This is a genomic window from Prolixibacter bellariivorans ATCC BAA-1284, assembly GCF_000621705.1.
In the GTDB taxonomy this organism is placed as follows: domain Bacteria; phylum Bacteroidota; class Bacteroidia; order Bacteroidales; family Prolixibacteraceae; genus Prolixibacter; species Prolixibacter bellariivorans.
On the sequence record NZ_JHXO01000010.1, the window covers coordinates 288358 to 346028 of the forward strand.

47 protein-coding genes and 1 tRNA gene (2 of these 48 only partly in view) are annotated in these 57671 nt (G+C 44.3%); 19 read left to right on the top strand and 29 right to left on the bottom strand.

Annotated elements, in window-relative coordinates; all coding sequences use genetic code 11:
• The 8 genes from T426_RS23825 to T426_RS25800 all read left to right on the top strand — a co-directional run.
• Positions 1–1045: the 3' portion of a serine hydrolase domain-containing protein gene (locus tag T426_RS23825; RefSeq protein ID WP_025865092.1), read on the top strand. The gene continues 167 nt to the left of window position 1, outside the view; only the last 1045 of its 1212 coding nucleotides appear in the window; the start codon falls outside the window, past its left edge; its stop codon occupies positions 1043–1045.
• Between the two features lie 232 nt (positions 1046–1277).
• Positions 1278–2285 (top strand): NAD(P)-dependent alcohol dehydrogenase, encoded by a 1008-nt coding sequence (locus T426_RS0114570; protein WP_199898641.1) that lies wholly within the window; start codon positions 1278–1280, stop codon positions 2283–2285.
• Positions 2279–3001: a DUF4386 domain-containing protein gene (locus tag T426_RS23830; protein ID WP_025865090.1), complete on the top strand. Its 723-nt coding sequence runs from the start codon at positions 2279–2281 to the stop codon at positions 2999–3001. The genes T426_RS0114570 and T426_RS23830 overlap by 7 nt, the downstream gene beginning before the upstream one ends.
• Before the next feature lie 21 nt (positions 3002–3022).
• A complete protein-coding gene (locus T426_RS0114580; protein ID WP_174820386.1) occupies positions 3023–5359 on the top strand; it encodes a TonB-dependent receptor in 2337 nt (778 codons plus the stop codon).
• A gap of 5 nt (positions 5360–5364) precedes the next feature.
• Complete coding sequence (locus T426_RS0114585) at positions 5365–6162, top strand: DUF4249 domain-containing protein (RefSeq protein WP_025865088.1); 798 nt, start codon at positions 5365–5367, stop codon at positions 6160–6162.
• A 20-nt stretch (positions 6163–6182) separates the two neighbouring features.
• Positions 6183–6890: a DUF4386 domain-containing protein gene (locus T426_RS0114590; protein ID WP_199898640.1), complete on the top strand. Its 708-nt coding sequence runs from the start codon at positions 6183–6185 to the stop codon at positions 6888–6890.
• Positions 6891–6941: 51 nt separating this feature from the next.
• Positions 6942–8024, top strand: coding sequence for a serine hydrolase domain-containing protein (locus tag T426_RS0114595; RefSeq protein ID WP_025865086.1), 1083 nt, complete (start codon positions 6942–6944; stop codon positions 8022–8024).
• 185 nt (positions 8025–8209) lie between these two features.
• Positions 8210–9766, top strand: a complete 1557-nt coding sequence (locus T426_RS25800) for a hypothetical protein (RefSeq protein WP_153637576.1) — start codon at positions 8210–8212, stop codon at positions 9764–9766.
• Between the two features lie 83 nt (positions 9767–9849).
• On the opposite strand, the gene T426_RS0114610 is transcribed toward T426_RS25800, so the two are convergent.
• A complete protein-coding gene (locus T426_RS0114610) occupies positions 9850–10839 on the bottom strand; it encodes an adenosine kinase (protein ID WP_027585900.1) in 990 nt (329 codons plus the stop codon).
• A 191-nt stretch (positions 10840–11030) separates the two neighbouring features.
• Between T426_RS0114610 and T426_RS0114615 the strand changes: the two genes are divergently transcribed.
• Both T426_RS0114615 and T426_RS26310 read left to right on the top strand, forming a co-directional pair.
• A tRNA-Asn gene (locus tag T426_RS0114615) sits at positions 11031–11104 on the top strand.
• Between the two features lie 68 nt (positions 11105–11172).
• Complete coding sequence (locus T426_RS26310; RefSeq protein WP_025865516.1) at positions 11173–11463, top strand: GIY-YIG nuclease family protein; 291 nt, start codon at positions 11173–11175, stop codon at positions 11461–11463.
• Positions 11464–11649: 186 nt separating this feature from the next.
• Here T426_RS26310 and T426_RS0114625 read toward each other — a convergent pair whose 3' ends face one another.
• The 4 genes from T426_RS0114625 to T426_RS26215 all read right to left on the bottom strand — a co-directional run bounded on the left by T426_RS0114625 (position 11650) and on the right by T426_RS26215 (position 15005).
• The gene (locus T426_RS0114625) at positions 11650–13266 is read right to left on the bottom strand and encodes a sulfatase family protein (protein WP_036984858.1); all 1617 of its coding nucleotides are present in this window, start codon (positions 13264–13266) and stop codon (positions 11650–11652) included.
• A gap of 154 nt (positions 13267–13420) precedes the next feature.
• The gene (locus T426_RS0114630; protein ID WP_025865518.1) at positions 13421–14092 is read right to left on the bottom strand and encodes a hypothetical protein; all 672 of its coding nucleotides are present in this window, start codon (positions 14090–14092) and stop codon (positions 13421–13423) included.
• 16 nt (positions 14093–14108) lie between these two features.
• Positions 14109–14681 (bottom strand): hypothetical protein, encoded by a 573-nt coding sequence (locus tag T426_RS0114635; RefSeq protein ID WP_025865519.1) that lies wholly within the window; start codon positions 14679–14681, stop codon positions 14109–14111.
• Between the two features lie 201 nt (positions 14682–14882).
• Entirely contained in the window at positions 14883–15005 is a 123-nt protein-coding gene (locus T426_RS26215; protein WP_262502899.1) for a hypothetical protein, read from the bottom strand.
• 385 nt (positions 15006–15390) lie between these two features.
• On the opposite strand from T426_RS26215, the gene T426_RS0114655 reads away from it, so the two are divergent.
• From T426_RS0114655 to T426_RS0114675, 5 genes are all read left to right on the top strand, one after another.
• On the top strand, positions 15391–16113 hold the full coding sequence (locus T426_RS0114655; protein ID WP_025865521.1) for a hypothetical protein: 723 nt from the start codon (positions 15391–15393) through the stop codon (positions 16111–16113).
• Between the two features lie 256 nt (positions 16114–16369).
• The gene (locus T426_RS0114660; RefSeq protein WP_025865522.1) at positions 16370–17515 is read left to right on the top strand and encodes a COG1470 family protein; all 1146 of its coding nucleotides are present in this window, start codon (positions 16370–16372) and stop codon (positions 17513–17515) included.
• 3 nt (positions 17516–17518) lie between these two features.
• The gene (locus tag T426_RS0114665; protein WP_025865523.1) at positions 17519–18481 is read left to right on the top strand and encodes an ABC transporter ATP-binding protein; all 963 of its coding nucleotides are present in this window, start codon (positions 17519–17521) and stop codon (positions 18479–18481) included.
• Positions 18435–19514, top strand: coding sequence for an ABC transporter permease (locus T426_RS0114670; RefSeq protein ID WP_234406842.1), 1080 nt, complete (start codon positions 18435–18437; stop codon positions 19512–19514). The genes T426_RS0114665 and T426_RS0114670 overlap by 47 nt, the downstream gene beginning before the upstream one ends.
• Positions 19515–19700: 186 nt before the next feature.
• Positions 19701–22004 (top strand): GH92 family glycosyl hydrolase, encoded by a 2304-nt coding sequence (locus T426_RS0114675; protein WP_025865525.1) that lies wholly within the window; start codon positions 19701–19703, stop codon positions 22002–22004.
• Positions 22005–22083: 79 nt separating this feature from the next.
• Here T426_RS0114675 and queA read toward each other — a convergent pair whose 3' ends face one another.
• The 5 genes from queA to T426_RS0114705 all read right to left on the bottom strand — a co-directional run bounded on the left by queA (position 22084) and on the right by T426_RS0114705 (position 27856).
• Positions 22084–23133, bottom strand: coding sequence for a tRNA preQ1(34) S-adenosylmethionine ribosyltransferase-isomerase QueA (gene queA / locus T426_RS0114680; RefSeq protein ID WP_025865526.1), 1050 nt, complete (start codon positions 23131–23133; stop codon positions 22084–22086).
• A 39-nt stretch (positions 23134–23172) separates the two neighbouring features.
• On the bottom strand, positions 23173–23898 hold the full coding sequence (gene truB, locus T426_RS0114685) for a tRNA pseudouridine(55) synthase TruB (protein ID WP_025865527.1): 726 nt from the start codon (positions 23896–23898) through the stop codon (positions 23173–23175).
• Positions 23899–24179: 281 nt separating this feature from the next.
• Positions 24180–24443 carry a DUF3098 domain-containing protein gene (locus tag T426_RS0114695; RefSeq protein WP_025865528.1) on the bottom strand — a complete coding sequence of 88 codons (264 nt, stop codon included), beginning with the start codon at positions 24441–24443 and terminating at the stop codon, positions 24180–24182.
• A 33-nt stretch (positions 24444–24476) separates the two neighbouring features.
• Positions 24477–25355: a cell division protein FtsX gene (locus T426_RS0114700; protein ID WP_025865529.1), complete on the bottom strand. Its 879-nt coding sequence runs from the start codon at positions 25353–25355 to the stop codon at positions 24477–24479.
• A gap of 26 nt (positions 25356–25381) precedes the next feature.
• Entirely contained in the window at positions 25382–27856 is a 2475-nt protein-coding gene (locus T426_RS0114705; RefSeq protein ID WP_036984860.1) for a YfhO family protein, read from the bottom strand.
• Between the two features lie 106 nt (positions 27857–27962).
• Between T426_RS0114705 and T426_RS0114710 the strand changes: the two genes are divergently transcribed.
• Positions 27963–29453, top strand: coding sequence for an oligosaccharide flippase family protein (locus T426_RS0114710; protein WP_025865531.1), 1491 nt, complete (start codon positions 27963–27965; stop codon positions 29451–29453).
• Here T426_RS0114710 and T426_RS0114715 read toward each other — a convergent pair.
• From T426_RS0114715 to T426_RS25225, 18 genes are all read right to left on the bottom strand, one after another.
• The gene (locus tag T426_RS0114715) at positions 29431–29946 is read right to left on the bottom strand and encodes a class I SAM-dependent methyltransferase (protein WP_025865532.1); all 516 of its coding nucleotides are present in this window, start codon (positions 29944–29946) and stop codon (positions 29431–29433) included. The genes T426_RS0114710 and T426_RS0114715 overlap by 23 nt on opposite strands.
• A gap of 572 nt (positions 29947–30518) precedes the next feature.
• Positions 30519–31367, bottom strand: coding sequence for an alpha-1,2-fucosyltransferase (locus tag T426_RS0114725; RefSeq protein WP_025865533.1), 849 nt, complete (start codon positions 31365–31367; stop codon positions 30519–30521).
• The gene (locus tag T426_RS0114730; protein ID WP_025865534.1) at positions 31364–32488 is read right to left on the bottom strand and encodes a glycosyltransferase family 4 protein; all 1125 of its coding nucleotides are present in this window, start codon (positions 32486–32488) and stop codon (positions 31364–31366) included. The genes T426_RS0114725 and T426_RS0114730 overlap by 4 nt, the downstream gene beginning before the upstream one ends.
• A 36-nt stretch (positions 32489–32524) precedes the next feature.
• Positions 32525–33493 (bottom strand): Gfo/Idh/MocA family protein, encoded by a 969-nt coding sequence (locus T426_RS0114735; RefSeq protein ID WP_025865535.1) that lies wholly within the window; start codon positions 33491–33493, stop codon positions 32525–32527.
• A 1-nt stretch (position 33494) separates the two neighbouring features.
• Positions 33495–34067 carry an acyltransferase gene (locus T426_RS0114740; RefSeq protein WP_025865536.1) on the bottom strand — a complete coding sequence of 191 codons (573 nt, stop codon included), beginning with the start codon at positions 34065–34067 and terminating at the stop codon, positions 33495–33497.
• 1 nt (position 34068) lies between these two features.
• Entirely contained in the window at positions 34069–35199 is a 1131-nt protein-coding gene (locus tag T426_RS0114745) for a DegT/DnrJ/EryC1/StrS family aminotransferase (protein WP_036984863.1), read from the bottom strand.
• 44 nt (positions 35200–35243) lie between these two features.
• Positions 35244–36320 carry a non-hydrolyzing UDP-N-acetylglucosamine 2-epimerase gene (gene wecB / locus T426_RS0114750; protein WP_025865538.1) on the bottom strand — a complete coding sequence of 359 codons (1077 nt, stop codon included), beginning with the start codon at positions 36318–36320 and terminating at the stop codon, positions 35244–35246.
• Complete coding sequence (locus T426_RS0114755) at positions 36317–37618, bottom strand: glycosyltransferase family 4 protein (RefSeq protein WP_025865539.1); 1302 nt, start codon at positions 37616–37618, stop codon at positions 36317–36319. The genes wecB and T426_RS0114755 overlap by 4 nt, the downstream gene beginning before the upstream one ends.
• 66 nt (positions 37619–37684) lie before the next feature.
• Positions 37685–38977 carry a nucleotide sugar dehydrogenase gene (locus T426_RS0114760; protein WP_025865540.1) on the bottom strand — a complete coding sequence of 431 codons (1293 nt, stop codon included), beginning with the start codon at positions 38975–38977 and terminating at the stop codon, positions 37685–37687.
• Between the two features lie 218 nt (positions 38978–39195).
• Complete coding sequence (locus T426_RS0114765) at positions 39196–40749, bottom strand: glycine--tRNA ligase (RefSeq protein ID WP_025865541.1); 1554 nt, start codon at positions 40747–40749, stop codon at positions 39196–39198.
• A gap of 76 nt (positions 40750–40825) precedes the next feature.
• Positions 40826–41104 carry a DUF4834 family protein gene (locus T426_RS0114770; protein ID WP_025865542.1) on the bottom strand — a complete coding sequence of 93 codons (279 nt, stop codon included), beginning with the start codon at positions 41102–41104 and terminating at the stop codon, positions 40826–40828.
• A gap of 89 nt (positions 41105–41193) precedes the next feature.
• A complete protein-coding gene (locus T426_RS0114775; RefSeq protein ID WP_025865543.1) occupies positions 41194–42609 on the bottom strand; it encodes a DUF5723 family protein in 1416 nt (471 codons plus the stop codon).
• A 74-nt stretch (positions 42610–42683) separates the two neighbouring features.
• On the bottom strand, positions 42684–44789 hold the full coding sequence (locus T426_RS0114780; RefSeq protein WP_025865544.1) for a hypothetical protein: 2106 nt from the start codon (positions 44787–44789) through the stop codon (positions 42684–42686).
• A gap of 166 nt (positions 44790–44955) precedes the next feature.
• Positions 44956–47730: a DUF3352 domain-containing protein gene (locus T426_RS0114785; protein ID WP_027585903.1), complete on the bottom strand. Its 2775-nt coding sequence runs from the start codon at positions 47728–47730 to the stop codon at positions 44956–44958.
• Positions 47731–47828: 98 nt separating this feature from the next.
• Positions 47829–49115, bottom strand: coding sequence for a hypothetical protein (locus tag T426_RS0114790; RefSeq protein WP_025865547.1), 1287 nt, complete (start codon positions 49113–49115; stop codon positions 47829–47831).
• Positions 49116–49121: 6 nt separating this feature from the next.
• Entirely contained in the window at positions 49122–50387 is a 1266-nt protein-coding gene (locus T426_RS0114795) for a peptidase U32 family protein (RefSeq protein WP_025865548.1), read from the bottom strand.
• A 67-nt stretch (positions 50388–50454) separates the two neighbouring features.
• Entirely contained in the window at positions 50455–52926 is a 2472-nt protein-coding gene (locus T426_RS0114800) for a T9SS type A sorting domain-containing protein (RefSeq protein WP_027585904.1), read from the bottom strand.
• 42 nt (positions 52927–52968) lie between these two features.
• Positions 52969–53562 (bottom strand): LON peptidase substrate-binding domain-containing protein, encoded by a 594-nt coding sequence (locus T426_RS25225; RefSeq protein ID WP_025865551.1) that lies wholly within the window; start codon positions 53560–53562, stop codon positions 52969–52971.
• A gap of 261 nt (positions 53563–53823) precedes the next feature.
• Between T426_RS25225 and T426_RS23845 the strand changes: the two genes are divergently transcribed.
• Together T426_RS23845 and T426_RS0114815 are read left to right on the top strand one after the other, a co-directional pair.
• Positions 53824–55266: a glycoside hydrolase family 32 protein gene (locus T426_RS23845; protein WP_025865552.1), complete on the top strand. Its 1443-nt coding sequence runs from the start codon at positions 53824–53826 to the stop codon at positions 55264–55266.
• Positions 55267–55281: 15 nt separating this feature from the next.
• Entirely contained in the window at positions 55282–56073 is a 792-nt protein-coding gene (locus tag T426_RS0114815; RefSeq protein WP_025865553.1) for a histidinol-phosphatase HisJ family protein, read from the top strand.
• Positions 56074–56120: 47 nt separating this feature from the next.
• Here the strand turns inward: T426_RS0114815 and T426_RS23850 are convergent, their stop codons facing one another.
• Positions 56121–57065 (bottom strand): OmpA family protein, encoded by a 945-nt coding sequence (locus tag T426_RS23850; RefSeq protein ID WP_025865554.1) that lies wholly within the window; start codon positions 57063–57065, stop codon positions 56121–56123.
• Between the two features lie 131 nt (positions 57066–57196).
• Between T426_RS23850 and dxs the strand changes: the two genes are divergently transcribed.
• Positions 57197–57671 carry the 5' end (the start) of a 1-deoxy-D-xylulose-5-phosphate synthase gene (dxs, locus tag T426_RS0114825; protein WP_244957735.1) on the top strand. Its footprint extends 1460 nt past the window's final position, so 475 of the gene's 1935 nt are visible here — the first part of the coding sequence; the start codon lies at positions 57197–57199; its stop codon lies off the right edge, out of view.

Consider the following 57671-nt stretch of genomic DNA (forward strand, 5'->3'; position numbering starts at 1 on the left):
CTCACAGGACACTTTCCATTTTGCTAAAAAATTAGATGAAGAATACGTGGAATCGTTGTTTCACGACCGGGTCAAAAACTCCGGCTGTAAAACATTCGATGAGTGGGCTGAGAAATCGCAAACCACCGCACTGATTTTTATCCGGAGAGATACCATCCTGTATGAGAAATATTTCAATGGTTTTTCGCGTGATTCCTACTTCCATTCGCAGTCAATGGCCAAATCGTTTATTTCGTTTTTAATCGGCGCGGCTATCGACGACGGACTAATCGCAAGTGTCAATGACCCAATGACCAAGTATATTCCCGAGCTGAAAAAACGTGATCCCCGTTTCGAAAAGATTACCATCAAAAATTTACTCCAAATGCGTTCGGGATTAAAGTATTACGAAGGCTATTTCCCTGGCACTCACATTCATCTTCCCTGGCATGATGAAGCCGTTGGATATTATCATCCGAATGTTCGGAAACTGTTGCTTAAGAAGATTGACATTGCCCGTGAACCGGGGAAATCGTTTCAATATTGCAACTACAATACCAGTTACCTGGGATTGATCATCGAGCGGGCGACTCATAAAACAGTATCCAAATACATGGAGGAAAAGTTGTGGTCACGAATCATGGAGTACGATGCGCTGTTTTCCATCGACAGCAAAAAATCGGGCTTTGAATATATGCCCAGCCGCCTAATTGCCAGAGCTATTGATTATGCCCGGTTTGGTCGCCTTTTCCTGCATGATGGCAACTGGAACGGCCAACAAATTATCTCAAAGGATTGGGTTTTTAAATCGACCCGCGAAGATAAGTCCATCCCGCGCAGCATTTACCCCGATTGGCTCGGTAAAGGATGCAAACACACCTATTATTCTTATCAGTGGTGGGGAAACACCAATTGCGATTCCACCTTTCATTTTTTTGCCAATGGCAACCTCGGTCAAAATATCTATGTCATTCCTGACAAAGACATCATCATCGTGCACTGTGGTAATTCGCTGGAGTACTACAACGAAGGCGACTTGTGGCATGCAGCAGAACAGATTGACTAAAGCCATCATTCCTTTCATATCATAGACAAAACCTCGTGTCCAAAACACGGGGTTTTTCTTTTTTCCTACCGGGAAAGAAATTCCTTTTCGTCAATATCAACTCATCAGGTCCACAATTATAATCCTGAACTTCTGCACAGCAATCCCGAACTTCCGCCAGAAACACCTCCCCTACATTTGCATCATCACTTCATTGATAATGAACAGAAAAACAAATCAAAATAAAGAAGCCATGAAAGAAATGATGAAAGCAATTGTTGCCACAGGCTACGGAGCACCGGATGTACTGAAGCTGCAGCAGGTGGACAAACCTCAACCCAAAGAAAACGAGGTATTGGTAAAAGCACATGCCTCGTCGGTTACAACCGCCGATGGTATGATGCGGACCGGCAAACCTTATTTCGGCCGACTGGTAACCGGATTAACCAAGCCTAAACATCCTATTCCCGGAACCGGTTTTTCCGGTGTCGTGGAGGCGGTTGGCGAGAAAGTAGAAATGTTCCAGCCGGGTGACGAGGTCTTTGGTGAAACCACGCTTGGATTTAGCACCAATGCCGAATACTTCACCATCCCTGAAAAAGGTGTGATTCTGTACAAGCCGGACAACCTGTGTTTCACCGACGCAGCTACCTTCTGTGACGGACACCTCACTTCCCTTAGCTTCCTGAAAGAAATTGCGCAAATCAAACCGGGACAAAAAGTATTGATTAACGGGGCATCAGGAAGTCTGGGAACAGCAGCCGTACAAATTGCCAAATACATCGGAGCCGAAGTGACCGGAGTTTGCAGCACCCGAAACGTCGGCCTGGTCAAATCGCTGGGGGCTGATTTCGTGATTGACTACACGAAAAAGGACTTCACCAAAGCCGGCAAAACGTACGATGTAGTTTATGATACCGTTGGAAAAAGTTCCTATTCGAGAAGCAAAAACATTCTTTCGGACTCAGGATTGTATGTATCGCCTGTCCTGAAATTTTCGCTGCTGTTGAAAATGATGTGGACTTCGCTCTTCGGTAAAAAGAAAGCCAAATTCAGCGCCACCGGGCTTCGTTCCGACGAAGATCTGCGAAAGCAACTGGCCGAACTGGTCACCATTTTTAAAGAAGGAAAGCTGAAAACGGTGATCGACCGGCAATATCCGCTGGAAAAAGTGGCTGAAGCCCATACTTACATCGCTTCAGGACACAAAAAGGGAAACGTTGTCATCATTGTGCAACCCGGGAGTGATTCGCCATGGTAACCAAAAGAAATTTCGCGCGAATAGCAGGTATCGCCATTTTGATGATGGCCGCTGTCGCAGCATTTACTTACGGCTACATTCACAATTCCCTGGTCGTTCCCAACCATCCGGAAACAACTATTAGCAATCTCAAAGCTTCCACATGGCTTTTCCGGACAGAAATTGTCGGGTGGCATTTCATCCTGCTATGTGATGTTGTTGTTGCCTGGGCGCTCTATAAGTTTTTCAAAGATGAAAATCAGCAGCTCTCTCAGATAACTGCTGTTTTGCGTCTTGTATATGCTGCCGTTTTGGGCGGAGCCGTTTTCAAGCTCATCAGTGTGCTGGGGATTATAAACGGAAAAGCAGGAATCGTGCCGGAGCTAGCCGATCAGCAAATGTTGTCTTTCCTGAAATCCTTTGAAAGCACCTGGTCATTCGGATTGATCATCTTTGGATTTCATTTGTTGTTGCTGGGTTTTCTTGCACTCCAATCGAAAGCCATTCATTTCTCCTGGGGAGTATTACTGGTAATTGCTGCTCTGTCGTATATCACGATTCACACTTTAAAAATAGGTTTCCCCGAGTTCGATAGCCAGATTAAAACCGCTGAAATGATACTCAGCTTACCCATGGCTCTAGGGGAAGTTGGTTTTGCCGTTTGGCTGATCATTCGGGGCGGAAAATCCGGAAAAGCTTTTCTAAAATCCAAAAACAAATTAACGCTTCAACGCTGAACAATAAACCATTCAGAAAAAATGAAACCCAAAATAGAAAACAGAATATTAATCAGCCTGAGCATGGTGCTACTTTCATTCTCATCCGTTTTTGCCGATGACAAGGAGACCGTCAGCGGATATGTGATAAGTGCGGAAACAGGCGAAAAGTTGATCGGCTCAACAATTTATGTTGAAGAACTGAAAACAGGGACCGTAACCAACTCTTACGGCTTTTATTCTCTCACCTTACCAAAAGGAAACTATACATTCCGTTATTCATACATTGGATATGACAATGCGTCGGTGCCTACCGAAGTTTTGAGTAGCAGCCGTAAAAACATCGAACTGCAGCCGGTTTCCACTCAGGTGGAAGAAGTTGTCATCTTCAGCGAAGGCGCTGATAAAAACATCCGAAAAGCGGAAATGGGCGTAACCAAACTTTCGCCAAAGGAGACCAAGGTAATTCCTGTCATTTTAGGTGAGCAGGATATTCTGAAAACCATTCAGCTGTTACCAGGAGTGAACTCGGGTACCGAGGGAACCACCGGGTTTTACGTGCGTGGTGGAGGTGTCGACCAGAACCTGATTATTCTGGACGAAGCGCCGGTTTACAGCGCGTCGCATTTGATGGGATTTTTCTCCGTCTTCAATTCCGATGCAATTAAAGATGTCGAGTTATACAAAGGAAATGCACCTGCCAACTACGGTGGACGTCTCTCTTCCATTCTCGATATCCAAATGAATGACGGGAATTCGAAGAAATTTGCCACTTCCGGCGGCATAGGATTACTGGCTTCAAGGTTAACAATTGAATCGCCCATCGTCAAGGACAAAGGTTCATTCATCATCTCCGGCCGACGAAGCTATGCCGATTTGTTCCTGGCTTTTTCAAAAGACAATACACAGGCCAATACCGATCTGTATTTCTACGACTTGAATGCGAAGGCCAATTATAAAATCAACGATAACAACCGCATGTATTTATCGGGCTATTTCGGCCGGGACGTGTTTAGTCTGAAAGACCTGTTTTCTCTCAAATGGGGAAATAAAACAGGAACACTAAGGTGGAACCACATTTTCAACAACCGTCTCTTTCTGAATAGCTCGCTCATTTACAGTGACTACAACTATGGCTTTGGCTACAATTTTTCGGATAATATGATCTACATCAAATCCGGAATCAGGGATATCAACTGGAAAGAGGATTTTCAATACTACATCAATGCCGATAACACCCTGAAGTTTGGCTTCAATGCCATCCATCATACCTATCGCCCGGGCGAAATCGATGCAGAAGACAACGACCTTTTTAATTCCATTTTCATGGGAAGAAAACAGGCATACGAAGGAGCCGCTTATATTTCACATGAATTGAGCATATCAGATCATCTGAAAGCAACTTACGGCTTGCGCTATTCCGGCTTTATGCCCGTTGGACCCGACACGTTGTATACCTACAATGAAGACGATGAAATAACCAACACCGAAATCTTTTCCAGGGGTGATATCATCAAGAAATACGGAACGCTGGAGCCGCGGATCACACTCAATTTCATTTTAGACCCGAAGAGCTCTGTCAAACTTTCGTATGCCCGAAATGCACAGTATATTCATCTATTGTCGAATTCCTCTGCGTCGCTTCCCACCGATGTCTGGATTCCCAGCAGCAAAAATGTAAAGCCACAAATCGCCGACCAGTTAGCTGCCGGATTCTTCCGGAATTTCAAAAACAACATGTTCGAAACATCGGTCGAAGTTTACTACAAGAAACTTCAACATCAGATTGACTACCAGAATGGCGCAGAAATATTGCTAAACAAGAACGTAGAATCGCAGCTGGTTTTCGGCAAAGGACGTGCTTACGGAGTGGAACTCTTTGTCAAAAAACGAACGGGAAAACTAACCGGTTGGTTGGGATACACGCTTTCGCGGACAGAAAAATCATTCGATGCCATTGATAATGGCGACTGGTACCCTGCCAAACAGGACCGGACGCACGACATCTCAATTGTGGGCATGTACCAGCTAAACAAAAAATGGAACCTGTCAGCCAATTGGGTTTTCAATACCGGTAATGCAGTCACTTTTCCCAGCGGAAAGTACCAGGTTGACGAGTTTACTGTTCCGGTTTATACCAAACGAAACGGCTACCGAATGCCCAATTACCACCGGCTGGATATTGGTGCCACCTACACGCCCAAAAAGAAGAAGCGCTTTGAGTCGAGTTGGAACTTCTCCATTTACAATGTGTACGGCAGGCGGAACGCTTTTTCTATCACCTTTCGGGAGAACGAAAACAATCCGACACAAACCGAAGCAGTGCGTTTGTCTCTGTTCCAGATGATTCCTTCAGTTACGTACAATTTCAAATTTTAAACACCATGAAAACAGTCAAAACAATCATACTAACATCCATCGTTGCGTTTCTTTTCAGTGCTTGTCAGGATGTGATTGACATCGATCTTGATTCAATCGAACCGAAAATCGTCGTCGATGGTGCACTGACAGATATCAGCGATTCCGTTCAAATTAAAATCACCAAATCGACGGACTATTTTAAGCCTGGAAACTATCCTGCTGTTTCCGGCGCAACAGTCACCCTTTCCGACGATATCGGCAACACCCGCCAGCTCGCTGAAATCAAACCTGTAATTTATGCTGGCGACTGGCGAAGCATCGAAGGAACTGAATATACACTGGAAGTTGAAGCCGAAGGAGAAAGTTATGTGGGCACAGTCAAAATGCCTTATAAAGTTTCCATCGATTCACTCTCATTCGAACCAACACCGGAATACATGGAGTTCACCGGCGGCTACCTGGTCAATTGCCATTTGCATGATCCGGCCGGAGTTGAAAATTTCTACCGGCTAAAGGTTTCCAAACCCAACGGATCGACAGAGAAAATCATGTACGTATTCGATGACGCCTTTGTGGATGGCAACGAAATTTCGACGCAATGGGACAATGAGCAATTCTTTGAAAACGACACGGTGGTGGTTGAGTTGCAAACTCTGGCCGAATCGACTTACGATTACTACCGAACCCTATCCTCGCTTTTCGAGGACGGAATGATTGGCACCGCCAACCCATCGAATCCGGTGACGAATCTTTCCAACGGAGCTCTCGGCTATTTTGGCGCTTACACCGTCAGTCGCGATACCATTGTCATTTTACCGTAACGAGTTTAATCAATATCATCGTGAAAACAAGAAACTTAGCCAGAATAAATGCCCACACAGCAGGTGTATTATACATGATTGTCATACTCTCAGGCCTGTTTAGCGAGATGTTCGTCCGTTCCGGAATGATTGTTCCTGGTGATGCCAATGCAACGGCAGCTAACATAACCGAAAATGAATCCCTTTTCCGATTAGGATTTGTCAGCGATTTAGTCATGGTAATGAGCGATGTTGGTCTAGCCGTGTTGTTCTATTTGCTTTTGAAACCGGTCAATCAGGGAGTTTCCATGCTGGCAGCTTTTTTCAGGTTAGCACAGGCTTCGGTTCTCGGCATCAACCTTCTTCATTATTATCTGCCGCTTTTGCTGCTGGGCGACGGAAATTATCTCAGCGGTTTTTCCAGCGAGCAGCTCAACTCACTTTCATTATTCTTCCTGAATGCCCATTCGTATGGTTATCACATCAGTGGCGTATTCTTTGGCATTAGCTGTGTCATACTTGGCTACCTGATGTACCAATCGATGTCCTTCCCAAAATGGTTGGGCATTCTGGTAGCAGCTGCCGGATTTAGTTACCTGATTGATTCGCTGACTCACTTTTTACTTCCGGAATTGACCTCACAAAGTGAAATACTCGTACTTACGATTGCCGTAGCCTCCGAGTTGACGCTTTGCCTTTTCTTGCTAATAAAGGGTGTGAAAACCAACGTTCCACAGGCACAAGTGTAACCTACCCGATAAAATCGAAGTCATACAGACTACATGTAAAAAGTTATATCTATGAAATCTATGTTTTTCTCAAAGAGTTTCGTCTTTCTCATTATTAGTTTGTTGCTGGCGTCTGCCCATGTTTATTCGCAAACCTTCGAAACAAAGGTTGACAGCATACTTCAACATAAATTTCAACCGGATGAGCCCGGGGGCGTTTTTCTCGTTGCCAAAGATGGTCAACCGGTGTACCGAAAAGCATTTGGTAAAGCCAATGTTGAACTGAATGTGGATATGAAACCGGAAGATGTGTTTGAAATTGGTTCGATGACCAAGCAATTCACCGCCATCGCCATCCTGATGCTCATGGAAGAAGGAAAGCTGAAACTGGACGACGATATCACCCGTTTTATTCCCGATTACCCGACGCATGGCAAAACAATAACCATTCATCAGCTACTGACGCATACTTCGGGCATTAAGGATTATACCCACATGAAATCCATTGGAAGCATTGCCCGGAAAAATTTGAGCCCGAAAGAGCTGGTTGATTTTTTCAAGAATGAACCGATGGATTTCGAGCCGGGAGAGAAATTTCAATACGATAATTCGGGTTATGTGCTTTTGGGCTATATCATCGAACTGGTGTCGGGAATGGGCTACGAAGATTTCATCGAAAAGAACATCTTTCAAAAAGTCGGAATGAATCATTCCTGCTATGCTAGTGATCGTGAAATCATCAAAAACAGGGCATATGGTTATCAGCGGCACGGTGACAAACTATACAACAAGAGGCATATCAGTTTTAACATCACCTATGCGGCGGGTTCGTTAATGTCGACTGTCGATGACTTATTAAAATGGCAGGAAGCTCTCAATCACAATCTGCTTGTCAGCCAAACGACCATTGATTTGGCTTTCACCAATTATACGCTTAGCAACGGCGAAAAAATCAATTATGGCTATGGTTGGCACCTAAAAACTATCAACGGAATGCCTGACCGGGAACATGGTGGCAGCATCTTCGGTTTTAAATCGATGGCAGTTTATATTCCTGAAAAAGATATTTACGTGGTCGGGCTCACCAATTGTGACTGTAACTCGCCAACGCAGGTAACCCGGGATATTGCTTCGCTGGCTGCAAAATATTTTTAGGTGACGAAAGCAAGGACGGGGACCAACTTAATTTCATTGTTATTCCGAATTCTAAAGATGGAATATTCAGGTTGAGATTTGAATGATTTTTCGTTCTGATTAACAAAGCATTAATGATTCGACGAATTTATGGTACGGCTTTTGCATTTCTTCTATCAGGAATAACTCATTTAATACCTACCGCTATGAAAAAAACAATCATCATATCCGTCCTTGCAATCCTCACCTTTTGGGCAGGCATTGCTACAGCAAGAGATTATCCGGATGAATATCTGGGTTTGCCGGGTGACAACCTGAACCTCTATGCTACCATGAAATTATTCCAGGAGTCAGAAACGTTGGAAGCTTTTGAAAGAAGCCTGAACGACCCAAATTCACATATCAATAATCTCGACCTGAATGGAGACAACCTGGTTGACTACATCTCGGTGGTAGATTATGTTGACGGAGACGTTCATAACATCGTTTTAAGAACTCAACTCAACAGGAATGAGACACAGGACATTGCCGTTTTCACCGTTCAACGCTTCGACGACGGGACAGCGCGGATACAGCTTATTGGTGACGAAGCGCTTTACGGCAAAAATTACATTGTGGAACCCATTTATGCCGACAGTCAGGAAACACCCAACCCGGGTTACATGGGTAATACTACAGTAATAGCAACTCCGGCACCGGTTACCGTTACGACCTACCAGGTTGCATTCTGGCCCATCATCCGGTTTATCTATCGTCCCGGTTATGTTCGCTGGCATTCCGTCTGGGGATGGGGACATTATCCTTCCTATTGGAATTCGTGGCGCCCTTATTACTGGCATACTTACTTTGGCTATCATAGCCACTTTGACCACTACTATTATGCCCATTATCGCCATTGGAATCATTATCGGTACCATCGATACCACAATTTCTATTACAGTCATGTGCGGGCACATTCTCCGGGAGTCCGCGACAGAATTAGAAGAGGTAACTACAGAACAACCTACTCACGTCCGGACCTGAGAAGAAGAGGTGACGATCTGTACAGAAGAACAGCCACAAGAAGCAAGGGATATCGGACAGACAACTCAAATCACAGAAGAACGAACAGCAGTCGGCAGTCGGTAAGAACCAGACCAACTTACAATGCCAATTCAAATTCCGGAAGACGAACGGTTTCGGGTACCCCGTCAGGGACACGGGCAAATTCCTCTGCCAACAGGAGATCGGTAGACACACGAAGGTCATCAACGGTACGCTCCGGAAGATCCACTGCAAATCCATATCAGGGAAATAGAAACGGAGTATCTCAAAGACGAAGCAGTTCGCCTAACAGAACCGGCACACGTTCCTCGGTAAGCACACAAAGACACGCGCCGCAAAAAACAACGATAAGAAATAGCAGATCGTCGAGATCATCGACTGTTGGGCGTAGTTACAGGCAGCCATCGCAATCACGCGCTACCTATTCAAACAGGTCATCTTCCAAACCAAAGGTGTCCTCCCGTTCTTCCAGTTCAAGAAGTTCGTATCGGAAGCCGAAAACGTCATCGAGATCTTCAGTTTCAAGAAGTTCTTCCAGGCAGCCCAGGGTATCGTCCCGAAGTCATAGCTCCAGTAATAGAAGTTCAAGCGTCACAAGTAGAAGCAGTCGCAGTTCAAGCGTGAAAAGTAGCCGTAGCTCAAATAACAGAAGTTCAAAAGCTACCAGTAAGAGCAACCGTTCGCGATCATCTTCCGAAAAAAGATCAGGACGTAGGTAGTAAAAAGACACAAAAAAGCCGGTCAAATAGTGACCGGCTTTCTTCTGCTCTCCAGATATCTTAATTTATTTCTTTCGCAGTATCTATAACTGAGCTTCTGCCGCTTTAATTTCACCCCAGGCTTCAGCATCCAATTGCGCTCCTACCACACCGATAATCCGTCCTGCCAAAAGTGCGCCCAACTGTCCGGCTTTTTCCAGTTCGTAGCCTTTGGAAACTCCGGCCAACATACCAGCAGCAAAGAAATCACCGGCTCCGGTTGTATCAACAACTTTGCTTCCTTTAGCAGGAATGTGCCATTTACTGGTTCCTTGTTTGATGAAAGCACCTTTGCTACCCACTTTTACAACGGCAATATCGCAGCGTGATGCAATCGCATCTAATGCATCTTCCGGTTCTTTTCCTGTAAAAGCTTTCGCTTCCTCTTCGTTGGCGAATAAAATGTCAACGTAGTTATCCACGAGATCATTCAGTACCTCAAGATTTGCTTCCACTATATTGTAGCTGGCCAAATCGAGTGCCACTTTCAAACCAGCTGCTTTTGCTTTTCTGGCTGCTTCCAGAATCAATGCATAATTCTGTACCAAATAGCCTTCAATCAGGAAATAGTCAAATCCTTCAAATACTTTCGGATCGACGTCGTCAGCCCCCATATCAACTGCAGCTCCCAGGTAGGTTCCGAAGGTTCTTTCTCCGTCCGGGGTAATCAGGGCCACAGCCCGTCCGGTGCGGGTATTCATCTTTTTCAAAAATGGTTTAATCCGGTTTTCTTCCAGTTTCGATTTGAAAAACTGTCCCATATCATCTTCGGCCACTGAGCCGATAAATCCACAGGGGACGCCCAGGTTAGCCACACCATTCATGGCATTGGCCACAGAACCTCCGGTCGTTATCTTTTTTTCAAAACCATTTGTCTTTTCCTGCATCTTCTCTGATAATTCGCGATCGACCAGGGTCATGCTTCCTTTCGGAAGTCCAAATTCCTGCAGAGTGGATTCGTCACTTAGAAGAGTCATAATGTCTACCAGGGCATTGCCTATACCCAGGATTTTCGGATAATCAACGTTATGCATATTGTGCTGTTTTTTGACTTTAAAATTTTCACAAATATATTTTAGTTTTTAGGAAAACCTGTTATTTTTGCAACGCCTTTGACGAAAACGTTGAAGGAATGTTCTTAAAAAATCCGGTGAAAACAATAGTTTGCGAGCCGAAAACAACTATCTTCGCACAGCAAACATTGGTTAGAAACCGATAAAAAAATTCCCTAGTAGCTCAGTTGGTTAGAGCGGCGGACTGTTAATCCGTAGGTCGTAGGTTCAAGTCCTACCTGGGGAGCTGAAAAAGCTGGTCAGAGACGACCGGCTTTTTTTGTACCTTAACATTTTCAATGTGTTAAAGTGAAAATGTTTTACCTCTACATCCTGCATTCTCCCTCCTCAGATATCTTTTATGTTGGTTCTACAGATAATGTGGAGCGTAGATTAGATGAGCACAATTATCTGTCAGAAAATAGTTTTACCAGCAAACACCGTCCCTGGCACCTAATAGTTGCATTTGAGATTGGTCATTCGCGAACGATCGCTCTCAAGATTGAAAAACATATCAAAAGACAAAAAAGCAGAAAATATATTGAAGACATTATTGAACGAAATTCGATCGACCGATTAATTGCAAGGTTCAGCTCAGTTGCTTAGAGCGGTCCCGACGTACGTCGGGATTAATCCGTAGGTCGTAGGTTCTCCCGAAGTCCATCGGGACTACCTGGGGAGCTGAAAAAGCTGGTCAGAGACGACCGGCTTTTTTTGTAGTCATTACTCGACTGAGGAAAAAGAAAGGGCGCCATCGGCACCCTTTTTTTGTTTTGCGATTAGCAGTTTGCTCTATTCGTGCTTATTCACAGCCTCCAAATAAGCGTCGAGATATTGTTTATTGAATTTGTCCGAATCGCCATATTTCTGGCGCAACTCTGTTAATCTATCGTGCATCATCTTCTGCACATCGGCATAAGCCGGATCATTATACACATTGTGCATTTCATGCGGGTCCTTCTCTAAATCATACAATTCCCATTCATCGATATCGTAATAGAAATGCATGAGTTTGTACCGGTTGGTTCGTACTCCATAATGCCGTTTTACCATGTGAATGGACGGATATTCGTAATAGGTGTAATAAATGGCATCACGCCATTCGGAGCTCTGCCCATCCACCAGTTTCCGGAACGACATGCCCTGCATATCTTTCGGGATTTTCACGCCAGCGTAGTCTAGGAACGTCGGAGCAAAATCAAGGTTCTGTACCAACTGATCAATCTGTGTTCCCGGCTTAATCTCTTTCGGGTAACGCATCAGCAGAGGTGTGCGGAACGATTCCTCGTACATGAACCGTTTGTCGAACCAGCCATGCTCACCGAGATACATGCCCTGATCGGAAGTGTACACCACGATGGTATTTTCAGCCAGACCGCTTTTATCGAGGTAATCGAGCAACTCGCCAACGGCATCATCCACCGAGGCAACACATGCCAGGTAATCCTGCATATAGCGCTCGTAACGCCAGTGTGCCAGCTGCTGTTCACTCATGTTCGGATACGCTTTTTCGAAGGCTTCATTCATCGGCTTATACACCGAATCCCAGGCAGCCTTCTGTGTCGAATCCATTCGACCAACATTGTGTTTGAAGGCATTGCGGCCCCAGGTAGTCGGATCTTTCAGACCCAGTTTATCCATCACGTCCGGATAGAGCTTGTCGTCACCCGACCAGTTCTGGTCGCGGTATACCCGCATCTCGGCAGCGTGGGCGGCTGTTCCGCGACCACTGTAATCATCGTGATAGGTAGCCGGCTCCGGAAACTCCTTCTTCGTGTATTCCTTGTAGTACTTTTCTTCCGGCATCCATTCGCGGTGCGGTGCCTTTTCGTGGAAAAGCAAACAGAACGGTTTGTTCGTGTCACGTTTTTTCAGCCAGTCGAGCGCCAATCGGGTCGTAATCTTTGTTACATAGCCCGGAATCCGTTCCTCCTTTCCGTTAATAATGAAATCGGGATTGTAATAATGTCCCTGGCCGGGAAGAACAGCGGAATAGTCAAACCCCTGCGGAGTTCCGTCGAGGTGGATTTTACCCACAAGGGCCGTTTGGTAACCCGATTGCCGCAGCAGCTTCGGAAAGCTTTCCTGATCCCAATTGAACCGTTGAACATTGTCCACTTTTCCGTTGATGAAACTGTGTTTACCGGTCAGCATCACGGCCCGGCTGGGCGCACAAAGCGAGTTCGTGACGAAGGCATGAGAAAAAATAGCGCCTTCATGTCCAATCCGGTCGATGTTGGGCGTTTTAATCAGGGTGGAATCATACGCACTGATGGCCTGGTACGCATGATCGTCACTCATGATGTAGATGATGTTGGGCCGTTGCGGTTTGGGAGCCTTTTGCGTGCAGGCAGTTGCAGCCGCTCCTACTGTCAGCAGGGCGAGTGCGTGTGTCAGGTGATTGCTCATTTGGATATCGTTAAGGTTTGTGTCGTTCGATTCAGGTTGCCGGATACGGTTCCCTGGTTCCCTAAAACCGTATCCCCCTAACAAATATAAAAATCTTACCTGCCGGAGACCTAACCTCAACTACTTTTTTACGATTGACCCGCTGAGAAAGAGTTCAATGCTTCTTCTTTTCCGGCCACATACTAATAGACAAACCGATACCGATGACAAGAGCTCCCCTTAAACCCGGACGCTCTATCTCCGTCGGAGTATTAAACTGAATACTGTTGATGTATTTGTTGTAGCTGATATTATTCCCTCCCAGAGAAAGCATACTGGAAACCCGATGTGATAAGCGCGCCCGAACTCCTAATGCCATTCCCTGAAAATATTGGAATCCGGTATCACCCAAGCCCGAATACGAATTTCCTTCCGGGTCCCGGAAACGGCCATCTCCCCACATGCGCCAGGTTCCAACACTATATTCCAGAAACAATGCCCAAAAACCATCTTCGTCATCATCGAGTACCAGATAGAGCCGAGGTGTGGCCGAAAGAATGGTATAGGTTGCCGAGATATTGTAATCCCCAATTTTAAACCATTCACCATCCCAGTCCGAAAGCGACTCAATATCCCACATTCGCCCGATTTTCCCATCGACCTGGAGCCCCATAAACGACAACGGAAAAAACTCATGCCCCAAACCGCCAAAAACCGAATTCAAATCGTCAACGGCATTCTGATCAATTCCATACGACAGTATCAGATTGTTGGGCTGATCGTGCCGCTGGGCTGAAGCAGCCAGTGAGCAAAACAGCAGGACAACGATGTAAAACAGCTTTCTCATTGGTCAACCTCCCTGTTTATAGTACCAGTCCCAAACGAACACCCAGAATCAAACCGCCTGACATAACCCGGTCGCCGATATTACTTTCAAATCCGGTAAATAAATCCCAGATAACCGCGTCGCCCGCGGGACGACGAATGCCCCAGGTTAGTCGCCAAGTAAAACCGCCGGAATATATTCCATCCACATTCTCACGATACAGCGGAATATTCAACGCTTCCACATAGTAGCGGCCCGACAAATTCACATACGACCCGATATGGTGGCTGATGTCTTTGTTCATCCGAATCCGCCGTGCGTCAGAATACCGCCATTGTACGCCGGTTTCCACGTAAGGAAGCAGGTAAAATGCTTTAGCCTGAAAATGCATCAGATGGCTGAGATAAGCACCCGTTTCCGTATAATACGGTATGGTTTCAAAGCCAGCACTGCCGGTGAATCTGCCGGCAAGCGGAAACTCGTAGCGGTAGCCCGGCGAAATGAAATCGACCCGGTGAAACGCCGGAATCTTTGTTTCATTTTCCTGAGCAAACAAATTAAAAATGGATAGGGTAAAAAGGCAAAGGAGAGCAACTCCCGTTTTTTTCATAAAACAAACGTTAGTTAAATAATTAGATTTCGTTAGTGGTTCTGTTCTTTTATACCTTTCGGAAGGAAAAGGTTACCCCCTAAAATATTGTTAAGTAACATAAATTCCAAGCGTCCGATCTCTTGCAAATCCCCGTTTTTTTTTAACGTTGGTGCAGGCTATCATTGGCCATGTTCACTGTGTATCCGCTCCAATTGCCCTTCATCCGCTCTGTTCATCTATTTCCGTACCGGCCCCGCATTTTCCGGTACCGGTGAAATTCTTCTCACCGGCATGTGTTAGCATTTCAACAGCCTCTGCCACTTTTTCACCTATGCCCTTCATTTTCTCACCGGCTCATGTCATCGTCTCACCAGCCCTTGTCAGCATTCCGATGCCCCTTTCCATCGTCTCACCAACGAATTCCACCGATGGAAATCGTTGGTGAGAAGGCGGAATACCCCGGTGAAAAAAGAACCGGCCCGGGTGAATGATTGATAACCAACGGATAGCTACTAACCGTTTCGAATAAAAAGTTTTCCACATCTGTTCAAAAGCTATCAACGGATAATAAAAAGACGGTTTTCGGTAACCGGGAAAAAATCGAATCCGGTGACATGAGAGAACCTTTCAGGCAGATATTCAAACACTTCAACCAAACAATTATTGTAAATAATCATCAAAAAAGATAACTTGTTTTTTCTATTTCCAACCAAAAAATCATTTAACTATGAACAAAAAAAGAATTACGCGTCATTTTAGCAAGACCTATGACGAAGTCACCACCAAGGCCCAGGCCGTACAACCTCAATTCACTAACGACCAACCGGTATTTGTATCATTCGATCCGATATTCACGCCCGAATTTGGAACTGAGTTAAAGAACGAAACAGACCAGGCCCTGGCTGATAATTCGGAAGAAGAACACCAGGCCGCAATTGAGATCCGGACCAACAAGTTAAAAGTACTGCGCTTACAGGCAACTAACGCGTACAAACGGTTGCTCTATTTTGTGCATTCAGCTTTTGGCGAAACCAAAGCGGTTGACAGCGCATTCGGTCGTCCCCGGTACAATAAAGCGCGCCGATCGGAAAAAGAGATGATTCCACTGTTGAACCAGGCAGTTACGGCTGCCCATTCCGGGCAGTTTAACGCAGGGCTAATAGCCAAAGGCATGTCGGAAGACCTGCTAACCGAACTGGAAGATTTAGCCAATCAACTCATTGAAACCGATAACGAACAGGAAATGCTGAAAAAGCAGCAACTACTCGTTACCGACGAGCGCATAAAGCTTTACAATTCCATTTGGGACAAGCTGGTGAAAATCAACACTGCTGCCAAAATCCTATTTCCCGACGACCCAGCCCGGTTAGCCATTTATCAGCTTTACGAAACTTCAACTGAAACGGCTGAAAACGAAACGACGCCTGGCGAGGAAAACACAAACGAATGATTCGTAAACCATCATTATGCTAAAAGTCCGGATACAAAACCTATCCGGACTTTTTTTTATTTAACTACTACTTTCAGCTTTTTCAAAGTCCCAAACTTGAGAAAAATTAAAAACACAGGGTTCAATCCCACAAAAACTATCGCCAATAAACGTTTATTAGGATTTAATTAAATTTTTTAACAGAAGTTTAATAAAGTTAATCTTATACTTAGCCTCCGAATAGTAAATCACCTAAAAAACATTGGAGGATTCTTTTATGTCTACCCGCACTAAATGGTTAAGTTTATCATTAAGTCTTCTGTTTCAATTGGTTTTCTTCGGAACCTATGCCGCCGGAACCGGCGTCGAGTTGTACACCCCCTACACCCGCATATCCGTTCCACCGGGAGAAACGATTAATTACAACATCGAGGTTATCAACAACACCAGTCAGATTCAAACCATGCCCATTTCGGTAGTAGGAATGCCGCGTGGATGGGACAGCGATTTGAAATCGGGCGGCTGGAAAATCAGCCAGATTTCTGTCCTTCCCGGGAAAAAAGAAAAACTGACCCTGAAAGTGGATGTGCCTTTGAAGATTAATAAAGGTAGCTACCATTTCAAGGTTTTAGCCGGTGGATACACCTCGCTTCCGCTGAATGTGGTCGTTTCGAAACGAGGAACCTACCAAACCGAGTTCACTACCGACCAACCCAACATGAAAGGGAACTCAAAGGCAACGTTTACCTTTAAAGCCAAGCTGAAAAACAGTACGGCCGACAATCAACTCTACGCGCTCAAAGCTGATGCTCCCCGTGGCTGGAACGTAACCATTAAAGCCAGTTACAAAGAAGTAGCATCAGTAAATATCGCTCCCAATGCGTCGAAAGATATCACCATCCAGATAAAACCCCCGACAGAAGTGAAGGCCGGTACGTACCGCATCCCGGTAACAGCCTCTTCCGGAACCACCTCAGCCGATATTGCCCTCGAAGTGGTGATTACCGGAACATTCAACATGGACCTGACAACGCCCACCGGCCTGCTCAGCACCGATATTACCGCCGGCGACCAGAAACAGCTTGAATTCCTGGTGCGCAACACCGGCTCATCCGATCTGAAAGACATTAATTTCGATGTAACGAAACCTACCGATTGGAAAGTTACTTTCGATCCGAAAAAAATTATCGACCTCCAGGCCGGCCACACCACCAAAGTGATGGCAACCATCCAGGCGTCCAAAAAGGCAATAGCCGGTGATTATGTCACCAAAATCGAAGCCAAAACACCGGAAGTAGGTACCAAGGCCGAGTTACGTGTCTCAGTCAAAACACCCATGTTGTGGGGATGGATTGGCGTTCTCATCATCTTCTTAGCACTTGGAAGCGTGTTTTATCTGTTCCGCAAATACGGAAGGAGGTAATGCATGGCTGAAAACATTATCGAGCTGGTCGATCTGACCAAAAATTACGGATCGTTCACAGCCGTCAATCGTTTAAACCTTTCGGTGAAAAAAGGAGAGGTATTTGGCTTACTCGGTCCAAACGGTGCGGGAAAGTCTACTACTATCCTGATGATGCTGGGACTTACTGAGCCAACTTCCGGCTCGGTAAAGGTTTGCGGCATCAATTCCACCGAAAATCCGATTGAGGTGAAACGGCGTGTTGGTTACCTTCCGGAAGATGTGGGGTTCTACCCTGACCTGACCGGGATGGAAAACCTGAAATACATCGCCCGGCTGAACGGTATACCGGAAAAAGATGTAGAAACGAAGGCCCGGGAGATGTTAACCCGTGTCGGACTCGACGAACAGGCCGAAAAGAAAACCGGAAAATATTCACGCGGAATGCGACAACGGCTCGGCCTGGCCGAAGTGCTCATCAAAACGCCCGAAGTCATCATCCTCGACGAACCGACCTCGGGCATCGACCCGACTGGAATTCGGGAGTTTCTCGAGCTGATTGTTCAACTCAGCAAAGAAGAAGGTCTTACGGTTTTATTTTCATCGCACAATCTGCATCAGGTGCAACAGGTTTGCGACCGCGTAGGACTCTTTGTCAGCGGTAAGCTGATTGCCGAAGGAAATATCGAGTCGCTTTCGCAGAAGTTGTTTTCCAACGAATCGTTCGTTGTGGAAGCAGGGCTTGCTTCTTCCGGAAACGGTAACAATGGAAATGGACTGGTCAGCAGCCTGAAAACCATCGAAGGAGTTACTTCTGTTTTGCAGGAAGAACTAAAATTATACGTTGGATGTTCGCGCGATGCCACGGCCGACATTGCCAGGGAAATTGTATCATCGGGCGCCGAATTGGCTTACCTGCACAAAAAGGAGTACGGCCTCGATGACATTTATAACCGCTATTTCGAAGGAGGTGAAGTTCATGAGTGATATAGCAAAACAGATACAACAACCCAAAGAGTCGTGGCTCGACAAGCTGGCCCGTTCGCTGGGACTTGCATCCCGCCAGGACGTGGCCATGCATCCCTTCCGGGTAATTGTCGACAAAGAGATATCGGACCTGGTACGCAGCTGGCGTTTCAAAATTCTGATCGGCATTATCGTACTAACATGTGTCGGATCGCTGTACACTGCATTGACCAACATCGGTCATGCTGTTAAACCCGGCGATCCGGGCAATGCATTCTTCTTTCTGAAATTGTTCACCATTTCGGACGGAACATTGCCATCATTCTTTGTGTTCATCAGTTTCCTGGGACCGCTACTCGGTATCAGCCTCGGTTTCGACGCCATCAACTCGGAGCAAAATAAAGGAACACTCAGCCGCGTCATGGCGCAACCCATTCACCGCGATTACCTGATCAACGCCAAGTTCATGGCCTCGATAACGGTTATCAGTGTGATGTTCTTTGCGCTGGGCTTCCTCGTTATGGGGCTTGGATTGGTTATCATCGGTATTCCGCCTACGCCCGAAGAATTTCTGCGCATCGTATTCTTTATCGTGCTCAGTATCTTCTATGTGGCCTTGTGGCTGAATTTGTCGATACTCTTTTCGGTTAAGTTCCGGCAGGCTGCTACTTCCGCTTTGGCGGGAATTTCGGTTTGGCTCTTCTTCAGCATTTTCTACAACCTGATTGTGAAGTTGATCGCCCGGGCAACCATGCCTCCCGAAATGGCGCCGGAGCGTTACATCGTTGCTCACCGGAACTTCATTCTCGACTTGCTGCGTCTTTCGCCAAGTCAGTTATTCAGTGAAGCAACAACGACGTTGCTGATGCCTTCGGTGCGCAGCCTTGGGCCGCTCACCATGGAGCAGGTACACGGAACCATCCCGAGCCCGCTTCCGTTGGGACAAAGCCTGCTGCTCGTGTGGCCGCAGCTGACAGCCATTATCGCCATCACGGTAGTTTGTTTCGCGCTTTCGTATGTTTTCTTTATGCGAAAAGAAATTCGTTCCAGATAGTTAAGTTCCGCTAGTGTCATCTTCCTACCGGGAAGAAGATACGACCAAAGGCAAGTCGTCCAGGCAATAACCTGACAGCTTGCCTTTTTCTTTTGGAGCACTAATCATCAAGCATTTCAGTTTATTTTTCCAGTAAACCTTCGCTAAATTTTTATCTTTGAAAACGTAACCAAATTTCAGAGAATCGTGAAGAAAATTATTTTTAGTCTGCTGCTGACTGCAGGTTTGCTTGGGCAAACAACCGTCAGCAAGGCACAAGATGTGCCTCCGGGTGATAACCTGGTCAAGTATGTCAATCCTCTGCTGGGAACCGAGTCGGATTATTCCCTTTCGAACGGAAATACTTATCCGGCCATTGCCCTTCCGTGGGGAATGAATTTCTGGACCCCGCAAACGGGAAAAATGGGTGATGGCTGGGGCTACACGTATCAGGCAAAAAAAATCCGGGGTTTTAAACAAACCCATCAACCAAGTCCCTGGATTAATGATTATGCCGCTTTCTCCATCTTCCCGGAAACGGGAAAAGTAATCATCGATGGGGCCAAGCGTGCGTCGTGGTATTCTCACAAGGCGGAAATCGCCCGCCCCGATTATTACCGCGCGTACCTGGCCGATTACGATGTGGTCACCGAAATCACGCCAACCGATCGGGCTGCCCGTTTCCGTTTTACGTTCCCGCAATCCGATTCGTCTCACGTGCTGATTGATGCCTTCAACATGGGCTCAATGGTGAAAATTATTCCGCAGGAGCGGAAGATTATCGGCTATTGCCGGAATAACCACGGTGGCGTACCGGATAATTTCCACAACTATTTCGTGATTTATTTCGACAAACCGTTTACCGTAGCGGGAACCTGGAAAGACAATACGAAGCTTTCGTCGGGTTCAACCGAAGCCAAAGGAGAGCATGTGGGCGCTGTTATTACGTTCAAAACGACAAAAGGCGAACAAGTAAATGCCAAAGTAGCGTCGAGCTTCATCAGCCCCGAACAGGCCGAACTAAACCTGAAAAGGGAAATTGGCAATGATTCGTTCGACCAGGTAAAAGAGAAAGCCTACCAGGCATGGAACAAGCAGCTGAACCGCATCCGCGTGGAGGGTGGCACGGTTGACCAATACCGCACGTTCTATACCGCGCTGTACCGGACCATGTTGTTTCCGCGCAAGTTTTACGAACGGAATGCCGATAACGAGATTGTGCATTACAGTCCGTACAACGGGAAAATAGAGAAAGGCTACATGTTTACGGACAATGGATTCTGGGATACTTTCCGAGCCGTTTTCCCATTCTTTACCCTGATGTTCCCGGAACATGATTCGCAGGTGATGCAGGGGCTGGTCAACACGTACAAAGAGAGTGGCTGGTTGCCCGAATGGGCCAGTCCGGGACACCGTGATTGTATGATTGGTTCTAACTCGGCTTCGATTATTGCGGATGCTTACATGAAAGGAATACGGGGATTCGATATCAACACGCTGTATGATGCTATTCTGAAAAATACCAAAAGTGTTGGTCCGGTTCATTCAGTTGGCCGTTACGGAGCCGATTACTACAACAAATTGGGCTACATTCCTTACAATGTTGGCATCAATGAGAATGCCGCCAGGACACTGGAGTATGCTTACGACGATTGGTGCATCTGGCGTTTGGCCAATGCGCTCGACCGGCCGAAGAAAGAGATAAAGCTGTTTGCTCAGCGGGCCATGAACTACAAAAACATATTTGACCCTTCGGTGGATTTCATGAGGGGCCGGAATGAAGACGGAACTTTCCAGTCGCCTTTCCGTCCCGACAAATGGGGAGACGCTTTTACGGAAGGTTGCAGCTGGCATTATACCTGGTCGGTATTTCAGGACCCGGCTGGTTTGGCTAAACTCTTCGGTAGCCGCGACAAGATGGCCAAACGTTTGGATGAAGTATTCACTACCCGCCCAACATTCGATGATTCGTACTATGGCATTCAAATCCACGAAATCACCGAGATGCTGATTGCCAATATGGGCCAGTATGCGCACGGAAACCAACCCATCCAGCACGCCATTTACCTGTACAATTACCTGGGGCAACCCTGGAAAGCACAAATGCATGTCCGCGATGTGATGGATAAGCTTTACACACCCAATCCTGACGGTTTGTGTGGTGATGAAGATAACGGACAAACTTCGGCATGGTACGTATTTTCAGCAATGGGATTCTATCCGGTGGCGCCCGGAAGTAACCAGTATGTGCTCGGTTCCCCGCTCTTTAAGAAGATAACCCTGAAACTGGAGAACGGGAATACCTTCACGGTAGTAGCTGACAAAAACAGCCACAAAAACGTGTATATAGAGAAAGCATCGTTGAATGGCCAAACGTATGACAAGAACTATCTGACGCACGAAACCATTGAAAAAGGCGGGGAAATCAAGTTTGAAATGGGAAATCAGCCCAACAAAACACGGGGAACTCAACCCGATTCGTTTCCTTACTCCTTTTCCGATAAGAAATAAATTCAAACATTAGATAAAAGAAAAGAGGATGCCGTAACTGACATCCTCTTTTTATTTGCTTTTAAGCGTATATTTTCGATCAAATGATCAACATGGCATCACCGTAGGTTCCGAAGCGATATTTCTCTTTAATGGCCACCTGATAGGCATTCATTATTTTATCGTAACCACCAAAAGCAGCCACCATCATTAACAAGGTGGAAAGAGGCAGATGGAAGTTGGACACCATTGAATCGGCCACGCTAAATTCGTAAGGCGGAAAGATGAACTTGTTTGTCCAACCTTCAAACGGTTTTAGCGTACCCATGGTCGATACAGAAGTTTCGAGTGTCCGCATCACGGTAGTACCTACTGCACAAACCCGGTGTTTCGATTTCTTGGCGCCATTCACCTGCTTGGCAGCTTTATCGTTGATCCAGATTTGCTCTGAATCCATTTTATGCTTGGTCAAATCTTCCACATCGACGCTACGGAAGTTACCCAGTCCCACGTGCAATGTAATCTCCGCAAAATCGACGCCTTTAATCTCCAAACGTTTCAGCAGTTCACGGCTGAAGTGCAGACCGGCAGTCGGTGCCGCAACAGCTCCTTCGTGCTTGGCAAAAATGGTCTGATAACGTTCGGCATCATCCTCTTCAACGGGCCGGTCGATGAACTTGGGAAGCGGTGTTTGACCCAAACTGTAAAGAGTCTTCTTAAATTCTTCATACGGACCGTCGTACAGGAAGCGGAGCGTACGTCCGCGGGAAGTGGTATTGTCGATTACTTCGGCAACCAACAGGTCGTCATCGCCAAAATACAATTTGTTTCCAATACGGATTTTACGTGCCGGATCAACCAGCACATCCCATAACCGCTGCTCGCGATTCAGCTCGCGAAGCAGGAATACCTCGATTTGCGCGCCTGTCTTCTCTTTATTACCATACAACCTTGCCGGGAAAACCTTGGTATTGTTGAATACCATCACATCCTCATCATCGAAATAGTCGATAATATCTTTGAAGGTTTTATGCTCGATCTCTCCGGTTTCACGATGCAAAACCATCATCCGCGATTCATCACGGTTTTGTGCCGGATGCAAAGCAATGAGATTTTCAGGAAGATTGTACTTAAACTTTGATAACTTCATAGAAGATTACAATTTATGTGGAATTTGATGAACCTTTTTCTATTTAGCCTCCTCAGCAATCGTCATATCTTTTAACGATTCGAGAAATTCTTCAATTTGTTGCGCGTTTTCCAGCGTGAAATCACCCACGCGGGTTCGTTGTAAGCCTATCAGGTAAGCTCCGCTGTTCAATGCCTGTCCGATATCCCTCGCCAGCGCCCTTATGTAAGTACCTTTTCCGCATACAATGCGAAGTTTGGCTTCGGACTCAGAAAATTGCAGTACCTCGATCTCTTTTACAACAAGAATTTTCGGTTTCAGTTCAACTGATTTTCCTTTTCTCGCCAGATTGTAAGCCCGCTGCCCCTCAACTTTTACTGCTGAATATTCAGGCGGAACCTGCTCGATGGTTCCAATAAATTTCCGTACGGTTTCCCGGAATAATTCTTCCGTAATGTGCCCGGTTTCGTAAGTGGCATCCTCCTTCGTTTCCAAATCGAACGAAGGAGTGGTTGCTCCCAGTTTCAGCGTTGCAATGTATTCCTTCTCACCCGCCTGAAGCTCTTCAATTTTTTTGGTAGCCTTCCCGGTACACAGCACCATAATGCCCGTTGCCATGGGATCAAGCGTTCCGGCATGTCCCACTTTCAACTTCTTTATACGCATTTTCCGGCAAAGGTTATTCCTGACTTTCTGCACCAAATCGAATGAGGTCCATTCGAGTGGTTTATCAAAAACAAGAATTTCTCCTCCCTTAAAATCAAATACTTTCGCCTCTTCAGCCATGTTCGGTTTACTTCACAAAAAAAGCCGGACTTAACAATAATTTACTGAATATCAGCCGACAAAAATAACAATTATCTCAAAAACTGCATAATTGCATGCAAAATAATCTTATAAATGCGAAATCAGGATACCTTACAACTCTTTGCCAGCAGTTATATCCATTGAAAAAACTTCCGGCAATACCCGCTTTACATAAATGCTTTTTCGGGATATTTACCGGAACCAGCGAAAAAAGGCAGCAACGAACAGCAATAACTCTCGCTTCTGCCTTAGAAATATGATTAAGCCTCTTCTTCGGATTTCGATTTCTTCATGATGGCATAGATTTCAAAAAGAAATCCAAAGAGCACCACCATGGGAGCAAGTGTTATCCGGCGAAAGCTGAATATCTGGTCAGGATTGAACACGTTGGGATCGTCGCTTTTCCCACCGACCATCAAGATAAATCCTATTATGATGATCAGAAAACCGATGACAAGCAGGCGATAGTTTTGTCGTCCCAAAGCAAATCCCTGATTCTTTAATTTTTCCGAATTTTTGGCCATTGTATCGAATTTTACTAAAAGGCAAAAGTAATATCAATAAAAAAGTTCATCAAATTTCAACCGCAAAAATTTGTTAACGGCAAAAAAGGTAGACACTCCCGAAATCAGAATACCCAGCACGAAAACCAATCCCAAAAGGATTCCCATGGTTTCCATGTTTTGAAAGTCAATCACCGCTTTTAATTCTTTTTGGTACGAGAATATCAATCCCAACAACATGATGGAAGCGATAATGGCACCATAAATGCCATGTAAAACGCCTTTCGACATAAAAGGCCTTCGGATAAATCCGCGCGTGGCCCCGATAAGTTGCATGGTATTGATAAGAAACCTTCGGGAGTAGATGGACAACCGAATCGCATTGTTAATGAGCGCCACAAAAATGACCAACATCAGCAGGCTGAGTACGGCAAGTATGACACTTAATTTATTCACGTTCCGGTTGAGCTGCCTCACCAAATTTCGCTGGTAATGCACCTCTTTCACCTCGGGATATTCCAGAAATTTCTTTTCGAGCAAGGCCAGACTGTCGGGATTGGCGTAGCTGGCATACACCTTCACATCAATGGATGAAAGCAATGGATTGTATCCCAAAAAGTCGACAAAATCTTCGCCCAACTCTTTCTTCAGCTCTTTTGCAGCCGTGGCTTTATCAACAAAACGTGTCGATTTGATGTAATCGGTGGCATCGAGCTTTTTCTGAAGACGAATCACATCCACGTCACGCGCATTGTCATTCAAAATCAGGGTTACCCCGATATTTTCCTTCACATAATCTGACAACCGTTTAGCATTCAACAATAACAATCCCATTAGTCCAAACAGAAAAAGGACCATGGAAATACTCAATGTTGTAGTAAAATACGAACTGAATAATCGCCGTTTCAGTCTTTTGGGCTTTCTTTTTGACATAGTATATCCCTCTGCTCAAAATTATTTTACGCGTTCGCCTGCTTTCTCCGCATGAATTCTCTCACTCCCATACCTAACAACAAAAGAAGGAGAATGGCTGAACTGGCCATCGAAATGGTGTTGCCCATACGATAGGAAACCGGTTGGAATTTGAATTGAATATCATAATCGCCGGCAGGCAATACCATTCCTCTTAAAACATAATCAGTGCGGAAATAGGGCACTTTCTTACCATCGATGTATACATTCCAACCTTTGGGATAATAAATTTCAGAGAAAACCGCCATCTGATTTCCTTGTCCTTTGTAGTGATAATCTATTTCATCAGGTGAATAGGAAGTCAACTTCAACTGCGCATTGGGATCATACTGTATCTGAACGTTCTTCACTTCAGGCGCAAACCGTTTGTCGATCACTGCCTGTTCAGCCGGATTGATCATGTTTAAAGCAGCAATCTCCTGATCGGCATTATCCACCATCCGGTAGCTTTTCACCAGCCAGGCATGCCCCTGTGCCATCGGGTTCCTCAACGGAGCACCGTTAGGATTCACAATCACATATTTGGTATTCATCATGTTGATGGCATTCAGGCCCACAAATAACGAATCCATGTCATTGTTGCTTTTCATCGCTTTCAGACGACTTCCCAAAATTTGCATTTCGTGCTGAAGATGGTATTCGATCAGTTCCTGATAACGGCGCATTTTGGCCCCGTGATATCCGCCAATCGACTTAAAATAATACGACGTAGTAGCATCATTGAAGGTGCTGACCGTCATGTTCAGTACCCGGAAATCGGGATCCTTATCTCTCAAAATCTCTTTATCGGCGGTAGTCTCGGCAAAATGTTGCTTCGCCTGACGCGGTGTCACAAAATTATCCTTGTTCAGATATCGACGGTCAACTCCCCAGAAATCAATCAGGATCAAAATACCCATCAGGATCAGGCCGTTTCGTTTGGTTACCTTCTTCTCATAGGTTCCCCAAAGCACGGCAGCAAACAGAACGATGAATACAAGCGAGCGGAAAGCGTCGCTGCGCAGCAAGGCCTGCCTGTCTTCCTGTAGGGATTCCAGCAACCAACCCGGAAATTGTGCATCCTGCGGTCCGGAGAAATTTCCGGCCAAACCGGGAACTAAAGCAAACAACAATGAAAAACCGGCAGTGATACCGAAAGCCCATTTGAATGCATAGATCCACTCTTTTTTGCTCACTTCACCACTCAACAATTTTTTCAACGCTAAAAATCCGAGCAACGGGATGGTAAAATCGGCAATCACCAGTATCATGGATACTGTTCGGAACTTGTTGTATCCGGGAACGTGATTCAGGAAGAAATCAGTCAATGGCATGAAATTCTTTCCCCACGCCAGAGTTATAGAGAGAATAGTTGCTACGACCAACCACCATTTCAGTGGCCCTTTCACCAAAATTAAACCAAGCACAAAGAGGAAACAGATAATGGCTCCAACATAAACTGGTCCGGAAGTACCCGGTTGCGATCCCCAATAACCCGGTAATTGTTTTACAATCTGCCGTGAATTGGGAATATTGTTCTGCCGTAAGGTTTGGTAAGTTTTTGAGTTGGTATCAAAACCTCCGGTTGACGAACCTCCATTAAAATTGGGAATCAATAGTGTAAAAGTTTCACTTTTACCATAACTCCAGGCAGTAGCATAATCCTTATCCAACCCCGAAGTTCGGTTATGCTGATCATTGGTCAGTTCCGATTTTCCCCGAATAGAAAATTTCCCATATTCATACGTCGTCCACAAACGGGTCATGTTCGCACCAACAGCCAGTAATGCCAAAAATGCAAGTACTACGGCCGTTTTGGCAAACGGAACGAGCTGCTTTTTCCGAATAGCCATAACCAATTCGGTAACACCAAGCACCAGAACGAGTAATAGCGTGTAATATGTTATCTGTAAGTGACTGGCAAAAATCTGTAAGCCGAGAAAAATGGCCATAATCAGACCTCCGCCCCAGCGGTTCTTTCTAAAGGCATAATACAAGCCGCCAATAATAGGTGCCATATAACCAATGGCAATGGCCTTACTGTTATGCCCAGCCGCTATGATAATAATATCGTACGATGAAAATCCGAAGGCAATAGCCCCAATAATACCAAGCCACGGATCAACGCCAAACAACAAAAGGGCAATGTAAAACCCAATAAAATAAAGAAAAAGAAAACTAAACGGCCTGAAATTAAACAAGTTGGTCAACTTGTACAACGGAAGAAACATCGTTTTTGTAATCGGTAACCCAACAAGATAAGAAGGCATGCCTCCAAACATACTGTTGGTCCAAAGAGCCACATCATCATGAGATTTGTTGTAATCCCGTATCTCTTTGGACATCCCTAAATAGGTATTTGTATCGTGCTGATTGAGTTTCTTCCCTTCGAGGGCGGGAGAGAAATACACGAACGAAAGGATAAAAAATAACAGGACTGCCACCAGATAGGGTAATCCCGGTTTTAGGGAAATTTTCTTCATTTGTATCGCATGTTACCGTTTCACATATACACAAAAGTATATTTTTTTAACAAACGCTCCGTTCAACTCACTTTTATTAAATATTTTTGACATAAATCTAATTTCCGTGGGAATAATCATCAAACAAACTATTCGAGGTTCCATCTGGTCGTATGCAGGCGTTTTGCTGGGTTTTTTGAACCTGGCCATATTATCTCCCAAAATCTTTTCAGCGGAAGAAATTGGATTGACGCAAGTGCTGATTGCCATATCCACCATTTTGGCACAGTTGTCCGGACTTGGTTTTCAGGATGTCACTAACCGATTGTTTCCCTTTTTTCGAGATAACCACAAACACCACAATGGCTATTTATTTCTGGTGATGGCTGTTTCGGCTACCGGCTTCATTCTGGTTTCAATTTTCCTTTACTTTTTCACGCCTTACCTGATCCGGCAAAACCTGGATAAATCACCTTTACTTTCGGAATATGCTTTTTATATATGGCCCTTGGTTTTCTTTTTCCTGTTCTTCGCTGTATTCGACAATTACAACAAAGTACTTTACAATATCGTTCTGGGTACCTTTCTCAAAGATTTCCTGTTAAGATTCCTAAACCTTGGCATTATTCTTCTGTACTATTTCGATGTTATCGATTTTGCCAGATACGTGCTGCTCTTCGTTATTATTCAATCTGTCCCTCCATTAGTTCTTAGCTTATACCTCATCAAGAAGAACAAATTCAATCTTCGTCCACAGCTTCGCTTCATTACTCCGGAACTGAAAAGACAAATTCTTTTGCTCTGTGTTTTCGGTATTATTTCGGGCCTAAGTGGTTTTGCCTTAATCAACATAGACAAGTACATGGTAAATGCGTACATCGATTTGAAGGCTGCCGGAATTTACTCCGTTACTTTCTACTTTGGAACGTTGATAATGATTCCGTCCAGAGTCATGAATAAGGTAACTGTGCCAATTATTTCTGAATCGTGGAAAGCTAATAATTTAGCGAAAATAGAAGATGTTCTAATAAAAAGCAGCATCAATCAGTTTCTCTTCGGTGTATTGCTGTTTGCCGGAATCTGGGGCAACCTGCACAACATCTTTCGAATCTTGCCGGAAAATTATGAAAATGGCCAATGGGTCATCTTTTTTATCAGTATGGCAAATTTAGTTACAGTTTCCACCGGGAGTAGCGCCATAATTATTAACACGTCGAAATATTACAGATTTCAAGCGTATTTTATGTTCATGTTAATTGCTCTTGTTGTAATAACAAACGTAATATTCATTCCATTATTAGGCATTACCGGAGCGGCAATGGCCTCATTCATCTCAACATCGTTCTATACAATCACCCGTATATTATTTCTCCGCAAAAAATTTGGTTTGTGGCCATTCCAAATCAGTCACATTTATGTCATTATTGTGGCTGCTATTTCTTTTGCCGTCTCTCAATTTATGCCCAGGATGAATTCGCTATGGTTCGATATTGCTGTTCGATCGGCAATAATTACACTGATTTATTTTGCTTTGACTTATTGGTTCGGTATCTCTTCGGAACTGAATAGCTGGATGAAAGAGAGCGTTCAAAAAATCACTTCCTTTCGGCGTAAATAGCATAAAAACGAGGAGTAACCCTTCTCAATAATGGCCTTATTCCCAAATATCCGGTTGGAGCAACCCACTTTTCCCTGTGCAATATTTGCCATCCTGCCTTCTCCAACAACATATCAAGCTGCCAACTTTCAAATTCATGATAATGCTGATCGTATGGATCATTTATGTTACGATGTGCTTTGGCAAACCATAATTTTAGAGGAACCGTAACAAGAAGCTTTGTAGCCTTCGTGCTTCTCAAAAGAGGAAATGGTGAAACTAAGTGCTCCAACACTTCAAAGGCAGTCAATACTTCGTAGTTATATTCGTTTAACTTTTCCGGTTCCAGATCAAAATCAAACCCGAATGCACTCTCAATTTTGTAATTCTTGCCTTTCAGAAATGAAGAAAGTTTATTGGGAGTTCCTAAATCCAAAATGGTTTCATCCGTAGAAATGAATCTGGAAAGCATTTTATGGGTTCTTTCAAACCTGAGTTCCTCTCTTTTATTCATATGCATTTATTAACCGATTGTGTGAAAACTTAAAAAAAACATTCACCATGCTAAATATAAACACTTTAATCCTAGAGAATAATGTAGTTTTGATTCTCACGGGCACAATATAAAACGATTTTCGACAAATTTTTGAAAGTATTAATCCATGTTGCATAATAAAGTTGATTTCGCTGGTAGCTTCCTTAACGCCGAAAAAGAGCACAATGCACCTGAGCTAAAATCAATTATATTTAACACCACCAGAGAATGCTGGTTCGCCGGCGATGAAAATTTACTTTTCAAAAAATGAGGGATAATATTGCACAAAGTTTCCCAAACTGATTGATTATGCTGGATATAATCGCTGCAAGAAATCACTACCCGAACGCATATAATTTACTTCAAAAGAGATAGATGTAGTTTTTTGGGGGAGCACGGGGGATTAGGAGCTACTTACAATTAATTCTATGCCTCTTGATTACTTTTGTTCAGGGCACCAACATGTTTGTAAAATCCTTACTCCCGATTATTTTACAACTTCACATTTAAGTCGCAATGATTATTTCAGGGCACCTGTGAATTATTGTCTATTATAATTTGATCCATCCCCGAGGCATCTCCCCGTAAGTTTTCAGCGCACTTTCAGGATAGATCACCGTTTTATCAGGATTATTATTAAGCCAGGCCGACCACCATGAAAAAGTACTGTTTGCAATGATATTATGCTTGCACTGGCTCATGAAGAACATATCTTTAAACGCAGCGCTCTTATCAGGATTCTCCACAAAAGAGACATTTCCCAGAAATTGCAGTTCTTGTTTACACCAATCCAAATCATCAGAGAAAACGAAGTAATGAAATTTTTTCCCTTCTCTTTCCAATAAGCTCTGCGCCTGCTGATAATAAGAGGGTTTACACATCGGGAAAGCTTTAGGATACTTGACATAATCACCTCTCCTAACGTGGACAGCCACAGACTCTTTGTCATTTATTAATTCAAGTAATTCTGATTCTTCACTGTTTAGGTTGAAGTCAAATTGATAGGTTTCACGAATTTCAGCCTCTACATCTTTAAAATACTTTTCCTCATTCCAGTATCCTTCCAGGTAAATATCTTTAAGATGCTTATATTCCTCAAAAGCAATATCTTTCCAAAAACGATATGAGCGGTGTTTGATCCCTCTTAGTCTGCGCAATACCCGATGATGAAACTGATAGCCAACGTCGGCGTATTTCAACGAAACCTTGGAAGGAACACTGTCTTTTGATAAATCAACATTAAAAATCTTGTCAATTTCCCTTCCGTTATGCACCTTCCAGTGATAGGTCGAGATGTCAAGCTTGACATTATCAGCACCGTGCCATGCCTGCATCTGCTTGAAAAAAGCATACTGAAACATCTGGTTACCCAAACCACTCCTCAACCGGATAATAATCATGATATTACTTTGTGCAAATTATTTAAATATTCTTCTGCCATCTTTTCAGTTGTAAACTGATTTGCAGTTTCGACAGCCTCCTGAACAATTTTATTTCTCTGCTCTGGCGAAAGCTTAATTACTTCTGTTAGTTTTTGTTTAATCGATTCGAGGCTTTTAGCATCACACAGAAAACCATTGACACCATCTTGTATCGTTCCATCAATGCCTTCATCCAGAGAACCAATTGTTAAACAACCACAGGCCATTGCTTCCAGGTAAACTAATCCAAATGTTTCCTCATAACTGGGTAAAATAAATATATCGCTTTTTACCAATTCCTCTACCACATCCTCTCTTGTCCTCCTGCCCAGAAACTTTACATGACTTTCTATTTCCAGTTGTTTACTGAGCTTTTTTAGTTCATGTTCCTCTTCACCAGCACCAATAATTACATACTCCCATTTTACATCCGGAGGATTTTCCGCCAGACTTCGCAGCACCATATCAATCTGCTTTCTTTTGATTAATGAACTGACCGTGATCAGTCTTGTATAATCATCTGATGTCTTTCTATTTTGCTGATTAAGAAAAATTTCGGGAATTCCGGAGAGTGCCAGAAACGCTTTATTACCAAATTCCGGGAACCTTTCAACAAAACGATCTCTATAGGCATGCGACCGACAAGCAAAAGCGTATGACTTTTTAAATATTGTTTCTTGGTGCCAACGATGGAATCTATTCTGAGATATTTTCAAATCTGACATGTGAATGCCTATTACTAAAGGAACATCCAACAAATCTGCGATTTTATGAAATGTAAAATAGGCATTGTACAGATGGCATACGACTACATCTGGCTTAAAATCCAGTTGATTAACTATTCTTTTGTTGCTATAGAAATTCCATTTAAGCAATGGTATTCGAACGGGCTTAACAAACTCAACATCAATATTCTTACCAATAGAAAATTTAGCATTTTCAGGGAATGGTTCTTTTTCAATATGCCTGAAATGAGGCCTTATTACCTTAATCTGGTTATCTCTTTTTCCCCATTCTTCAACAAACTCTCTTAAAGCACCAGTTGTATATTGATTTCCTTTTTCATAAGGGAAAAACTGAGTTATGAAGAGTATGTTCATAAGCAAGAAAATGAAACTTTAAAATATTGGTATTCTTTATTTCTGAAACGGATGATTTGTCAATTTTTTGGCGGCAAACGGATGGTAATCACCTTTCAGTCCAATGGGTGTTTGCTCCCTGATTTGGTGCACCGTTTCGATAGCCCGACGGGCATCGGTAATGGTATATCCGTTACCCTTCAAAATTTCCTCGTAACTGCGCGTGTGCAAATCGGTAAAGCCGGCGCTAAATTCCAGCTCTTCTCCCTCGATGGTAATCGAACGGTAGGTACGCTGTTCCTTCGCTTTAATGGCATCAGGCAGCGTTTCTTCGTTGATGCTGAGAAACCATCTTACACGTGCCCGCTCCAGTTGCAGAAAGCCGGCAGCACGATCATGCGTGTGAATGTGAACCGTATTTTGCTGAATGTCACCAAAAATCCAGGCCAGCATGTCAAAAAAGTGCACACCAATGTTGGTCGCGATTCCGCCTGACTTGGTCACATCACCTTTCCAGGAAGTGTAGTACCAGTATCCACGTGAAGTGATATAGGTAAGGTCGATGTCAAATATTTTATCCTTCGGCGCTTCTTCCACCCGTTTCTTCAAATCAATAATGGTTTGGTGCAAACGCAACTGAAGGATGGTGTTAATTTTCTTTCCGGTTTCTTCCGACAACCGTTCCAATGCATCGATGTTCCAGGGATTCAATACCAGCGGTTTTTCGCAAATGGCATCGGCACCACGGCGCAAAGCAACACGAATATGCGCATCGTGCAGATAGTTAGGCGAAGCAATACTGATGTAATCCAGTGGCACCTTTTCATCGTATTTCAATTTCTCGAGGTACCGGTCGAAACGCTCGAACTCCACAAAAAACCGCGCGGACGGAAAATAACTGTCCATTATTCCCACACCGTCATACGGGTCGTAGGCAGCCAGCAAATGATTGCCGGTATCCTTAATCGCTTTCATATGTCGTGGAGCGATGTAACCTGCTGCTCCTATCAATGCAAAATTCTTCATCTCAAATTCGTTTTAACTGGTTTTCTTCCAGTTTGTATTTCTGATGGCTTTCCGGACAAACTGCCTCTCCTGTTTCGGAGAATTCCAGACGATGCCCGTACTCACTCACCCAACCGATTTGTCGCCCCGGATTGCCAACAATTAGCGCGTACGCCGGGACATCTTTCGTCACCACGGAACCCGCTCCAATGAGCGCAAACTCTCCGATTTCGATACCGCAAATGATCGTTGCATTCGCACCGATGGAAGCGCCTTTCCGCACCAGCGTTTGCCGAAATTCTTCCTTGCGGTTGATGAAACTACGCGGGTTGATGACATTGGTAAAAACCATGGAAGGCCCAAGAAAAACATCGTCCTCACAGATGACGCCGGTGTACACCGATACGTTGTTCTGCACCTTCACATTATTGCCCAGTACCACCTTGGGTGAAATGACGACATTCTGCCCAAGATTACACTTCTCGCCCAGCTTTGAGTTCGACATCACATGACTGAAATGCCAGATTTTTGTCCCCTCACCAATGACACAGTTCTCATCGATAACGGCAGTGGAGTGTGCAAAATAGTCGGCCATATTATTGTATGATTTCTTTCAACTTCGAAACAATCTGCTCTTGTTCTTCGCGCTGTAACTCTGTATGGATCGGTAGCGCCAATACCTCGCTACAAAGTTTTTCCGCTACCGGGAAATCTCCTTCGCGATAGCCCAGATAAGCAAATGCTTGCTGCAAATGCAACGGCGACGGATAATAAACCATCGAAGGAATACCAGCTGTCTTCAACGCATCCTTCACTTCATCACGCGGTTTTCCGGTTACCCGAATAACGTACTGATGAAAAACGTGGGTCGAGAAACCACTACGAGAAGGAATCTCGATTCCTTTCATGTTACCGAGCAGCTCATCGTATACTGCTGCGGCCTCCTGTCTAAAAAGGTTCCACTCGTCCAATCGTTTCAGCTTAACGCGAAGAATGGCTGCCTGCATGGTATCGAGGCGCGAATTCAATCCGATTCTTTCAAAGGTATATTTTTTTGCCTGTCCGTGACTCGCAATCATCCGGGAAACCGTTGCCAACTCGTCGTTATTGGTAAACATGGCGCCACCATCGCCGTAACCCCCGAGCGTTTTGGTCGGGAAAAATGATGTGGTTCCAATATCGCCCATGATGCCGGCTTTGTGTTGCGTCCCGTCCGGGAACGTATAAACTGCTCCCAATGCCTGGGCGTTGTCTTCAATTACTTTTACCTGATGTTTCCGCGCCAGCGAAAGAATCGGTTCCATGTCGACCGATTGCCCGAACAGATGCACTACAACAATTGCTTTGGTTTTTGATGTGATAACCTTTTCTAACTGGTCCACATCAATATTGTACGTATCGGGATGTACATCGACGAAAACCGGCTTTAGCCCCATCAAAGCAGCTGCTTCGGCGGAAGCCACATAATTGAACGCCGGCATAATCACTTCATCACCCGGTTCCAAACCGAGTGCCATGTAGGCTATCTGCAATGCTTCAGTGCCATTAGCACAGGGAATTACACATTTGCTACCCAGATATTCTGCTAATTCACCAGCAAATTCCTTAACCGGTTGCCCATTGATAAAAGCGGAGGAATCGATTACTTCCTGAATTGCCTGATCGATTTCGGGCTTCATTTTTAGATATTGCCCATGCAAATCGACCATCTGTATTGATTTGCCCATTTTACTTATTGACTTTCGAAGTTGAGCCCTATTAAAGGGGTACTTTACAAAGTTGCTAAAAAGTCGGCAATTACTTTCGATGCTTCGCCATCTCCGTAAAGATTGACCGAAAAATCAGATTGTTTTGCCGACATGGTCCGGTATGCTTCCAAAATGCGATTGCCATCACTTCCGGCCAGCCTGTTAAAACCTCCTTCCACCAACTCTGTCCATTCGGTTTCTTCCCGCAAGGTAACACAGTGCTTTGCAAAGAAAAAGGCTTCCTTCTGCAAGCCGCCACTGTCCGTAAATACCAATTGGCAGTTTTTCAGCAACTGCAACATATCGAAATAGCCTACCGGGTCGATGACGTGAAAGGCTGGTTCAATGCCCAGGTTTTTGATGATTTGTCTCGTGCGGGGGTGCAAAGGCATCACCACCGCTTTGTCGCGATGAATCTCATTAAGACTGTCAAAAATCGCCCGAATTCGTTCCGGATTGTCAGTATTTTCCTGCCGGTGAACGGTTGCCAGCACAAAAGGCTTTTCTTCCAAATCCAGTTTTTTCAAAATGGTAGAACGGTCATCCGATTTTGCTGCATAAAAAAGCGCGGCATCCTGCATCACATCGCCATTCTTCACTATTTGGCAATCGAAGTTATCAAAACCTTCTTTCTTCAGGTTTGCTACTGCGACATTGGTAGGACAAAACAGTACCGATGAAATCCGGTCGGTGAGAATCCGGTTAATTTCTTCGGGCATCTGGTTGTTGAATGAGCGAAGGCCTGCCTCAACATGTGCCAACGGTATATTCAGTTTCGTTGCAGTCAAAGCACCGGCCAGTGTTGAATTGGTATCACCGAAAACCAGAACCATATCGGGCTTTTCTTTCAAAAGCACATCTTCAATCGATTCCATCATGCGCCCGGTCATGGCTCCATGGCTTAATCCCTGAATTTCCAGGTTGTAGTCGGGGTACGGAATTTCCATCTCCTCGAAGAAAACCTCTGACATATTTTTATCGAAATGTTGTCCGGTATGAACGATGACTTCGTCGAAGCCTTTTGCCTTTAACGTACGGCTCACCATAGCAGCCTTAATAAACTGCGGACGGGCGCCAACGATGGTAACGATTTTCTTCATGAGGTTATTTTGTTGAGATGTTCTGCTAATATGGAAGTCAAATTTTTGCGGGAATACTGATGAATGCCTTCGGAATTGACCGAAAGGTTTCCTTCCCGGAAACGGTTGAAAAACTCCAGAATATTTTTCTTCAGGCCTTCTTCATCGGTGAAATCCGAAATTAAACCCGCCTGAACGTCATTCAAAATATTGGCAACATCGCCATCTGTAGGGCCAATGGTCAGCACTGGCCTGCAGGCTGCCATGTACTCAAAAATTTTCCCGGTAAGGATACCTTTGGCATTTGGCGTTTGATTGATAGCCAGCAGCAGAACCTGCGCCTGCTGCAGAATTTTCATCACCTCATCATGGGGAACATACTCGACCAACTTCAGATAAGGTTCCAACTGATGACTCCTAATATCCTCGAGTACAGAAATATCCACCTTGCCAACTAGTTTAATTTGCAGTGAATCGGCCAGCTCCGGCGTAGCAGTGACCAGTTCCTGCAAGACTTTCCACAATATACGCGGATTTCGATTAGGTGGTAATGAACCTGCATGAACAATGCTGAACTTTTTGTCGGACTCAGGAGTTTCTTCACCCACATCGGCATCATCGAACCCGTTGGTGATGACCTGAATATTTTTTCCGCCCAACTCCTCAAATTCGGTTTTCATTTGCCGGCTTACCACGACCATTTTATCGCACGAAGTGATGACTTTTCGTTCCAGGTTCCGGTGTTTTGCGTCGGCTAAAGGGGTCAGATTCAGGTCCGGATAGAAATCAATATTCGTCCACGGATCACGGAAATCGGCCAACCACGGAATATCCAGCTTCTTTTTCAGCGCCAGCGCAATGAGATGCATGCTGTGCGGTGGGCCGGTGGAAACAATGGCGTCCACCGGATGCTCTTCCAGGTATTTTTTGAGGAAACGAATGGAAGGGCGTATCCAAAACCGACGGGAATCAGGAATAAAAAAATTGCCGCGAATCCATACGGAGAGTTTCTCCTTGAATCCCGGCGCTTTATTTTCGGAAAGGAAAGCGGCATTTACTCGCTCCCCCTTTTTCTGACCGATAAATTTCTTGTAAAAGGAATAAGGCTCAAGGATGGGCTGTTTAATCACCTCCAGGCCAGGCCTCACATCTTCCAGTAAACTGGGATCATCGACCGGAACTTCGGGATTTTCCGGTGTATAAATCACCGGCTCCCAATCAAAGTCGGGAAGGTATTTCGAGAATTTGAGCCACCGCTGAACTCCGGCCCCTCCGCTGGGCGGCCAGTAATATGTAATGATTAAAACCCGTTTTTTCATTCCAAATTCCTGATCAACTTCCGAAACGAAGGGGGAACGGTTTCAGAATTTCGTTAAGGCCTAAAATTAAAGGCTCCAGTATTTAAATCCGGTTATCTTCCGGCGATAAATTCCCCGAATATCGATAAAGACAGGTCTCTCTGACGCCAGGGCATCAAAATATTCCTGACTTAAATTAATGTAATCCCTGTGCGATACAGCCAAAATGATTGCCTGGTATTTTCCCTGCGGTATCTTGGTCAACTGAATATTACACTCCTCTTCAAGCCTTTCCGGTTCTACCAATGGATCCATCACATCTACTTCCACACCAAAATCCTTGAGGTGACGAACCACTTCGGCGACCTTCGAATTCCGGAAGTCACTCACATCTTCTTTAAAGGTAATTCCGAAAACCAAAGCTCTAGCTCCCTGAACCTCATGGCCCGACTGAATCAGCATTTTTACCGTATTCAGAGCCACGTATGAACTCATCGAATCGTTGATGATACGGCCACTGTCCATCATCATCGGATGAAAACCGAGCGAACGTGCCTTGTGTGTCAGGTAATACGGATCAACACCAATACAATGGCCACCAACCAAACCGGGGTAAAACTTCAGGAAGTTCCATTTGGTACCGGCTGCTTCCAGCACATCATAGGTATTAACGTTCATCAAATCCATGATTTTCGATAACTCGTTCACCAACCCGATGTTGATGTCGCGCTGTGTATTTTCGAAAACCTTGGCGGCTTCGGCCACCTTTATTTGTGGTGCCCGGTGCACTCCCGGACGGACAACCATTTCGTATACTTTGGCGATCTCATCGAGTGATTGTTCATTATTTCCGGAGACAATCTTGATGGTCTCTTCAACCGTATGAACCTTGTCACCCGGATTGATACGCTCCGGCGAATAACCGTATGAAAAATCGATATCAGCTTTCAAACCTGATCCCTTTTCCAAAATGGGAAGACAAATTTCTTCCGTTGTACCAGGATAAACAGTCGATTCGTACACGACATAATCGCCTTTTTTCAAGGCCGATGCCACTGTGTTTGTCGCACTTTTCAGTGGGCCTAAGTCCGGAATTTTGAAATTATCGACCGGAGTCGGTACTGTGACAACGAAAAAAGAAGCATTTGTCAGTACTGACTTATCGCTTGTGAATTGGATATCACAACCATCGAACGCTTCACTTTCCAGTTCTCCCGAAGGATCAATATTATTGTTCAGCAGTTTTAAACGCTGCTCGTCAATATCAAAGCCAATTACCTTAATTTTTCTGGCGAAAGCCAGAGCCAAAGGCAAACCAACATATCCAAGGCCGATGACCGCCAATGCGGTCTCTTTTTCTTCTAATCCTGAAGCTACCATATGGCTTGATTTATAAGTTTCGATTTTCCTGCTTTAAAAAAATATGTACTAAAGCAATTAGCTGAGCAGTTTTCTATCTGTATATAAACGAATTAATACCTGAATTCGTACTTCCTCAACCATGAAAATAATCCTTATCAACAAATGAAGAATCCTTCAAAAGGATCCGGGCAAAATTATTGCGCCCAAATGTCTCCTTTTGAAGGATTGCAGTTAATTTATCCGAGCTTCTCGAAAAGGTTTTTATAACTAACCTGATCGTGAATGATGTTTCGTAATTCGCCAATCGCCACACGTTCCTGCTTCATGGTATCACGATAGCGAACAGTGACTGTATTGTCCTCGACTGTTTGGTGATCGACTGTGATGCAAAATGGCGTTCCAATCGCATCCTGGCGACGATACCGTTTTCCGATAGAGTCCTTCTCGTCGTACTGGCAGTTGAATTCAAACTTCAGCGTATCGATGATAGCACGGGCCTTTTCCGGCAGACCGTCTTTTTTCACCAGCGGCATTACGGTGAGCTTGATCGGAGCCAAAGCAGGCGGCAGCTTCATCACTACACGGGTATCTTTTTTGCCATTGGCACCTTCAATTTCCTCTTCACAATAAGCTGCGGAAACCACCTGCAGGAACATACGATCGACACCAATGGACGTTTCAATCACATAAGGAACGTATGATTCGTTAATTTCCGGATCGAAATACTGAATTTTTTTGCCGGAGAACTCCTGGTGCTGACTGAGGTCGAAATTGGTACGCGAATGGATTCCCTCCACTTCTTTAAAACCGAAGGGAAATTTATACTCAACATCAACGGCTGCATTGGCATAATGCGCCAGTTTTTCGTGTTCATGGAAGCGATAATTACTATCATCGAAGCCCAGTGCTTTATGCCAGCTCATACGGGTAGCCTTCCACTTCTCGAACCACTCCATTTCGCTGCCGGGGCGCACAAAATATTGCATTTCCATCTGCTCGAATTCGCGCATGCGAAAAATGAACTGACGAGCCACGATTTCGTTACGGAAGGCTTTACCAATCTGCGCAATTCCGAAAGGAATCTTCATGCGACCGGTTTTCTGCACATTCAGGTAGTTCACAAAAATACCCTGCGCCGTTTCCGGACGAAGATAAACTTTGGATGCTCCATCGGCCGTCGAACCCATTTCGGTGGCAAACATCAGGTTGAACTGACGGACATCGGTCCAATTGCTGGTTCCCGAAATAGGACAAACAATTTTATAATCGATGATGATCTGCTTCAGGTCGACCAAATCCATCTCATTCATGGATTTGGAAAAACGCTCGTGCAGCTCTTTCCACTTCTCCAGATTTGCCAATACACGCGGATTGGTTTCGCGGAATTTGGCCTCATCGAAACTGTCGCCAAATTTCTTCTTCGCCTTCTCAATCTCTTTATCGATTTTCGCTTCGTACTTGGCCAGTTGATCTTCAATCAGCACGTCGGCACGGTAGCGTTTCTTTGAGTCTTTGTTGTCAATCAACGGGTCGTTGAACGCATCGACATGGCCGGAAGCTTTCCACGTTGTGGGATGCATGAAAATTGCTGAATCGAGTCCCACCACATTTTCGTGAAGTAATACCATGGAATCCCACCAGTATTTTTTGATGTTGTTCTTCAATTCAACACCATACTGTCCGTAATCGTAAACAGCCGCCAGGCCATCATAGATTTCACTCGACGGGAATACAAACCCGTATTCTTTACAGTGGGCGATTAGCTTCTTAAACAAATCTTCCTGAGCCATAATTATGATTTAAATTTTCAGTTTACTGCTTTGTCTGATGCTCTGGGGGAAATCGGCCGGATGAAAACCGGAAACCTTAATCTACCTCTTCGAAATCGATGTATTCGCCATCGGAACGGTTATATTTCTTCTCTTGCCGTTCGGAATGTTCAATGGTTACTTCACCTTCTCTCCTCTCCTCTTTTCCGGGCCTACCCGACTTCTGCTTCATATCGTTATACAATTTTTGTGCTGCCTTGTCGACTACTTTCGGCGCCAGCCATCGCATCAAAAACCGAAAACCGTAGTAAACAGCCAGAATGATGAATAGTGTTTTCAGGAAACCAACAAAATATAACAGTACAAATAGTTGCATATAACTCCCTCATTAAAAAGCAAAGGTCAAAAATATAAATTATTTTCGACCTTTGCCTGTTGAAAGAATCAACTTATGTAGAGCTTCTGTTAAATCGGCCCACGATTTTTGTCTTTATTATATCCGATTAAAAAGTTTAATCCCAAACGCAGGTTCAAACTCGATGCATTAGCCGGATTGACTGCCGATAGAACATTGTCAGTCACCATGTAGAATTGCACTGGTCCGCCCCTTAATCCAAGTCCCAAACCTAAGTTCGCATACGAACCTTCGATAATGGAATAACTGGCTGACACATTAAAGAAATCTCGTATATAAGCATTCCCCGATGCTGTAAACGACAAGCTGGCCTGGCTGTTGTAAATTCGCGCACGTGCCAAACCTCCTACTTCAATATTCGGTTTTACCTGATAACTCCCTCCAATATAAACCTTAACGGGAATTGCCGTATTAAAAGTATTATTGGTATTGTCAATGCTGAATGCATGTTTAATGGAGTCGCCTAAGTTGCTAAATGCATCGCTCGGCGATTTGTAGTTAGGATCATTTTTGTTCAGCGAATTGTCAATATTCACCCCGTTATAAGTAAACTGACCATTCAATGTCAGATTTGTCACATCAGTTTTCCAGCCAATGCTTCCCAAATCAATAATACTGGCTGAAAGTGTAACCTTATCCGTTGGCTTGAAAACCGCTCCCAGGTCGACAGCAAATCCCATGTTCCCGGTATTGGTCATGTAACTTCCGTCGAAATTCGATGCAACCGAATCGATTAGTCCATCAGGACTCGAGTAGAATTGAAAAGGTCCGGAAACATTTAACTGCCCCGCTCCTTCCACTGTCAAATAAGAAGCATCGCCAGGTGCCTGTACCGACATGTTGATATCCTTACTTTGAGCGGCTCCCATACCGAACAAAATTTTTGCGGTCATACCAAGGGTCACTTTTTTATTCAAATCGTAAGCATAACCAAGGGCCAGTTCACGATAGTGAATGCCATTCAGCCCGAAGGAACCTGTATTGAACGATGACCCGAGATAAGGAGCATTTCCGTTTTTTACCAAGGCCACCAGATTATTGCCAAAAAATGCATTGGCGAATTCCTTTTCGGTGAGAGCTAAATTAAAGACATGCTTTCCTGTCCTAAAACCAATCGTAAGAAACGAATAGTTGGTTTTTTCGTACATGAAATTCGAGTCATCGAGCTTGTTGTAGAACTTGTCCAGATCGACAATCAGTGAGTCGGCATACTGACCAGTTCCCTGATGAATTAAATCGGAATACTTCCATCCATTGGTATTCATCGTCAGGTCCAAGCTGGAAAAACCAGGCATACTAAAATGCCAGCCACTCTCGATTCCCGTATTAGCGGGGTTCATTTCCCATGTCTGCGATATATTCTTCATATAATACATCGTATTCGGCTGAGCATGGGCGTTTCCTGCCACCAGTCCCAATACGGACAGCAGAACCAGGAATTTTATATTGCTTTTCAGGTATTTCATCTTATTCTTCGTTGTTACTTACAGAATCTAATGACATTGTTATCTCCTTTTCAGAAAGCTTAAAGAGCGCCAACCTAATTATTCAGGTTCGCTCTGACTTTTACACCTAAACTCACATTAAACGGCGAATCGGAATAAATTCGCGCCGGCGTCAACCCCTGATTAGGACTGGCCAGATGAACCTTCAACGCAATACCGTTCGACTGATTCAAGTCATTGATTTGGTCAGATGTCAACTCTATTTCTGTTTGAGTAATGGTCGGCTGCTGGTAATTACCCTGCTCGTCGGTTTGTGCAGCTGCAATCGTTTCGGAACTGATTGGATTGCCATATTGCGTTCCCGAAAGAGTATCGATAAATGCCATCTCAAACTGGAAATCGAGCGGAATGCCATTGGTAATGTTCATCACCAGAGTAACACTATCAACCTGATTGATATTATCCATATTCACATCCAGCGTGTCATTGATGTCAAATCCCTGCGACTGAATCTCCAGTGGCAAATCAGCCATCAATCCAACAATCAGTTTCGATTGGTCTGTAATGAAATTCGGCGTAGCCGGGTCGACTGCTCCGGCAGGATTAAAGGATACACTACCTGAATATTCGATTTTATCATCCGGCGGAAGTGAAATGAAACTCACAATATCGGAATTCGATTTATCGTATTTAATGGTTCCCGTAATGGTTCCTGCAGCACGCGATGTTGGATAAGGAACATCCATCGGTGAAGGATTCAGATCAGCGGTTTGCCCATCGGTATTGTAACCTTTGAAATTGGCATTCAATGTTGCCGGTACACCAACCGAACTAGTCACCTTAAGACTTAACTCCGGATTGGGCAGTTGTACATCCCCGTTTAGGTTACTAAGTCCGCCAATATTAAACTGGAAAGATCCTGGATCGATGTTAATCGATTCCTGTCCCAAGTCACCTTCAATATATCCTACCTGGATATTATTCATATCAGCCGAGAATGATACCTGGTCACTCGGGTTAATGGTTACGTAACCTGTTGACTTGTATAAATGGACCGAGCTGGTATAGGGTAATATGTTGTAATTCTGATTGGCACCTTGTGTCATATCGATTGTGTAACCCGAAAGATCAAATTCCTGATAATAGGAAGTTTGTGTTCCGTCGGTCAGAATATCAAAAACTGCCGGCTGACCATTTTTTGTAGCTGTCGGTAACTCAATCCGTACCCTTCCCGCTGCAGCAACGCTACTGTTAACTGTTACAGCCAGTACACCTGATTTCACTTCCGTGCTGAATACCTTCACAGGCTGGTTGTTTAGTCCGTCAATATTAAAGGTGTATTCTCCAGAAGTACTGTTGATATCCTGGTCGGGAATCATTACTGACCCCTGCGAAATAACGGCATTGGTAATTTGGAAATTTAATGCCAGATCATCGGTTAACTGGATTGGGACTGCCGTTGACGAACCCGGAGTAGAAAAACTTGTCAAATCGAAACGAAGTTGATCCGACAAACTAACATTGGCCAGCGAAACCGATTGAGTCTGCGTTCCACCTGAGGCCACGTTGCTGAAAACAAATTGCAGTGACGTACCCAGATTATTTGGATCAACCAAGGTAAAAGTTGCTGAAACCTCGACCGGGTAATGATTGACCATCGTTAACGAAAGTGTTCCGTTTTGGAAAGTCACCTGTTGGAAACTATTCAAGCTGGTCGGGTAATAACTCCCTGCATTGGATACACTTGCTGAAGGGAACTGAGTACTTTGTCCATCATAAGTGCGTAGTGCCAGAAGGGCTGGATCACCTGAATTCTGAGTTAAATCGTCCAGGGTAACACCACTGGTAAAACTGGCATCAGCCATCTGCACTGAACTAACGGTCACCGCATCGGAATTAATGGTTTGATTAGCCGGAAAACTCACCATGCTGGCCGCATCAAACTGATAGATAGAATCCTCTGTATAAATAATATGCAGCAGATTATTTGAATCACTTTGCAACAGCGAGTCCGGATCGTTAATTTTATTCACAAAATCCTGAACCGTATAGCTACCATGCGCCAGTGGAAGATATAAAGCAGGCTTCCAGTTGACCGGACCGGCCATTTTGTCGAAATTGAATTCGTTCGTATTACACGAATTCAATAGTGTAGCACCCAATAATAATAAAAGGAACCACAATTTCTTTTTCCCAAACATATGCTTCAAATTAAGTTTTCTCCTAAGGTGTTATTTATTAGTATTTTATATATATCGTCGTTTGCAATTCGAAAAGTATACATCTGTATATATAGACACAAAAAGACACGCTTCATTTTTATAACGAAGAAACTCGAAAAAAATTTTCTTAAAATCTCCTTAAGTATTATTGGACGTAGTAGTTATACAGAAATCCGTCGGCCGAACCGACCACCAAATTAAAATGCTGACTACCGGATGTGAAGAAACCAATACTAAACCGGGAGTTCCCAGCCATGGGAAAACCATTGTACAAGCTTCCGTCTTTATTAAACATGTAAATCAGATTCTCCTTCGGGTTGACGACTCCAATCTTCTTATTGTTGGCCGAAAAGGTATAAATCTGCGGAGCCCTGCCAGGAGCCTCCTTAAAGTGATGACTAAACATTTTCTTGCCACCCGAATCGTATACAGTCAAATCATTGCCGTCCAGGTAAACGAAATCGTTCTTTCCATCAGCATTCATATCATCGTACATGAAGTAATGCGACGGACTGAAATTCTCAATCTCCTTTGTTTCGTAATCGCCATTAAAATAGAGGAAGTAAACCTTACCATGTTCGTCTGTTCCGACAAGGCGTGCCGCGTGACTGCCATTCCCTTTTTCCAGTACAAAGTTGTTATTCATCGAATGAACATACTGCGCTTTACTTTGTACGCGGTTGTTTCCTTTCCGATCCTCGATGTAAGTTCTGTTTTTATCGAAGAAGACAATGTAATCGCGGTTTCCCACCCTGAAATGCTCCACTGGCTGGGTCACTTCATGTTCGGTTTTCCCAAATGTCCAGCCCGGAACTAGTTTTCCCCTTTTGTCATACAGATAGACATGATGATCGGCACAGGCAATAAAGAAACGGTAATTCTTGTTGTGATCGTAATCGAATACTGCCACGCCATTGGTCGCTTTCGACCGGAGCTTCACCGGATAATTTTCAACATAGTTGCCGTTCCTGTCAATCAAATGTAATTCGCCCGGAGTGTTGAAAAGATACTGTAACTTACCGTTTTTATAATAGTCAATCTGGTAAACGTCTCCCATGATTGGGCCCGGAAGTTTGATCTTCCAAAGAACTCGTCCTTCCTTATTAATCAGATAGAAGTTATTGTCGGTATCCTGCACAACCACTTCCCGGTTGGCCCGGTCGTAATGATTGATGACGAATTGTGGTTTAAACTGAATATCCGTTTCCAGATGGCTGGACCAGACGGTTTGCGGCCGTTCACGCAGGTTCGGATTATATCGCAACAACGCGCTGTTGTATATCATTCCATTCTCGGGACCAAACTCCCAACCAAAGGCTTCGAGTCTCAACAGATGCTCCAACTTCGGTTCCAGTTTCTGACTGATTTCCTGATGAATAATGTCTTTAAAAAACGGCAATGCCCTTCCGGGAGAAAACCACATATAAAAGTTGCAGCGCTGCGAAAGCCGGTCACTAAATTCCTGGTAACGGATATTATTTTTCAATACCTCCTGGAGCACGTAATCTTTGATGAAACCAGAAAGGGAACGATAGGAATCCCCCATCACCATGTAGTTGCCAACAAATGAAACATATCTTGTAGGAACTGGTCTGAAAATAGGGCCAAAAACCCGTTCCCCAAAGTTATCTACCGGCATGTTGTAAATCGGATAAGCCGTTTGCTTATCAACGTGATATGTCCGAACATAGTCGTTCAACGATTTGCCATTAACTCTGGCCCAATGCCCAACCATCTCCCGGATGGTTTTCTCTGCCTGGCTTTTACTATGTGTCCGCATCACCAGAAACCGGTTTTCATCGGGTTGTGATGGATTGCCTCGGGTATACACCATCGCAATTTCGCGGTCCATCAACTTTTTTACCATCTCCTGGGGATTAACGCCAGTGGACTTTTTTACGGCACTCAGTTTATTTTCGTAGGCGTAATACTTTCCATCCCGATCGAGGTATTTTTCGTAGTCTTTAAAAAAGACCGACGGATTACTTAAATTAAAACTCAACAGGAAGCTTGTCTCCGACGGAAGCACTTCTTCCATCCGGAATTTCTGCGGTTGCTGGTGAAGAAAAATATTCTGGTAATTATTGACCGAATCATCCGAATAAGTAAACCCATTTAGCAGGATTTCGTCCTGCTTCATCTCCATATCAATTTCCGACCAAGTGGCAAAATTATTGAAGCCGCGTAAAGCATGTGCCACTGGTTCGCTGGTACAAAGTGACAATAACCGGGGAAAGGTCTGATAGTTAATGTAGAAGTTCATGTCGACATTAACGCCGGCCGTTTTATATACTTTTTGGAAATGCGGTTTATCAAGCAGCGAGGAAGTATTGAGTTGTCGAATGGCTTCTTCCACCTTTACCGGATTCTCTCCTGCAATAAAAATTCCTTTATGGAAGGCGTACACCAATTTATGCTGTTTCCCCTTTTGGTTCCAAACATACTCGTAAACCTGAACGTGATCGTACTTTCGATGAGTAATTTGAGCATTATCGGGCGCCAGTACATTCCGGATAAACTGATTGATAATATTTTTTTCCGAAATATCATCCAATTGAGTTAGGTAGAGCTGATTAAAGCTATCATTTCCCTCAAAGCCGAGGGCCATCACCAGCGGTTTATTTCTGAACAGCTCTCTGGCTTCGCGATTGGCCGAAAACAGCGAATCGACATAGGTAATTTCACTCTGTATATCCGAAAAACCGGGTAACTCAGAAAGATCTTCCCACATCGGGTTTTCCTGAATATCTCCTGTAAAGGCGAAAATATTCCGGGCCTCGATAATCAACGGAGAATTGACGGGAACAGCCCTGAGTGCTGATGTACCAATATAGCGCGACTCGCGGCTGAAATAGTACCACCCGACGAATATTCCTACAATGATTAATCCCGTAAAGATTCCCAGACCTTTTTTACCCATAAATTGTACGTTAACTGATTTCTTCGCAAGAAAATGTTATGTAAAAATAAATACAATAACCTACAACGTCAACAATTCAGGGAACGATCCGAAGAAGGTTACTGTAAAATAACTTTGAACGTAACCGGAGCCCGATTGGCCATTTTCAACTTTAAGAGATAAATACCCGCCGGCAATTTCCCCGTAGGAATACTCACCGTCGTGCCTCTCGAAGGATAGACCACACCGCTTTTCACTGTGTTGCCCGAGATGGAGAATAACTGGTAACCGAACTTCGGCAATTGAGCCTGTACCTCCAATTTGATGATACCGGAAACCGGGTTTCCCAATAGCCTAACGCCTATATCGGCAATATCGTTGATTCCGGTGGTTGTTTGATCCACGATCAATTGCATGGTTACCGGAAGATGATCGGAATTATTATACAGAGCGTTAACCAAATCCGCCGGATAGTCCGAATTAGCACCGTCGAGCAGAGACTTATTGAAATGCTGCCCGTCCTGTCCTATTGCTTCGTAACTTCCCTCTTTGTAGGAAAGGTTGTTGGTATTGTTCAGCAAATCTTCCTGAACGAGAATAAAATCGAACCGGTCGTCCATACCTCCGCCAGAAGCACAGCCACTGGCGGAATGCGTCGATTGGGTATGGATATCAGCAAAAGTTAAATTGCTATGCCAGTTCCCTTCACGCCCCAGTGGATCATAAAAACTGTATGAAGTATTAGAGGGAGCGATTAAGTTCTGGAATGCTTGCTCATCGCTGTTATACAGGTTGCAGTCGCCAGAGAAGATGACATTTCCGTTCCATCCCATTTGCTCCAATTCTGCCATGATATTTTTCGTTTCCGTTGTACGGGTGCTAATATCAGAAGCTTCACTGCCAGCCTTGAGGTGTACCACCACATAGTTGATGAAAACGGTATCGGCACCATCGGCCAAATCAGGCGACTTGTAATATAGCCGGTAGAAATTGGCGTCACGTTCGTTGCTTCCCAACACCAGCCTTCCCTGCCATTTCAGCGCCAGCTTATTGGCGTTGTAGTATAGCATGTTGATTAAGTAGCTTCCCGAATATTCGGCCTGCACATATTGTGTGCGCCCGTCAGCATTTAATGCATTATCCAGCAAATATTTCACATCGGCTTCGTCACCATTCATTTCGTTTACTGTGAAAATATCCGGGAGATAATGACTAAACAGTATTTTCAGATAACCATTTTTGTCATCACGGTTATTGGTTTGCTGGTCACACGAATAAACATCTTTCCCGTAGTTGAGCAAGTTGTACTGCATCACACGGAGGGTATCCTGTGCCTTTAACTGACCAAAGAAGGCAATGAACAGGAACAGGAAAATGAAAAGGTTTAGTTTTTTCAGGTTATGCATAATTTACTATTTCGGTCGTCCGGATTTCACCTCCGAGGCATCCACAATTTTATACAGTTTGTCAGATCGTCTGATTTTCACATCCAATGGCATCGAGAAATACTCGCCTTTCCGCGTCTCTTCCACCGCCTTCTCATCAACTCTGATTTCCGGAACAACCATTTGTACTACGCCAGTTGTCGGGCCGGTAATGAGAATTTCATCGCCAACTTTCAGACTTTGGGTTTCCATCTTGAACTCCGCTACTTCCAGCTTGCTGAAATAGTTGGTTCCTTTGCCGATGTACATCCGTTTCTTGGTCGCCCGCGAACCATAGTTATGGCTCCATTCGCCCAACCGCTGCCCGAGGTAATAACCGTCCCAGAATCCACGGTTGAAAACGGTGCTTAGTCGTTTGTCCCAGTTGTCAATCTTTTCCTGCCCAAATGTCCCGTCGAAATATGCTTCAACTGCTTCGCCATAGCATTCGGCTACCGTTTTCACATATTCAGCACTTCGGGCGCGTCCTTCAATTTTTAAAACTGAAACTCCGGAATCGAGTATCTTATTCAGGAAATGAATGGTCTTCAAATCCTTTGGTGACATGATGTATTCGTTATCAATCTCCAGCTCCTGCCCGGTCTCTTTATCCGTCACTATGTAAGCTCGGCGACAGGTTTGCATGCATGCACCACGATTAGCCGACGAACTTGTTTCGTGTAACGAGAGATAACACTTCCCGGAAATAGCCATGCACAACGCTCCGTGAACAAACATTTCCAAGCGGACGCGTTTCCCGGAAGGACCTTTTAAATCGTCCCGTTCTATTTGTTTGGTAATTTCAGCAACACGATCGAGGGTCATTTCGCGGGCCAGCACCATCACATCGGCAAACTGCGAATAGAATTTTACTTCGGCATAATTAGTGATATTCACCTGTGTCGACATATGTACTTCCACACCCTGTTCGCGGCACATTTGTATCACGCCCATGTCGGAAGCTATCACAGCCGATACTCCACTCTCTTTGGCAGCCACAATAATCCCTCTGATTTTATCTAACTCATCGTCGAAAATGCCTGTATTCACCGTCAGATATGTTTTCACTCCCGCTCTTTCGGAGCGCGAAACAATCTCTTTCAAATCGTCGATGGTAAAATTGTGCGACGAGCGGGCCCGCATATTCAGTTTTTCAACACCAAAATATACGGATCCGGCACCACCCTGAATGGCTGCCATTAATGATTCATACGACCCAACCGGGGCCATAATTTCCACATCTTTTCTCTCCATAACCGTTTTAAGAAACTGATGCAAAGGTACAATTCCGACCTTGATCAGCAAGATGTTTTACATACGGCTATCGCTTGATTACCTTCCGGGAAATCTGTTGGCCTCCCACTTCGATGTTAACCAAATACATTCCCGGAGGATATGCGGAAAAATCGAGCTGCTCAGTTAGCCTGCCGTCGACTGGATACACCTGCCGGTTGTACATTCGTTGACCAAGATAATTGTACACAATAATATTCCCTGAATCAGCCGTTTTTTCCAGATCCAACTCCAGCTGCATCTGGTCGTGAACCGGATTCGGATATAACCTCAAATCACCCGGAGAAAGAGGAACGGTTGCCACATCTACGTTATCGCCAATGAACAGGTTGTCAATGCACCATCCCCAGGCCCACGTAAAAGGATCAGAATAAAGCCGGAAGCGAACAAGAATCGTATCACTAGGTGAGAAATCAGAAGATGAAGTCATGTTGAGTACCCGACGCTTGAACATGTCCTTGCTTCCTTCAGTCAGCGAGTTTCCATTTTGCATATCCTTATTATAGGCAGTGAGCCAGGTACTATTGGAAGATGAATCCCATCCGGGAGCAATCGCTTTCCATGTATGTCCATCATCCTTGGAACCTTCAACAACTACATAATCGTAAAAATCGGTGCTCCCAAAAGTTGCGTTGTCAGCACCAGGCTCCACCAAAACAACCTCATCAAAAGCAATTTCCGTGTTTGCATTCAAAACAATCGGAATACGTAACACTGTTGTGTAATTAAAATATGGTGCTGTCTCTTCAGGACTATCATAAGGATGAGGCGAGTGAAGCGCATTATCATCAAAAAATGCGGTCTTTGTCACTGTAAAGTCTGACCCAGTAAAATCATCTGTCGTAGTATCGAAGTTATTTTCGTAGTATGTAACTGCTGGCTTAACCGACACGACTGAAATCGTGTAGTAGTCTTGCATTGGCAAAGTAGTTTGATTACTATTAGTTGAACTATCGATCGCAATAATTCTATATTCCAATACATCGTTAGAAGTCAATCCCAACGGTAGTGGCACTGTGGCCGCATAGGTCGAATCAGAAACCAATGAAAGATCAAACATTCCCGCATTTGAGTTATTCAGCATCAATTCTACCTTAACAGAAGCAATTCCTATATTATCAGTGGCTGTAGCCTCAACATAAAGTGAATCGGCAGATGAGAACACTATCTTTACCGGAACATGTGAAAGCGAAGGCGGGGTTGTATCTTCACCTACATAAAATGAATAATAATTAGTTGGAGCATGAACCGGCTTTGAGAAATTTCGAGCCCGCAAATCCATTACCGTGATATAATAATCGGTAGTCGTCCCCATTGCAGGAATAGTAATACTAGCAAAGTACTCGTCTGGATTTCCCGTGCTAAGCATCGTATCCACAGTTTCTGTTTGCCAATTATCAAAGGAATAGTGCAACACAACTGAAGATGTGTCAATACCATAGTCACCGTAAACTTTCGCTGTTACCGGTACCTCCGATGGAAGTTGATCGTAGTCCGATACTGGCGAATGAATAATATAGGTATACTTCCATCCCATTTCTGCCAACATCGCTTCCAATAATGGTCCCGGATTATGGTTGGCCTCACCCAAAGCCAGAGCGTGGGTCATCAAAGCATTCTCACTTCCTGCAGGATAACTGAGATCATTCAAATGATAAAAACTGGAACCATCGTCCCATGTTGGAGGCGCATACAATCGAGGGTTTGAACCATCGAAGTCTTCACGGGCTAAACGACTATCAAACTGAAGTTCACTTCCGGTAAACTGATTATACAACTCGGCCGAAGGATTAGCAAAATAATTGGTATCGATTAATTGCTGATCCTGAATATTCTGTACATACACGTCATATATTCCCGGGAAAAGATTCGTATCATCACCAATCTGACCTTCCAAACCGGTGACCGAAGCAAATCCTATTATTCCTAAGCCGTGACCGATTTCATGAATAACGACAGATACAAAATCATATTTATCCAACGGTGTGTTTCCATCGGTTCCAAAATACCAGTCGGTGTTATCGGAGTTAAAACGGGCGACCATATCAGGAGATGTACTACCAAGAATATCCTGTCCCGACATTTTATCAGCTAAAGCTACCGGATAATAAGTGTTTTCACGAAGTGAACCATCGAAATCACGGTAATATGACGCTGGCCCACATGAACCGAGAGTTCCCTTGTCCAGTGAAGTCCAGGTTGCTTTTAAACGAATAGGTACAGGACTATCCAATACGGATTCCCATACACTCACGGCATATCGAAATGCATCAGCTGCTTCCTGACTGAAACCTACCAACTCCAAATCAAATGTAGAGTTTGCCGTTGCAGATTTGAGAAAAGCATTGGGTGGAGGAACAAAACTCTTGCGAACAGAATCGCTTTTATAACATAAAGCATACCTTCCGGTAATGCTATGATTATAATTTTTAGAATAGGCCTGATTTCCCAAAATAAAAAAAAAGGCCAGTACAATTAGTAAATTAAGGCGTCTTGGCATTAGCCCGAGTTTTAGGTTAGTTAATTAATTAAAATCAGGCTTCTAATTTAATACAAATCTTGAACCCATTTCCTGTGTCATGGCCTCAATTTGAATTTGTAGTGTTAAAAAGTTGGTCAGGTTACGCTCGAAATGCTCGGGTAATTGATCATCGATGAAGCTGAACTTTTGATTGGCCGGTATTTTCAACCGGGCTGCCAACTCGAAAATATCTTCATCAACGATAGGTTGTGGCTCCTCTCCTTCTTCGCGCATCAGCATAAAACGGTGAAATAATAATACCAATCTTGGACCGGGCTTTGTGTTTTTAAAATGCAGCAGTTCCACATTTCCTTCCATATATAACTTCGAGGGAGAACTGCTACGCGTCAGGAAATTCACCAGCTCAACAACTTTCACCACAATATCCATCTCCCCGTTGCTTTTCCGGTTCTTTACCTCTTCAATATGTAATAAACAACCTCGATCCTGTGTTTCGCCATTTAGCACATAGGGCATCCCAAACATCTGATGTGATTCCATTACATCGTTCACCAAATGTTTATACCGCTCCTCAAAAATGTGAAGGCCGAACTCCTCTCCAGGGAATGCAAATACATTCAACGGAAAAATAGGATATGTCTGAATATCGTTCATGGCAAATGTGGTTCTTCGTTTTTATAAACAAAATGACACTGCAAAGGTTGAGTTACATAATCTTCACCGCCTGTCTATTACCTCATTTGTTTTGTATAAAAACGTAATATTCCGGTCAAAATTGTAACGGAGCTTAAATTACACTTATGCTCTAACGGTATCGATTTACTACTTCTTTTTTGTACAAGAAAATGCCGGAACATGTATATTTGTCAAAACCGGAAATTTTCCGGAAGCATTTCCACTCCTAATTTGATACAAATGACAAAGTTCATTAGCATGTGTGCATTAGTTACCGGTATCTTGTTGCTCACTGCCGGGAAACCGGTAAAAACTTACGACGAATTGTACCGCCCACAGTTTCATTTCTCTCCTGAAAAAAACTGGATGAATGATCCTGACGGATTGGTTTACTACGATGGTGAATATCATCTGTTTTACCAATACAATCCCAATGGCAACGAGTGGGGATATATGCATTGGGGGCATGCGGTCAGCACTGATTTAGTTCATTGGAAAAATCTTCCCATTGCCATTTACCCCGACAATAATTCGACGGACAAGGTGAAATGCACCGCATGGTCGGGGTCAGCCATTGTCGATAAAAACAATATAACCGGACTGCAGGAAGGCAACTACAAAACCTTGCTGGCATTCTACACTAGCCGGGGATGCGGTCAGCGGTTAGCCTACAGCAATGACAAAGGACGTACCTGGAAAAAATATGCAGGCAATCCCATTATTCCCGAAGCACCCGGAGAAGAGACCCGTGACCCGAAAGTATTCTGGTACAAACCGGGAAATCATTGGGTATTGGTTCTCTATCGCATGCCTGGCGGCGATAAAGCAAAAGAAGGAATCTCCATTTACAATTCCACAGACCTGGTGCACTGGACTTTCGAAAGTCATGTAACCGGTTACTACGAATGTCCCGACCTTTTCTCACTTCCACTCGATGGAGACAGCACCAAAATGAAATGGGCACTTCTGGGAGGCGATGGTTCCTATATGTTGGGTGATTTTGATGGAAAACACTTTACACCTAAATCCGGGAAGAAAGTACTCGATTACGGACAGAATTTTTATGCAACCCAAACCTGGTCTAACGCACCGGATGGCAAACGAATTCAAATTGCCTGGATGAGAGAAAGTAAATATCCCGGTATGCCGTTCACCGGTCAAATGTCCTTCCCCACAGAACTTTCGTTGAAATCGACTCCTGATGGACCTCGCATTGTTAGAACTCCGGTTGGAAGCATCTCTTCTCTTTACGGGAAGAAAATGGATAAAACCGATAAGAATATTATCCCCGGTCTGAAGAATAATAATCTTCTCAAGGGAATTCACAGTGAATGCTTCCGCATCACTGGTGTGTTTGATGTCAAATCCTCCAATATGTTCGGAATTACGGTCCGAAAATCAAGAAAAGACGCCGGAACAGAAATCAGTTACGACGTAAAAAGACAGGTACTGACTTCTATTGGCTCCCAAATGCCGTTGGCTCCGGTTAATAATAAAATTAAGCTGGATATTTTGGTCGATCGGGCATCGATTGAGATTTTTGCCAATAACGGCGAAAAAGTTATCACCGACAATTTTACGCCTGCAGAAAAAGCTGACGATATGGAACTTTGGACGCGGGGTGGCGAAATTATGGTGGACTCGCTTGAAGTGCGCGAACTCAAATCCATCTGGAAAGAATAACTTAATCTTAACGTGATGCCGATCCGCTTCGACTATCATATGCACACTCGCTTGTCAGACGGCAAAAACAGCCATGAGGAAATGGTGGAAGAAGCCATTAAAAAAGGTTTCAACGAAATTGGATTTTCCGATCATTTCTGTATTAAAGGGCCAAATTCATGGGCGATGGAAGCTGACGGAATTCCCAAAATGGTATCAGAGATTGATGCGGTTCAGAAAAAATATGACGGAAAAATTCGCATTCTTTTTGGTATCGAAGTGGATTATTTTCCCGACAAGGAAGACGAAATCGCACAGGTTTTAAAGCAATACTCGTTTGACTATGTGATTGGTTCCGTGCATTTTTTGGATGACTGGAACTATGACTCGGATTCAGCCCATAAACGATACACGGAATTCAGCAACGATTACCTCTATCAGTGGTATTTCGCTGAATTACAAAAAGCGGCTTCCTCTGGATTGTTCGATACCATGGCGCATCCTGATCTGATCAAAAAATTCCAGGTTTGGCCCGAAAGTGCTCAGAACGGGCTTTTTCGGACAACGGCTGAAATTTTTGCTGACGCTGGAGTAGCCTTCGAAGTAAACACCAGTGGGATCGATCGTCCTTGCGGCGAATTCTTTCCCGGGAAGGAGTTTCTAACAGAATTATTTAACGCGGATATTCCGGTTACGCTGGGCTCCGATTCGCATAAAGCGGAACAAATTGGCCGCTATTTCAACGATGCCAAAACCATGCTCAAAGAATTGGGCTACCCGAATTTAGTCCGCTACCGGAAACGTGAAAGGATTAATGAACCTTTATAAGTTCACAAAAAGTCCCGGTTTTCGCCGGGACTTTTTATCGTCTTTTATTAATTCGACAACAGCTTATACAGTTCTGTCAAATCAGGTGTCAGGATAATTTCCGTTCGCCGGTTTTTCTGACGAGCTTCCGGTGTTTTGCGCGGATCAACCGGTAAGTATTTACTTCGTCCTGCCGCGGTTATCCTCTTTGGATTGATGTTGGCATCCTGCAGCAAAATCTTGGTAACTGCCGTAGCCCGCATCACACTCAGGTCCCAGTTATCTTTTATAGCTCCGGTTCCCCGCAACGGAACATCGTCGGTGTGTCCTTCCACCAGCACATTGATGTCCGGATTAGCCGCCAGAACCTGTGCAATCTTTTTCAGCGCTTGCCGTCCCTGTTGACCAACAGCATATTTCCCTGACTGAAATAACAACTTCTCGGCCATCGAGACATACACCTGGCCGTTTTTCTCAGTTACGTTAATGCCCAGATTTTTATAGCCGGTCAAAGCATTCAGCATTTTCTGCTTCAAATCCTTTACCGCTTTGTCTTTCCTTGCCAGTAAGTTTTCGAGCTGTTGCAACCGCTGATTTTTCTCCGCCAGTTTCTTTTCACGTGCATCCAAATCAGCTTGTGCCGATTCCAGGTTAGTCAACAACCGCGAAATTTCCTCGCTGCTCCCCGATTTCACCGCTGAAATCTGCTTCTCTAAATCTGCATTGGTAGCTTTCAGCCGCTTTACTTCCCGGGCGAGGTTGTCCCGCTCGTCTTCCATGGAACTTTTTTCGGCTTTCATCTTTTTCATCTCAGCTTCCATCTGTTCGGCCTTTGCGCCAGCCTCATTTGCTTTGGCTTCCATATCCTGAAGCTTCTGCTTTAACAGCAGCTGACTGTCTTCACATTCATCCAATTTGCCTTTTACCCGGTTAAACTCACTGGTTGAGACGCATGAAGGCAACATGAAAATCATCAACAATGTGCCCAGCAGCATAACACGAAAGTTTCTCATATCTATCCTTGTCATATATTTGTATTATCAAATCGTCGAAGTAAAAATAATGAAAGACCATGCACTTCACAAACAAGTAGTGCACTTCCTTCGTGCACCCCGTGTAGGGATAAATTTGTAACTTTGTTCCATTGGAAAATCATATAACGATAGTGTCTCAGTTCATGGCGGAAGCGCAAACTCAGCTTCTGGACAAAATTGAATATCCCAGAGATCTGCGTAAACTCAGCGAAAAAGAACTTCCTGATGTTTGCACAGAGCTGCGTAATTATATTATCCGGGAAGTTTCATCCAATCCCGGACATTTTGGAGCCAGCCTCGGTGTGATTGAGTTGACTGTAGCTCTTCATTACGTTTATCAAACGCCTTATGACCAACTTGTTTGGGACGTAGGGCATCAGGCTTATGGCCATAAAATCCTAACGGGAAGAAGAAAGAAATTCCACACGAACCGTAGAATAGGAGGTATCAGCGGTTTCCCGAAAATTGCTGAAAGTGAATTCGATGCTTTTGGCGTGGGCCATTCATCCACTTCCATATCCGCAGCTCTGGGTTTGATGCTGGCTGCGAAAATCAAAGGCGAAACCGACCGAAAAGTAGTGGCCA

Bases quoted from the DNA above. Each gene is read 5' to 3' on its own strand.
- T426_RS0114570 (WP_199898641.1), top strand. From the start codon at position 1,278: ATGAAAGAAATGATGAAAGCAATTGTTGCCACAGGCTACGGAGCACCG.
- T426_RS23830 (WP_025865090.1), top strand. From the start codon at position 2,279: ATGGTAACCAAAAGAAATTTCGCGCGAATAGCAGGTATCGCCATTTTG.
- T426_RS0114580 (WP_174820386.1), top strand. From the start codon at position 3,023: ATGAAACCCAAAATAGAAAACAGAATATTAATCAGCCTGAGCATGGTG.
- T426_RS0114585 (WP_025865088.1), top strand. From the start codon at position 5,365: ATGAAAACAGTCAAAACAATCATACTAACATCCATCGTTGCGTTTCTT.
- T426_RS0114595 (WP_025865086.1), top strand. From the start codon at position 6,942: ATGAAATCTATGTTTTTCTCAAAGAGTTTCGTCTTTCTCATTATTAGT.
- T426_RS25800 (WP_153637576.1), top strand. From the start codon at position 8,210: ATGAAAAAAACAATCATCATATCCGTCCTTGCAATCCTCACCTTTTGG.
- T426_RS0114610 (WP_027585900.1), bottom strand. From the start codon at position 10,839: ATGCATAACGTTGATTATCCGAAAATCCTGGGTATAGGCAATGCCCTG.
- T426_RS26310 (WP_025865516.1), top strand. From the start codon at position 11,173: ATGTTTTACCTCTACATCCTGCATTCTCCCTCCTCAGATATCTTTTAT.
- T426_RS0114625 (WP_036984858.1), bottom strand. From the start codon at position 13,266: ATGAGCAATCACCTGACACACGCACTCGCCCTGCTGACAGTAGGAGCG.
- T426_RS0114630 (WP_025865518.1), bottom strand. From the start codon at position 14,092: ATGAGAAAGCTGTTTTACATCGTTGTCCTGCTGTTTTGCTCACTGGCT.
- T426_RS0114635 (WP_025865519.1), bottom strand. From the start codon at position 14,681: ATGAAAAAAACGGGAGTTGCTCTCCTTTGCCTTTTTACCCTATCCATT.
- T426_RS26215 (WP_262502899.1), bottom strand. From the start codon at position 15,005: ATGAAGGGCATAGGTGAAAAAGTGGCAGAGGCTGTTGAAATGCTAACA.
- T426_RS0114655 (WP_025865521.1), top strand. From the start codon at position 15,391: ATGAACAAAAAAAGAATTACGCGTCATTTTAGCAAGACCTATGACGAA.
- T426_RS0114660 (WP_025865522.1), top strand. From the start codon at position 16,370: ATGTCTACCCGCACTAAATGGTTAAGTTTATCATTAAGTCTTCTGTTT.
- T426_RS0114665 (WP_025865523.1), top strand. From the start codon at position 17,519: ATGGCTGAAAACATTATCGAGCTGGTCGATCTGACCAAAAATTACGGA.
- T426_RS0114670 (WP_234406842.1), top strand. From the start codon at position 18,435: ATGACATTTATAACCGCTATTTCGAAGGAGGTGAAGTTCATGAGTGAT.
- queA (WP_025865526.1), bottom strand. From the start codon at position 23,133: ATGAAGTTATCAAAGTTTAAGTACAATCTTCCTGAAAATCTCATTGCT.
- truB (WP_025865527.1), bottom strand. From the start codon at position 23,898: ATGGCTGAAGAGGCGAAAGTATTTGATTTTAAGGGAGGAGAAATTCTT.
- T426_RS0114695 (WP_025865528.1), bottom strand. From the start codon at position 24,443: ATGGCCAAAAATTCGGAAAAATTAAAGAATCAGGGATTTGCTTTGGGA.
- T426_RS0114700 (WP_025865529.1), bottom strand. From the start codon at position 25,355: ATGTCAAAAAGAAAGCCCAAAAGACTGAAACGGCGATTATTCAGTTCG.
- T426_RS0114705 (WP_036984860.1), bottom strand. From the start codon at position 27,856: ATGAAGAAAATTTCCCTAAAACCGGGATTACCCTATCTGGTGGCAGTC.
- T426_RS0114715 (WP_025865532.1), bottom strand. From the start codon at position 29,946: ATGAATAAAAGAGAGGAACTCAGGTTTGAAAGAACCCATAAAATGCTT.
- T426_RS0114725 (WP_025865533.1), bottom strand. From the start codon at position 31,367: ATGATTATTATCCGGTTGAGGAGTGGTTTGGGTAACCAGATGTTTCAG.
- T426_RS0114730 (WP_025865534.1), bottom strand. From the start codon at position 32,488: ATGAACATACTCTTCATAACTCAGTTTTTCCCTTATGAAAAAGGAAAT.
- T426_RS0114735 (WP_025865535.1), bottom strand. From the start codon at position 33,493: ATGAAGAATTTTGCATTGATAGGAGCAGCAGGTTACATCGCTCCACGA.
- T426_RS0114740 (WP_025865536.1), bottom strand. From the start codon at position 34,067: ATGGCCGACTATTTTGCACACTCCACTGCCGTTATCGATGAGAACTGT.
- T426_RS0114745 (WP_036984863.1), bottom strand. From the start codon at position 35,199: ATGGGCAAATCAATACAGATGGTCGATTTGCATGGGCAATATCTAAAA.
- wecB (WP_025865538.1), bottom strand. From the start codon at position 36,320: ATGAAGAAAATCGTTACCATCGTTGGCGCCCGTCCGCAGTTTATTAAG.
- T426_RS0114755 (WP_025865539.1), bottom strand. From the start codon at position 37,618: ATGAAAAAACGGGTTTTAATCATTACATATTACTGGCCGCCCAGCGGA.
- T426_RS0114760 (WP_025865540.1), bottom strand. From the start codon at position 38,977: ATGGTAGCTTCAGGATTAGAAGAAAAAGAGACCGCATTGGCGGTCATC.
- T426_RS0114765 (WP_025865541.1), bottom strand. From the start codon at position 40,749: ATGGCTCAGGAAGATTTGTTTAAGAAGCTAATCGCCCACTGTAAAGAA.
- T426_RS0114770 (WP_025865542.1), bottom strand. From the start codon at position 41,104: ATGCAACTATTTGTACTGTTATATTTTGTTGGTTTCCTGAAAACACTA.
- T426_RS0114775 (WP_025865543.1), bottom strand. From the start codon at position 42,609: ATGAAATACCTGAAAAGCAATATAAAATTCCTGGTTCTGCTGTCCGTA.
- T426_RS0114780 (WP_025865544.1), bottom strand. From the start codon at position 44,789: ATGTTTGGGAAAAAGAAATTGTGGTTCCTTTTATTATTATTGGGTGCT.
- T426_RS0114785 (WP_027585903.1), bottom strand. From the start codon at position 47,730: ATGGGTAAAAAAGGTCTGGGAATCTTTACGGGATTAATCATTGTAGGA.
- T426_RS0114790 (WP_025865547.1), bottom strand. From the start codon at position 49,115: ATGCATAACCTGAAAAAACTAAACCTTTTCATTTTCCTGTTCCTGTTC.
- T426_RS0114795 (WP_025865548.1), bottom strand. From the start codon at position 50,387: ATGGAGAGAAAAGATGTGGAAATTATGGCCCCGGTTGGGTCGTATGAA.
- T426_RS0114800 (WP_027585904.1), bottom strand. From the start codon at position 52,926: ATGCCAAGACGCCTTAATTTACTAATTGTACTGGCCTTTTTTTTTATT.
- T426_RS25225 (WP_025865551.1), bottom strand. From the start codon at position 53,562: ATGAACGATATTCAGACATATCCTATTTTTCCGTTGAATGTATTTGCA.
- T426_RS23845 (WP_025865552.1), top strand. From the start codon at position 53,824: ATGACAAAGTTCATTAGCATGTGTGCATTAGTTACCGGTATCTTGTTG.
- T426_RS0114815 (WP_025865553.1), top strand. From the start codon at position 55,282: ATGCCGATCCGCTTCGACTATCATATGCACACTCGCTTGTCAGACGGC.
- T426_RS23850 (WP_025865554.1), bottom strand. From the start codon at position 57,065: ATGAGAAACTTTCGTGTTATGCTGCTGGGCACATTGTTGATGATTTTC.